Annotated in this window: 50 protein-coding genes and 1 riboswitch (1 of these 51 running past the window's edge); of the genes, 26 read left to right on the forward strand and 24 right to left on the reverse strand. The window is 70.7% G+C overall.

Going from position 1 to position 57,671, the window contains the following annotated elements; genetic code table 11:
* Together OIE74_RS28795 and OIE74_RS28800 are read right to left on the reverse strand one after the other, a co-directional pair.
* Positions 1–897, reverse strand: the 5' portion of a protein-coding gene (locus OIE74_RS28795; protein ID WP_329388694.1) for an NAD(P)/FAD-dependent oxidoreductase. The gene continues 492 nt to the left of window position 1, outside the view; the window shows 897 of its 1,389 coding nt (coding positions 1–897); it begins with the start codon at positions 895–897; its stop codon lies beyond the left edge, outside the window.
* 454 nt (positions 898–1,351) lie between these two features.
* Entirely contained in the window at positions 1,352–2,254 is a 903-nt protein-coding gene (locus OIE74_RS28800; RefSeq protein WP_329388696.1) for a TIGR01777 family oxidoreductase, read from the reverse strand.
* Between the two features lie 36 nt (positions 2,255–2,290).
* On the opposite strand from OIE74_RS28800, the gene OIE74_RS28805 reads away from it, so the two are divergent.
* A complete protein-coding gene (locus OIE74_RS28805; protein ID WP_329388698.1) occupies positions 2,291–2,785 on the forward strand; it encodes a GNAT family N-acetyltransferase in 495 nt (164 codons plus the stop codon).
* A gap of 11 nt (positions 2,786–2,796) precedes the next feature.
* Here OIE74_RS28805 and OIE74_RS28810 read toward each other — a convergent pair whose 3' ends face one another.
* Positions 2,797–3,321 carry a DUF4240 domain-containing protein gene (locus tag OIE74_RS28810; protein ID WP_329388700.1) on the reverse strand — a complete coding sequence of 175 codons (525 nt, stop codon included), beginning with the start codon at positions 3,319–3,321 and terminating at the stop codon, positions 2,797–2,799.
* Between the two features lie 185 nt (positions 3,322–3,506).
* Between OIE74_RS28810 and OIE74_RS28815 the strand changes: the two genes are divergently transcribed.
* Positions 3,507–4,436: an SDR family oxidoreductase gene (locus tag OIE74_RS28815; protein ID WP_329388702.1), complete on the forward strand. Its 930-nt coding sequence runs from the start codon at positions 3,507–3,509 to the stop codon at positions 4,434–4,436.
* On the opposite strand, the gene OIE74_RS28820 is transcribed toward OIE74_RS28815, so the two are convergent.
* The 8 genes from OIE74_RS28820 to OIE74_RS28855 form a co-directional block, all read right to left on the reverse strand.
* Complete coding sequence (locus OIE74_RS28820) at positions 4,427–5,392, reverse strand: helix-turn-helix transcriptional regulator (protein ID WP_329388704.1); 966 nt, start codon at positions 5,390–5,392, stop codon at positions 4,427–4,429. The genes OIE74_RS28815 and OIE74_RS28820 overlap by 10 nt on opposite strands.
* Before the next feature lie 43 nt (positions 5,393–5,435).
* On the reverse strand, positions 5,436–6,254 hold the full coding sequence (locus tag OIE74_RS28825; RefSeq protein ID WP_329388706.1) for a MerR family transcriptional regulator: 819 nt from the start codon (positions 6,252–6,254) through the stop codon (positions 5,436–5,438).
* 143 nt (positions 6,255–6,397) lie between these two features.
* The gene (gene aceE, locus OIE74_RS28830; RefSeq protein ID WP_329388708.1) at positions 6,398–9,067 is read right to left on the reverse strand and encodes a pyruvate dehydrogenase (acetyl-transferring), homodimeric type; all 2,670 of its coding nucleotides are present in this window, start codon (positions 9,065–9,067) and stop codon (positions 6,398–6,400) included.
* 228 nt (positions 9,068–9,295) lie between these two features.
* Positions 9,296–9,919: a GntR family transcriptional regulator gene (locus OIE74_RS28835; protein ID WP_329388710.1), complete on the reverse strand. Its 624-nt coding sequence runs from the start codon at positions 9,917–9,919 to the stop codon at positions 9,296–9,298.
* Between the two features lie 149 nt (positions 9,920–10,068).
* Positions 10,069–11,847 carry a 2-oxoglutarate dehydrogenase, E2 component, dihydrolipoamide succinyltransferase gene (sucB, locus tag OIE74_RS28840; protein WP_329388712.1) on the reverse strand — a complete coding sequence of 593 codons (1,779 nt, stop codon included), beginning with the start codon at positions 11,845–11,847 and terminating at the stop codon, positions 10,069–10,071.
* A 96-nt stretch (positions 11,848–11,943) separates the two neighbouring features.
* Entirely contained in the window at positions 11,944–13,332 is a 1,389-nt protein-coding gene (gene lpdA, locus OIE74_RS28845) for a dihydrolipoyl dehydrogenase (protein WP_329388714.1), read from the reverse strand.
* A 387-nt stretch (positions 13,333–13,719) separates the two neighbouring features.
* A complete protein-coding gene (locus OIE74_RS28850) occupies positions 13,720–15,264 on the reverse strand; it encodes a leucyl aminopeptidase (protein WP_329388716.1) in 1,545 nt (514 codons plus the stop codon).
* 218 nt (positions 15,265–15,482) lie between these two features.
* Positions 15,483–16,280: an adenosylcobinamide-GDP ribazoletransferase gene (locus OIE74_RS28855; RefSeq protein WP_329388718.1), complete on the reverse strand. Its 798-nt coding sequence runs from the start codon at positions 16,278–16,280 to the stop codon at positions 15,483–15,485.
* A 98-nt stretch (positions 16,281–16,378) separates the two neighbouring features.
* Here OIE74_RS28855 and OIE74_RS28860 point away from each other — a divergent pair, with 98 nt between their 5' ends.
* On the forward strand, positions 16,379–17,155 hold the full coding sequence (locus OIE74_RS28860; RefSeq protein WP_329392478.1) for a hypothetical protein: 777 nt from the start codon (positions 16,379–16,381) through the stop codon (positions 17,153–17,155).
* A 57-nt stretch (positions 17,156–17,212) separates the two neighbouring features.
* Here OIE74_RS28860 and cobT read toward each other — a convergent pair whose 3' ends face one another.
* Together cobT and OIE74_RS28870 are read right to left on the reverse strand one after the other, a co-directional pair.
* Positions 17,213–18,325 (reverse strand): nicotinate-nucleotide--dimethylbenzimidazole phosphoribosyltransferase, encoded by a 1,113-nt coding sequence (cobT, locus tag OIE74_RS28865; RefSeq protein WP_329392479.1) that lies wholly within the window; start codon positions 18,323–18,325, stop codon positions 17,213–17,215.
* A 91-nt stretch (positions 18,326–18,416) separates the two neighbouring features.
* A complete protein-coding gene (locus OIE74_RS28870; RefSeq protein ID WP_329388720.1) occupies positions 18,417–19,688 on the reverse strand; it encodes a bifunctional adenosylcobinamide kinase/adenosylcobinamide-phosphate guanylyltransferase in 1,272 nt (423 codons plus the stop codon).
* Positions 19,689–19,781: 93 nt separating this feature from the next.
* Between OIE74_RS28870 and OIE74_RS28875 the strand changes: the two genes are divergently transcribed.
* Entirely contained in the window at positions 19,782–20,009 is a 228-nt protein-coding gene (locus OIE74_RS28875; protein ID WP_329388722.1) for a hypothetical protein, read from the forward strand.
* 95 nt (positions 20,010–20,104) lie between these two features.
* Here the strand turns inward: OIE74_RS28875 and OIE74_RS28880 are convergent, their stop codons facing one another.
* From OIE74_RS28880 to OIE74_RS28890, 3 genes are all read right to left on the reverse strand, one after another.
* A complete protein-coding gene (locus OIE74_RS28880) occupies positions 20,105–21,787 on the reverse strand; it encodes an ABC transporter ATP-binding protein (RefSeq protein ID WP_329392480.1) in 1,683 nt (560 codons plus the stop codon).
* Between the two features lie 274 nt (positions 21,788–22,061).
* Entirely contained in the window at positions 22,062–22,859 is a 798-nt protein-coding gene (locus tag OIE74_RS28885) for a class I SAM-dependent methyltransferase (RefSeq protein WP_443076384.1), read from the reverse strand.
* Positions 22,856–23,452 (reverse strand): DUF3043 domain-containing protein, encoded by a 597-nt coding sequence (locus tag OIE74_RS28890; protein ID WP_329388725.1) that lies wholly within the window; start codon positions 23,450–23,452, stop codon positions 22,856–22,858. The genes OIE74_RS28885 and OIE74_RS28890 overlap by 4 nt, the downstream gene beginning before the upstream one ends.
* Before the next feature lie 272 nt (positions 23,453–23,724).
* On the opposite strand from OIE74_RS28890, the gene OIE74_RS28895 reads away from it, so the two are divergent.
* From OIE74_RS28895 to OIE74_RS28915, 5 genes are all read left to right on the forward strand, one after another.
* Positions 23,725–24,525 carry a PspA/IM30 family protein gene (locus OIE74_RS28895; RefSeq protein WP_329388727.1) on the forward strand — a complete coding sequence of 267 codons (801 nt, stop codon included), beginning with the start codon at positions 23,725–23,727 and terminating at the stop codon, positions 24,523–24,525.
* 9 nt (positions 24,526–24,534) lie between these two features.
* Positions 24,535–24,816 carry a PspA-associated protein PspAA gene (gene pspAA / locus OIE74_RS28900; protein WP_329388729.1) on the forward strand — a complete coding sequence of 94 codons (282 nt, stop codon included), beginning with the start codon at positions 24,535–24,537 and terminating at the stop codon, positions 24,814–24,816.
* A 170-nt stretch (positions 24,817–24,986) separates the two neighbouring features.
* Entirely contained in the window at positions 24,987–26,213 is a 1,227-nt protein-coding gene (locus tag OIE74_RS28905; RefSeq protein ID WP_329388730.1) for a sensor histidine kinase, read from the forward strand.
* Positions 26,210–26,896 carry a response regulator transcription factor gene (locus tag OIE74_RS28910; protein WP_329388732.1) on the forward strand — a complete coding sequence of 229 codons (687 nt, stop codon included), beginning with the start codon at positions 26,210–26,212 and terminating at the stop codon, positions 26,894–26,896. The genes OIE74_RS28905 and OIE74_RS28910 overlap by 4 nt, the downstream gene beginning before the upstream one ends.
* 146 nt (positions 26,897–27,042) lie before the next feature.
* A complete protein-coding gene (locus OIE74_RS28915) occupies positions 27,043–30,234 on the forward strand; it encodes an efflux RND transporter permease subunit (RefSeq protein ID WP_329388734.1) in 3,192 nt (1,063 codons plus the stop codon).
* 90 nt (positions 30,235–30,324) lie between these two features.
* On the opposite strand, the gene nadA is transcribed toward OIE74_RS28915, so the two are convergent.
* Positions 30,325–31,512, reverse strand: a complete 1,188-nt coding sequence (gene nadA, locus OIE74_RS28920; RefSeq protein ID WP_329388736.1) for a quinolinate synthase NadA — start codon at positions 31,510–31,512, stop codon at positions 30,325–30,327.
* A 321-nt stretch (positions 31,513–31,833) separates the two neighbouring features.
* On the opposite strand from nadA, the gene OIE74_RS28925 reads away from it, so the two are divergent.
* The gene (locus tag OIE74_RS28925; protein ID WP_030355429.1) at positions 31,834–32,190 is read left to right on the forward strand and encodes a HesB/IscA family protein; all 357 of its coding nucleotides are present in this window, start codon (positions 31,834–31,836) and stop codon (positions 32,188–32,190) included.
* A gap of 95 nt (positions 32,191–32,285) precedes the next feature.
* Here OIE74_RS28925 and OIE74_RS28930 read toward each other — a convergent pair whose 3' ends face one another.
* Both OIE74_RS28930 and OIE74_RS28935 read right to left on the reverse strand, forming a co-directional pair.
* Entirely contained in the window at positions 32,286–33,788 is a 1,503-nt protein-coding gene (locus OIE74_RS28930) for a hypothetical protein (RefSeq protein ID WP_329388742.1), read from the reverse strand.
* A 90-nt stretch (positions 33,789–33,878) separates the two neighbouring features.
* On the reverse strand, positions 33,879–34,091 hold the full coding sequence (locus OIE74_RS28935; RefSeq protein ID WP_329388744.1) for a hypothetical protein: 213 nt from the start codon (positions 34,089–34,091) through the stop codon (positions 33,879–33,881).
* A gap of 179 nt (positions 34,092–34,270) precedes the next feature.
* On the opposite strand from OIE74_RS28935, the gene OIE74_RS28940 reads away from it, so the two are divergent.
* The gene (locus tag OIE74_RS28940) at positions 34,271–35,245 is read left to right on the forward strand and encodes a carbohydrate kinase family protein (protein ID WP_329388746.1); all 975 of its coding nucleotides are present in this window, start codon (positions 34,271–34,273) and stop codon (positions 35,243–35,245) included.
* 98 nt (positions 35,246–35,343) lie between these two features.
* On the opposite strand, the gene OIE74_RS28945 is transcribed toward OIE74_RS28940, so the two are convergent.
* Positions 35,344–36,726, reverse strand: coding sequence for a cysteine desulfurase/sulfurtransferase TusA family protein (locus OIE74_RS28945; protein WP_329388748.1), 1,383 nt, complete (start codon positions 36,724–36,726; stop codon positions 35,344–35,346).
* 255 nt (positions 36,727–36,981) lie between these two features.
* Here OIE74_RS28945 and ctaC point away from each other — a divergent pair, with 255 nt between their 5' ends.
* The 4 genes from ctaC (at position 36,982) to OIE74_RS28965 (ending at position 41,462) form a co-directional block, all read left to right on the forward strand.
* A complete protein-coding gene (gene ctaC, locus OIE74_RS28950) occupies positions 36,982–37,944 on the forward strand; it encodes an aa3-type cytochrome oxidase subunit II (RefSeq protein WP_329388750.1) in 963 nt (320 codons plus the stop codon).
* Complete coding sequence (ctaD, locus tag OIE74_RS28955) at positions 37,941–39,680, forward strand: aa3-type cytochrome oxidase subunit I (RefSeq protein WP_329388752.1); 1,740 nt, start codon at positions 37,941–37,943, stop codon at positions 39,678–39,680. Before ctaC ends, ctaD begins: the two co-directional genes overlap by 4 nt.
* Complete coding sequence (locus OIE74_RS28960; protein ID WP_329388755.1) at positions 39,677–40,075, forward strand: cytochrome c oxidase subunit 4; 399 nt, start codon at positions 39,677–39,679, stop codon at positions 40,073–40,075. The genes ctaD and OIE74_RS28960 overlap by 4 nt, the downstream gene beginning before the upstream one ends.
* A gap of 127 nt (positions 40,076–40,202) precedes the next feature.
* Entirely contained in the window at positions 40,203–41,462 is a 1,260-nt protein-coding gene (locus OIE74_RS28965) for a L,D-transpeptidase (protein ID WP_329388757.1), read from the forward strand.
* 33 nt (positions 41,463–41,495) lie between these two features.
* Here the strand turns inward: OIE74_RS28965 and OIE74_RS28970 are convergent, their stop codons facing one another.
* Entirely contained in the window at positions 41,496–41,897 is a 402-nt protein-coding gene (locus tag OIE74_RS28970; protein WP_329388759.1) for a hypothetical protein, read from the reverse strand.
* A gap of 173 nt (positions 41,898–42,070) precedes the next feature.
* Here OIE74_RS28970 and ctaE point away from each other — a divergent pair, with 173 nt between their 5' ends.
* The 6 genes from ctaE to OIE74_RS29000 all read left to right on the forward strand — a co-directional run bounded on the left by ctaE (position 42,071) and on the right by OIE74_RS29000 (position 49,415).
* Entirely contained in the window at positions 42,071–42,691 is a 621-nt protein-coding gene (gene ctaE / locus OIE74_RS28975) for an aa3-type cytochrome oxidase subunit III (protein WP_329388761.1), read from the forward strand.
* Between the two features lie 80 nt (positions 42,692–42,771).
* A complete protein-coding gene (gene qcrC / locus OIE74_RS28980; RefSeq protein ID WP_329388763.1) occupies positions 42,772–43,581 on the forward strand; it encodes a cytochrome bc1 complex diheme cytochrome c subunit in 810 nt (269 codons plus the stop codon).
* Positions 43,578–44,633 (forward strand): cytochrome bc1 complex Rieske iron-sulfur subunit, encoded by a 1,056-nt coding sequence (gene qcrA / locus OIE74_RS28985; protein ID WP_329388766.1) that lies wholly within the window; start codon positions 43,578–43,580, stop codon positions 44,631–44,633. The genes qcrC and qcrA overlap by 4 nt, the downstream gene beginning before the upstream one ends.
* Entirely contained in the window at positions 44,630–46,258 is a 1,629-nt protein-coding gene (qcrB, locus tag OIE74_RS28990) for a cytochrome bc1 complex cytochrome b subunit (RefSeq protein ID WP_329388768.1), read from the forward strand. The genes qcrA and qcrB overlap by 4 nt, the downstream gene beginning before the upstream one ends.
* A gap of 216 nt (positions 46,259–46,474) precedes the next feature.
* The gene (gene trpD / locus OIE74_RS28995; protein ID WP_329388770.1) at positions 46,475–47,542 is read left to right on the forward strand and encodes an anthranilate phosphoribosyltransferase; all 1,068 of its coding nucleotides are present in this window, start codon (positions 46,475–46,477) and stop codon (positions 47,540–47,542) included.
* 162 nt (positions 47,543–47,704) lie between these two features.
* A riboswitch (SAM riboswitch) is annotated at positions 47,705–47,822 on the forward strand.
* 222 nt (positions 47,823–48,044) lie between these two features.
* On the forward strand, positions 48,045–49,415 hold the full coding sequence (locus OIE74_RS29000) for an aminotransferase class V-fold PLP-dependent enzyme (RefSeq protein WP_329388772.1): 1,371 nt from the start codon (positions 48,045–48,047) through the stop codon (positions 49,413–49,415).
* 15 nt (positions 49,416–49,430) lie between these two features.
* Here OIE74_RS29000 and OIE74_RS29005 read toward each other — a convergent pair whose 3' ends face one another.
* Together OIE74_RS29005 and OIE74_RS29010 are read right to left on the reverse strand one after the other, a co-directional pair.
* Complete coding sequence (locus tag OIE74_RS29005; protein ID WP_329388774.1) at positions 49,431–49,712, reverse strand: Lrp/AsnC family transcriptional regulator; 282 nt, start codon at positions 49,710–49,712, stop codon at positions 49,431–49,433.
* Positions 49,709–50,419, reverse strand: a complete 711-nt coding sequence (locus OIE74_RS29010) for a rhomboid family intramembrane serine protease (protein ID WP_329388776.1) — start codon at positions 50,417–50,419, stop codon at positions 49,709–49,711. The genes OIE74_RS29005 and OIE74_RS29010 overlap by 4 nt, the downstream gene beginning before the upstream one ends.
* A 175-nt stretch (positions 50,420–50,594) precedes the next feature.
* Between OIE74_RS29010 and OIE74_RS29015 the strand changes: the two genes are divergently transcribed.
* The 5 genes from OIE74_RS29015 (at position 50,595) to OIE74_RS29035 (ending at position 56,258) form a co-directional block, all read left to right on the forward strand.
* On the forward strand, positions 50,595–50,837 hold the full coding sequence (locus tag OIE74_RS29015) for a hypothetical protein (RefSeq protein ID WP_329388778.1): 243 nt from the start codon (positions 50,595–50,597) through the stop codon (positions 50,835–50,837).
* Positions 50,838–50,873: 36 nt separating this feature from the next.
* Entirely contained in the window at positions 50,874–52,235 is a 1,362-nt protein-coding gene (locus OIE74_RS29020) for an NYN domain-containing protein (RefSeq protein ID WP_329388781.1), read from the forward strand.
* Positions 52,236–52,574: 339 nt separating this feature from the next.
* Positions 52,575–53,600, forward strand: a complete 1,026-nt coding sequence (locus OIE74_RS29025; protein ID WP_329388783.1) for an NlpC/P60 family protein — start codon at positions 52,575–52,577, stop codon at positions 53,598–53,600.
* A 281-nt stretch (positions 53,601–53,881) separates the two neighbouring features.
* Positions 53,882–54,910, forward strand: coding sequence for a C40 family peptidase (locus OIE74_RS29030; RefSeq protein ID WP_329388785.1), 1,029 nt, complete (start codon positions 53,882–53,884; stop codon positions 54,908–54,910).
* A gap of 79 nt (positions 54,911–54,989) precedes the next feature.
* Positions 54,990–56,258, forward strand: coding sequence for a hypothetical protein (locus OIE74_RS29035; protein WP_443076260.1), 1,269 nt, complete (start codon positions 54,990–54,992; stop codon positions 56,256–56,258).
* A 55-nt stretch (positions 56,259–56,313) separates the two neighbouring features.
* Here OIE74_RS29035 and OIE74_RS29040 read toward each other — a convergent pair whose 3' ends face one another.
* Positions 56,314–57,624: a glycosyltransferase family 87 protein gene (locus OIE74_RS29040; protein WP_329388788.1), complete on the reverse strand. Its 1,311-nt coding sequence runs from the start codon at positions 57,622–57,624 to the stop codon at positions 56,314–56,316.
* Between the last annotated feature and the right edge of the window lie 47 nt (positions 57,625–57,671).

A 57,671-nucleotide genomic window follows, 5' to 3' on the forward strand; every position in this document is an offset into this window, starting at 1 on the left:
GAAGTCCGGCACCCGCAGGCCCGGCAGCAGTTCGGCGGCGGCGCGGGCGCCCGTCGCCACGAGCAGGGAGCGGCAGGAGATCTCGCCGTGCTCCTTCGTGCCGACGGAGCTGATCGACGCGTCCGTCACGCATACACCCGTCCGCACCGTGCCGGGCGGCAGCGTGGCCGCGAGCTGCTCCGGCAGGGCGGCGGCGCCGCCCTCGGGGACGCACAGCCGGCCCCGGGAGAAGCTCCGCAGTGCCAGGTCCGCGCAGCGGCTGGAGGTGGTGAGGTCCGGGTCGCAGAGCAGCGCGGACAGCAGGGGGCGTACGAAGCCGTCGATGGTCCGCGCGGGCAGTCCGCGTGCGGACAGCGCGGCGAGGGCGGGGCGTTCGGGGCGGGCCAGCAGACGATTGACCGGCGTCGTCGCGAGGCGGCCGAAGGCCGCGTGGAGGCGGGCCTGGTCGAGCGCGTTGCCCAGCGGGGGGCGGGAGGTGAGCCGGGCGGCCCTGACGCCGCCCGGGACGCGGGTCCGTGCCGTCCTGGCGCGTGGGGCGCTTGCCAGGGCGCGTGCGGCGGTGAGTGCGCCCCGCGCGCTCCCCGCGCTGACGGTGACGCCCGCGCGATGGTGCCGTCCCTCGCTGTGGACGAGCACGCCCGGCGAGAACAGCCGCAGCGCGGCGTCCGTCAGCGCGGGTGTGCGGAGCAGCTCCGGGTACGAGGTGTTGAGCAACTGACCTATGCGGTCGAGCCGGAAGCCGTCGAGGTGGTCGGTGGTCATCCTGCCGCCGATGTAAGGGGCGGCCTCCAGGACAGTGACTGTTACGCCGGCGCGGGTGAGCTGATGGGCTGCCGACAGACCTGCGATTCCGGCGCCAATGATGACGACGTCCGCGTGATGTTCAGTGTTGAGCACGTGCCCCTCCCCGAGGTCGGCGCGGCTGTACGGGCCGGGGCGGGTGCCTCGCCCCCACTCAGGGAATACCCGAGTGCGGGTCGAGACTAGGAAGGGAACCGGCCCTTCGCAGTCGCGCAGTGGTGGGGGCATCGGTGCGTGCGGGGCGCACGGCTTGCCGTCCGGCGGTTGCGGGGGTTGTTGGGTTACGGGGTCGCCTCCCGGCGGGGTCGGTTGTGCGGGTGGGTGTCCGGGTGCCGCTCCGGGGTCATGCCCGGACGGCGTGATTTACGCCGCGTGCACGGCTCGTTGGACCCGGGGGAGCCGGGTCGTTCACGCGACACACATCAGCCTGAGTGTCCGACCACGACCCCTGCGCGTCCCCCTTCCATCCCGCGGGCCGGTACGGGGCTTTGACAGCGCCACGCGACCCCCGCCCCCGGCAACGAACAGCAACCGAAATCCGAAACCCGCGCTACACGCGAATCGCCGCGGTGATTGACTCGTCGATCTTTGGGAACGCGAACGTGAACCCCGACTCCAACAGCCGCCCCGGCAGCACCCGTTGGCTGCCCAGTACGTCCTCCGCGAAGCCGCCCAGCGCCACCCGCAGTGCCACCGGCGGTACCGCGAAGAGCGTCGGGCGGTGCAGCACGCGCCCCATCGCCGCCGTGACCTCGCGGTTCGTCACCGGTTCCGGGGCCGTGAGGTTCACCGGGCCCGACAGGGACTCCGTGTCGATCAGGTGCCGCAGGGCCGCCACATGGTCGTGCAGGGAGATGAAGCTCCAGTACTGCCGCCCGTTGCCCAGCCGGCCGCCAAGACCCGCCCGGAAGATGGGGAACAGCCGCCCCCACGCCCCGCCTTCGCGGGCCACCACGAGCCCCGTGCGGCCGAACACCGTCCGTACGCCCGCCTCCGCCGCCGAGGCCGCCGCTCCCTCCCACTCGACGCACACGGAGGGCAGGAAGCCCTCGCCGGCGGGCGCCGACTCGTCCACCGGGCGGTCGCCGGTGTCCCCGTAGAAGCCGATGGCCGAACCGCACACCAGGACCTTCGGCGGGGTGTCGAGGGACGCCACGGCCTCGGCGATCGCCGCCGTACCGAGGACGCGGCTGTCCCTGATCTTCTGCTTGTACGCCGCGGTCCACCGGTGGTCGCCGACCCCCGCGCCCGCGAGATGGACGACGGCCTCGCAGCCGTAGAGCCCGCTCACGTCCACGTACTGCCGCACGGGGTCCCACTCGACCTCGTTGCCCGCGCGGGAGGGGTGCCGGACCAGGCGGACCACCTCGTGCCCGTCGGATCGCAGGGAGCGCGTGAGCGCCGTGCCGATGAGCCCGGTGGAGCCGGTGATCGCGATCCTCATGAAAACCATCCTGCCGGTACGCGCCCACATGGGACAGTTGCCGGTATGCCGGAACCTCTCATACGCGCCGCTCTTTCGTCGGACGACGACGCGCTGAGCCGCATCGACCACGACACGTGGTCGTCTCTGCACGCGGTGACGCCCAGGCAGGAGCCGCCGTTCGAGCCGTTCTTCGACGCGCGTCACCGGCCGCGGGACTACCTGATCGCGGAGCTCGACGGCCGGACGGCCGGCTACCTCCGGCTGGTGCCGCCCACCTCGCTCGCCTGCAACGCGCACGTCCGGCAGATCCAGGGCCTCGCCGTGCACGAGTGGGCGCGCGGTCGTGGCGTGGCGCGGCGGCTGCTGGGCGCGGCGATGGAGAGGGCGCGCGGCGAGGGCGCGGTACGGATGACGCTGCGGGTGCTCGGGCACAACAAGCCGGCGCGTGCGCTCTACGAGTCGGAGGGCTTCGTGGTGGAGGGCGTGCTGCCGGGGGAGTTCTTCCTGGACAGGCGGTACGTGGACGACGTGCTCATGGGCCGTTCGCTGGATGTGTGAAGGCGCGTGCGTCAGTCGACGCCGAACCGCTCCCAGAGACGGGGAAGCCGGTCGGCGAGCGCCTGTGAGTCCTCGAAGTCGATCGGTGTGCCCTCGGGCTCAGGGGCCTGCGCGCCGACCCCCAGGTCGGGCGCGACGGCGCCGGTGAGCTGCTCGTACGCCTCGTCGGCCGCGTAGCCCAGTTCCTCGCCGTCGCCGTCGATCTCCTCGTCGAACTCGCCGATCAGGTCCGCGAGGCTGTCCGGATCGTGCACCGCGCCCTCGAAGACCTCCCGGCCCTGGCCGATGAGCCAGCAGCGGAAGTAGTCGAACGCGTCGTCGCTCGCGCCGCCCAGCAGGATCGCGGCCGCCGTCCACAGATCCCACTGGTACGCGCGGTTGTAGCGGGTCTCGAAGTGCCGGGCGAAGTCCAGGACCGAGTCGGGGTCCAGCTGGAGCAGCCGTTCCACGAGGAGATCGGCGTGCTCGTCCGGGTCGCCGCCGGCGGCCTCGCGCGTGGCGTCGATGATCTCCCAGAACTCCGTCTCGTCGGTCACGGGTACAGCATCGTGGTTGCCGGAGGGCGGCGCACGCGGAGCGCGGAAAGCGGGCGAGATCCGCGCCGGGCGGCCGAACGGAGCATGCGATCGCGTGGAAGCCGGATCATGTGGAAGCCGGACAGAAGATGTCTCCTTTCCGTGGAACGGTCACAGGGAAAGACCGACCGAGAAGGAGCCGCCTGATGACCGACAACCGCGACAAGCCGCTGACAGAGAAGATCGCACTGGTGGCCGGGGCCACCCGGGGCGCGGGCCGGGCGATCGCCGTGGAGCTGGGTGCCGCCGGGGCGACCGTGTACGTGACGGGGCGCACCACGCGCGAGCGGGTCAGCGAGGTGGGGCGGGCGACGGAGACCATCGAGGAGACCGCCGAACTCGTCACCCGCGCGGGCGGCGAGGGCATCGCCGTACCGACCGACCATCTGGAGGCCGAGCGGGTACGGGCCCTGGTGGAGCGGATCGACCGGGAGCAGGGCCGGCTGGATGTGCTGGTCAACGACGTGTGGGGCGGGAACCAGCTCCTCGACTTCAAGACCCCTCTGTGGGACATCGACCTGGAGCGCGGGCTGCGGATGCTCGACCTCGGGGTGAAGACCCATCTGATCACCAGCAGCGTCGCGCTCCCGCTGCTCGTACGGCGGCCGGGCGGCCTGGTGATCGAGGTGACCGACGGCACCGCCGAGTCGAACCGGAGGCCGCGCGAGAACTTCTACTACGACCTCGCCAAGAACGCCCCGATCCGGATGGCCTATCTGCTGGCCGAGGAGCTGAAGGAGGTGGGCGGCACGGCCGTCGCCGTCACTCCCGGCTTCCTGCGCTCCGAGGAGATGCTCGACGGCTTCGGCATTACCGAGAAGAACTGGCGGGACGGCATCAAGATCGAGCGGCACTTCGCGCTCTCGGAGACACCGGTGTATCTGGGGCGGGGAGTCGCGGCGCTCGTCGCCGACCCGGAGCGGGAGCGCTGGGCCGGGCAGTCGCTCTCCAGCGGACAGCTGGCGAAGGAGTACGGCGTCACGGACGTGGACGGAAGCAGGCCGGACATGTGGGGCTACATGGCGGCCGAGGCTGCGGCGCCCGGTACGGAGATCCCCATGGACGGCTACCGGTAGAGACGCGCGGTGCGGGCGGCGGAGTCGGCGAAGCGGGCACGCAGCTCCGCCGGCTCCAGCACCTCCAACTCCGGCCCGAAGCCGAAGAGCTGGGAGAACGCCACGTCGGCCGACTCGACCGGCAGCGTGAGCGTCGTCCAGCCGTCGTCGTCCGGGGGGCCGGCCGCAGCGGCGGCCTCCTCGGCCGAGGCCCGGTCGGTCACGTACGGCAGCCGGCGCAGGCCGTCGGGGGAGAGCCGGAGCACCACCTCCGTACGGAGGATCGACCGGGCGAACTGCGCGGCCCGCTCTTCCCAGAAGGCGGGCAGGTCGAAGGACTCGTCCCGCTCGAAGCGGTCCTCCAAGAACGTGACGTCGGTGAAGCGGTCGATCCGGTAGACCCGGAAGGACGCGTCGACGCGGGCGCACAGGTACCAGACGCCCGCCTTGAGCACGAGTCCGTACGGTGCCAACTCCCGCTCCACCTCGGCGTCCTGGCGCCGGTAGCGGGCGATGACGGTCCGGTCGTCCCAGACGGCCTCGGCGACGGCGGGCAGCCACTGCGGTGTCCGCGGCTCGTTGTACCAGCCCGGCGCGTCGAGGTGGAATCGCTGCGCCGCGGAGTCCGACGCGCCCCGCAGGGAGGGCAGCAGGGCGGCCGACACCTTCAGGCGGGCGGCGGACGCCGCGTCCTCCAGGCCCATCTCACGGAGCGCGTTCGGCAGCCCCGACAGGAACAGGGCTTCCGCCTCGCCCCGTGCGAGGCCCGTGAGGCGCGTACGGTAGCCGCCCACGAGCCGGTAGCCACCCGAACGCCCCCGGTCCGCGTAGACCGGCACTCCGGCCTCCGAGAGGGCCAGTGCGTCGCGCGTGACGGTGCGCTCGGACACCTCCAGCTCCTGGGCCAGCTCGGCCCCGGTCATGGCGGGCCGCGCCTGGAGGAGCAGCACCATCTTGATCAGCCGGGCAGCGCGCATGGCCCCATTGTCCACGCGCGCCGCCGGGGGCCGGACGGGCTCGCTACGCGAGGGGCTCCTGGAGCTCCGTCACCCACTTGTCCTTGTCCGCCGGGCATTCGAGGTTGACCTCGCGCGCGTACCCGGCCGAGCGGTGGCCGCCCGTGTCGATCCAGCGGGCCAGGATCTGGCCCGTCGGCATGATCGTGTCCATCGGCCCCCGGTGCACGATCGTCGCGGCCCGCTCGATGGGAGGCAGGTCCCGGATCTCGAAGTCCTGGCCCGGCGCCGGGTCGGCGGCGACCACCACTCCCGCGTGGACGACGACCGCGCCGTTCCCCTCGGGCGCGTCCTCGTAGCAGGCGATGCCGGGCCCCGTCGGAGCCACGCCGGCCGCCTCCAGGCGCCGGAACAGCTCCTCGTACAGAGGAACGATCACCGGGCCGATGTCCTGGGGTTCGTACGTGGCGGCCACGGCGGTCAGTTCGGCCACCCGTACCGATGGAACGTTCTTGACGACAACGTCTTCGCTGGGCATACGCCCCTCACTCTCGATCGACCGGAGCCTCGCCTCGACCTGGACCAGCGTGGCGGCGGCAGCCGCCATGGCGGCCTCCAGCTCGGCCCGCCGCAGTGTCAGCATCCCGCGCAGCTCGTCCGGGTTCACGCGGTCCTCCAGGATCTCCCGCACCTGCTGGAGCGTGAAGCCGAGATCCTTCAGGGCGATGATCCGGTTGAGCTGGGCGAGCTGGGCCGCCGTGTAGTGGCGGTAGCCGCTGTACGGGTCGGTCCGGGCCGGACGCAGCAGCCCGATCGCGTCGTAATGACGCAGCATGCGGGCCGACACCCGGCCGTACCTGGCGAAGTCTCCGATGGTGAACATGACGTCCCCTACTGCACGGCTTCACACGGTGTCAGGGTCAAGCATGGCCGGAAAGCCACCTCATAAGGAAGCGGCTTCGGCCGACCCGTGGTGGGGCCGGCCGAAGCCGCTTCCTTACGGAGGACGTGTCCTCGTCGCCGGGCTCAGAGGCCGTAGCGCTCCCGCGCCTCCTTCACCGCCGACGCGGGCACCTCGCCGCGCCGCGCGAGCTGCGCCAGCGCCGCGACCGTGATCGACCCGGCGTCGACGCCGAAGTGCCGGCGGGCCGCCTCACGGGTGTCGGAGAGACCGAAGCCGTCCGTACCGAGCGAGGAGTAGTCCTGCTCGACCCACTGGCTGATCTGGTCGGGCACCTGGCGCATCCAGTCGCTGACGGCCAGCACCGGACCAGGCGCCCCGTCCAGGGCCCGCGTCACGTACGGCGTGCGCTGCTCGCCGCGCAGCAGCGCCTCGTCGCACTCCAGGGCCTCCCTGCGCAGCTCGCCCCAGGACGTCGCCGACCAGACGTCGGCCGTGACACCCCACTCGTCGGAGAGCATCCGCTGGGCGTCGAGAGCCCAGTGGATGGCCGTACCGGAGGCGAGGAGCTGGAGTCGCGGCGAGTCCGCCTTGGCGGGCACGCCCTCCTTGAAGCGGTACAGGCCCTTGACGATGCCCTCCTCCACGCCATCGGGCATGGCGGGCTGCGGCATCGGCTCGTTGTAGACGGTCAGGTAGTAGAAGACGTTCTCGGGGGCGGGGCCGTACATCCGCCGCAGACCGTCCTTGACGATGACCGCGATCTCGTACGCGAACGCCGGGTCGTAGTTGAGCGAGGCCGGGTTCGTCGCCGCGAGCAGATGCGAGTGGCCGTCCGCGTGCTGGAGGCCCTCGCCCGTCAGGGTCGTACGGCCGGCGGTCGCGCCGACGACGAAGCCCTTGCCGAGCTGGTCGGCGAGCTGCCACATCTGGTCGCCCGTGCGCTGCCAGCCGAACATCGAGTAGAAGATGTAGAACGGGATCATCGTCTCGCCGTGCGTCGCGTACGACGTGGCGGCGGCGATGAAGTCGGCCATCGAACCGGCCTCGGTGATCCCCTCGTTGAGGATCTGGCCGTCCTTGGCCTCCTTGTAGTACATGATCTGGTCGCGGTCGACCGGGTCGTACGTCTGGCCCAGCGGCGAGTAGATGCCCGCCGACGGGAACAGCGCCTCCATACCGAACGTACGCGCCTCGTCCGGGACGATCGGGACCCAGCGCCTGCCGGTCTCCTTGTCCCGCATCAGGTCCTTCACCAGCCGGACGAACGCCATGGTCGTGGCGACCGACTGTTTGCCGGAACCCTTGTAGACGGTCTGGAACGCCTTCTCGGACGGCTCGGGCAGGGCGACGGCATGCACTCGGCGGGCCGGGGCGGGCCCGCCGAGTTCGGCACGCCGCTCCTGCAGATAGCGGACCTCGGGGGAGTCGGCGCCGGGGTGGGCGTACGGCACCAGCTCTTCGTTCAGCTTCGAGTCGGGGATGGGCAGTTCCAGCAGGTCCCGCATGGTGCGGAACTGCTCGCCGGAGAGCTTCTTCATCTGGTGGTTGGCGTTGCGCGACTCGAAGCCGGTGCCGAGCGTGTAGCCCTTCACCGTCTGCGCGAGGACCACGGTCGGCGCGCCCTTGTGGGCGAGCGCCGCGCGGTAGGCCGCGTACACCTTGCGGGCCTCGTGGCCGCCGCGCGAGGAGTGGAAGCACTCGTCGATCTTCGCGTCGGTCAGCAGCTTCGCCAGCTCGACGAGCGCGGGCTCGGCGCCGAAGAAGTGCTCACGGATGTACGCCACGTCGCGGGTCGCGTACGTCTGGAACTGCGCGTCCGGTACGGCACGCAGCCTCCGTACGAGGGCGCCCGTGGTGTCGAGCGCGAACAGCTCGTCCCAGGCGGAGCCCCACAGCGACTTGATGACGTTCCAGCCCGCGCCGCGGAACTGGGACTCCAGCTCCTGCACGATCTTGAAGTTGGCGCGGACGGGGCCGTCGAGGCGCTGGAGGTTGCAGTTGATGACGAAGGTGAGGTTGTCGAGCCCTTCGCGGGCCGCCAGGGCGAGTGCCGCCGTCGACTCGGGCTCGTCCATCTCGCCGTCGCCGAGGAACGCCCATACGTGGGAGGCGGAGATGTCCTTGATCCCGCGGTTCGTCAGGTAGCGGTTGAAACGCGCCTGGTAGATCGCGGAGAGCGGGCCGAGGCCCATGGAGACCGTGGGGAACTCCCACAGCCAGGGCAGCCGCCGGGGGTGCGGGTAGGAGGGGAGTCCCTTGCCGCCCGCCTCCTGGCGGAAGTTGTCGAGGTGCTCCTCGGTGAGACGGCCGTCGAGGAACGCGCGGGCGTAGATGCCGGGGGACGCGTGGCCCTGGATGTAGAGCTGGTCGCCGGAGCCGTCCCCCTCCTTGCCGTGGAAGAAGTGGTTGAAGCCCGTCTCGTAGAGCCAGGCGGCGGAGGCGAAGGTCGCTATGTGCCCGCCGACGCCGAGGCGTGAGCCGCGGGTGACCATGGCGGCCGCGTTCCAGCGGTTCCAGCCGGCGATCCGGGACTCCATCGCCTCGTCGCCTTCGAAGGCGGGCTCGGCGGCGGTCGGGATGGTGTTGAGATAGTCCGTCTCCAGCAGGGCGGGCACCGGAACGCCGGTGCTCTCGGCGTGCTGGAACGTGCGCCGCATCAGGTACGCCGCACGGTGCGGGCCCGCATGCTCGGTGACGGCGTCGAGAGAGGCCGCCCATTCGGCGGTTTCCTCGGCGTCGCGGTCCGGGAGCTGGTCGAGCTCGCTCGGAAGCTTGCCTACGGGGTCGGGCATGGTCGCCGCCTTCCGGCCAACTGGAGGGGGTGGTGAAGAGTTGGGATGAGCCTTGTCTGGCAGGACAGGGCGACGGGCCGGGTGCGGCCCGATGTCGACTGTAAGTCGCTGATCGATGATCGATCAAAGCTTTGGCAGGAAAACTTCAGGATCTGAAGAAATTGGCATCCAGTGTCCCAAGATGGGGCACCCGGTGACGTAGCGAAGCGGGGCGAACCGGGCGCCCGTTCAGGCGCGCGGCGCGCATCCGAGCACATGGTCCTTCACCAGCGCGCCGATGTGGGGATCGCGGCGGCGGAAGGCCTCGACCAGTTCCTGGTGCTCCTCGGCGTACGACTGCTGGACAGTACCCAGCCACCGGATCGACAGCGCCGTGAAGACCTCGATGCCGAGCCCCTCCCAGGTGTGCAGCAGCACGCTGTTCCCCGCGGCACGCACGAGCTCCCGGTGGAAGTCGACGGTGTGCCGCACCTGCGCCGTCCCGTCCGCCCGCCGGTCGGCCTCGTACAGCGCCGTCACATGCGGCTCCAGGGCGGTGGTGTCCTCCGCCAGCCGCTCGGCGGCCAGTTCGGCCGCGATCTGCTCCAGGCCGGCCCGCACGGGGTAGCTCTCCTCAAGATCGGCGGCGGTCAGATTCCGTACCCGCACGCCCTTGTTCGGCGCGGACTCGATCAGCCGCAACGACTCCAGCTCGCGCAGCGCCTCACGTACGGGCGTCTGGCTGACCGCCAGCTCGGTCGCGATCCGCCGCTCGACGATCCGTTCACCCGGCTTCCAGCGTCCGCTGACGATGCCCTCCACGATGTGCTCGCGGATCTGCTCGCGCAGCGACTGGACGACGGGCGGGATCATGTCGGTGCTCCTTCGGGTGACCGACGCCGAGATTACCCCTCCCGGGGCGCTCCCCGATCGGTCATGGGGCGGTGCGTCAACGCACGACGGCGCCCCCGACCGGATCTCTCCGGGCGGGGGCGCCGTCGTGCACGTCTGCCTGGCGGGGACTACAGGCCGAGCTCGACCTCGAACTCGCCCGCCTCAAGGATCGCCTTGACAGCGACCAGGTAACGGGCGGCGTCCGCGCCGTCCACCAGCCGGTGGTCGTAGGAGAGCACGACGTGGACCATGTCGCGCACCGCGATCGTCTCGCCGAGGTCCGGGTGGTTGATGACCACCGGACGGCGGACCGTCGCGCCGATGCCCAGGATGGCGACCTGGTTCGGGGGCACGATGATCGTGTCGAACAGGGCGCCGCGCGAGCCGGTGTTGCTGATGGTGAAGGTCGCGCCGGACAGCTCGTCCGGCGTGATCTTGCTGCCGCGGACCTTGCCCGCCAGCTCGGCGGTCTTCTTGGCGATGCCGGCGAGGTTCAGATCGCCCGCGCCCTTGATGACCGGCGTCATCAGACCCTTCTCGGAGTCCACGGCGATGCCGATGTTCTCCGAGTCGAAGTACGTGATGGTGCCCTCGTCCTCGTTGATACGGGCGTTGACCACCGGGTACGCCTTGAGCGCCTGGGCCGCGGCCTTGACGAAGAACGGCATCGGGGACAGCTTGACGCCCTCGCGGGCGGCGAAGGAGTCCTTGGCCTGCGCGCGCAGCCTCATCAGCTTCGTGATGTCGACCTCGACGACCGACGTCAACTGAGCCTGGTTGTGCAGCGCCTTCATCATGTTCTCGCCGATGACCTTGCGCATGCGCGGCATCTTGACCGTCTGGCCACGCAGCGGGGAGACCTCCAGCTTGGGGGCCTTCGACGCGGCGGGGGCAGGGGCGGCCACGGGAGCCGCGGCGCGGGCGGCGGCCTTGGCGGCCTCCGCGGCGGCGACGACGTCCTGCTTACGGATACGGCCACCGACGCCGGTGCCCTTGACCGAGGCCAGGTCGACCCCGTTCTCGGCGGCGAGCTTGCGCACCAGCGGCGTCACATACGCGCCGTCGTCGACGGGCGCCGCGGCGGGGGCGGAAGGAGCGGCCGTGGCGGCGGGCGCCGCGGGTGCCGACGGGGCGGGTGCGGCGGGTGCGGGCGCCGCGACCGGAGCCGCGGGGGCCGGCGCGGGCGCCGGGGCCTCCTGCTTCGGTGCGGGTGCGGGAGCGGCCGGTGCGGGAGCCGGAGCCGCGGCAGGAGCAGCCGGAGCCGGTGCGGGGGCAGCCGCCGGAGCGGCACCCTCGGCGCCGATCACGGCCAGCTTCGCGCCGACCTCGGCGGTCTCGTCCTCGCCGACCGTGATCTCCAGCAGCACACCGGAGACCGGGGCGGGAATCTCGGTGTCGACCTTGTCCGTGGAGACCTCAAGCAGGGGCTCGTCGGCCTCGACCGCCTCGCCGACCTCCTTGAGCCAGCGGGTGACGGTGCCCTCGGTGACGCTCTCGCCGAGCGCCGGGAGCGTGACGTCGGTGCCCGTGGCGGCACCGGCCGGCGCGGCGGGAGCCGGCGCGGGCGCCGGAGCCTCGGGCGCCGCCGGGGCCTGCTGGACGGGGGCGGGCGCCGGCTCGGCCGGAGCCGCGGCCTGCTGCGGCGCCGCCGGGGCGGCACCGCCGCCCGAACCGTCGTCGATGACGGCCAGCTCGGCGCCGACCTCGACCGTCTCGTCCTCGGCGACCTTGATCGACGCGAGGACCCCGGCGGCGGGCGCCGGGATCTCGGTGTCGACCTTGTCCGTGGAGACCTCGAGCAACGGCTCGTCGGCCTCCACGCGTTCGCCCTCGGCCTTCAGCCAGCGGGTGACAGTGCCCTCGGTGACGCTCTCGCCGAGCGCCGGCAGGGTTACGGAAACCGCCATGGTCTCACTTGCTCCTAACGGTGGGATCTCCCCAGCCGGCGCCGAGCGCCGTGCGAGGGGAAGTGCGGTAAAGGTCGTCGCGCCCGGACCGACGCATCAGTCGTGGGAGTGGAGCGGCTTGCCGGCCAGGGCCAGGTGGGCCTCGCCGAGGGCTTCGTTCTGCGTCGGGTGCGCGTGGATGAGCTGCGCGACCTCGGCCGGCAGAGCCTCCCAGTTGTAGATCAGCTGTGCTTCGCCGACCTGCTCGCCCATCCGGTCACCGACCATGTGGACGCCGACGACGGCACCGTCCTTGACCTGGACGAGCTTGATCTCGCCCGCGGTCTTCAGGATCTTGCTCCTGCCGTTGCCCGCCAGGTTGTACTTCAGAGCGACGACCTTGTCCGCACCGTAGATCTCCTTGGCCTTGGCCTCGGTGATACCGACGGAGGCGACCTCGGGGTGGCAGTACGTCACCCGGGGCACGCCGTCGTAGTCGACGGGGACGGTCTGCAGGCCCGCCAGCCGCTCCGCGACGAGGATGCCCTCGGCGAAGCCGACGTGCGCGAGCTGGAGCGTCGGGGCGAGGTCACCGACGGCCGAGATCGTCTCCACGTTCGTCCGCATGTACTCGTCCACGAGCACGAAGCCGCGGTCCATCGCGACGCCCTGCTCCTCGTAGCCGAGGCCCTGCGAGACCGGGCCGCGGCCGATCGCGACCAGCAGCACCTCCGCCTCGAAGGTCTTGCCGTCGGCCAGCGTGACGCGCACACCGTCCTGCGTGTACTCGGCCTTGTCGAAGAAGGTGCCGAGGTTGAACTTGATGCCGCGCTTGCGGAAGGCGCGCTCCAGGAGCTTGGAGCTGTTCTCGTCCTCGACCGGCACGAGGTGCTTGAGGCCCTCGATGACGGTGACGTCCGTGCCGAAGGACTTCCACGCCGAGGCGAACTCGACGCCGATGACGCCGCCGCCCAGGACGATCGCGGACTGCGGGACGCGGTCCAGCTTCAGCGCGTGGTCGGAGGAGATGATCCGCTGGCCGTCGATCTCCAGGCCGGGCAGCGACCTCGGTACGGAGCCGGTGGCGAGCAGGACATGACGGCCCTGGACGCGGCGCCCGTCGACGTCGACGGAGGTCGGCGACGAGAGCCGGCCCTCGCCCTCGATGTAGGTCACCTTGCGGGAGGCGATCAGGCCCTGGAGGCCCTTGTAGAGGCCGGAGACGACCTCGTCCTTGTACTTGTGGACCCCCGCGATGTCGATGCCGTCGAAGGTGGCCTTGACACCGAACTGGTCGGCCTCGCGCGCCTGGTCGGCGATCTCGCCGGCGTGCAGCAGGGCCTTCGTAGGGATGCAGCCGTTGTGCAGGCAGGTGCCGCCGAGCTTGTTCTTCTCGATCAGGGCGACGTCCAGGCCCAGCTGCGCTCCGCGCAGCGCCGCGGCGTAACCGCCGCTACCGCCGCCGAGGATCACTAGGTCGAAAACGGTGCTGGCGTCGTTCGCCACGTCACGTCCTCCATGCATGTGCGCCGGGCGCGGTCGATGACCGGGCGGCGGCTGGTGTTCGGCCGCTGTTTCGTCGGCCCTGTGGTGGGGGCCCTGTCCTGCCGAGAACCCATCTTCGCACTTGTCGGAGGGCGGCGGGACGCGGGGCCGGGGTCTGAGACGGCCGGCCGGCCGTCAACAGGGGTTACTGACTCGTACGGGTGCTCGTGCGGATGCCCGTACACACGCCGTACGCGTGTCGCACACATACCGACGCGTCCTCAGTACGGATGCCGCGATCGAAACGGGCCCGCCCCGCTGCCCCAGCACTCAACTGGAACCAGCGGGGCGGGTCACGCATTCCCTTGGACGGCCGGGGGCCGGCCGCGGGTCGGCGACGGTCCTCGATCAGCCCAGGTCGCCCGCGGCGGTGCGCTCGGCGAGCTTCACGAGCGTGCGGATCGACGAGCCCGTGCCGCCCTTGGGCGTGTAGCCGTACGGGGCGCCTTCGTGGAAGGCCGGGCCGGCGATGTCCAGGTGCGCCCAGGTGATGCCCTCGCCCACGAACTCCTTGAGGAACAGTCCGGCGACCAGGCCGCCGCCCATGCGCTCGCCCATGTTCGCGATGTCGGCGGTGGGGGAGTCCATGCCCTTGCGCAGCTCGGTCGGCAGCGGCATCGGCCAGGACGCCTCGCCGACCTCCTCGGCGATCTCGTGCACGGAGGTACGGAACGCCTCGTCGTTCGACATGATGCCGAACGTCCGGCTGCCCAGCGCCACGACCATGGCGCCGGTCAGCGTCGCCACGTCGATGATCGCGTCGGGCTTCTCCTCGGAGGCGCGGGTGATCGCGTCCGCGAGGACGAGCCGGCCCTCGGCGTCGGTGTTCAGGACCTCGACGGTCTTGCCGCTGTACATGCGCAGGACATCGCCGGGGCGCGTCGCGGTGCCCGACGGCATGTTCTCGGCCAGCGCCAGCCAGCCGGTCACGTTGACCTGGAGGCCGAGGCGGGCGGCCGAGACGACGGCGGCGAGGACGGCCGCTGCGCCGCTCATGTCGCACTTCATCGTCTCGTTGTGGCCCGGCGGCTTGAGCGAGATGCCGCCCGAGTCGTAGGTGATGCCCTTGCCGACCAGGGCGATCGTCTTCTTCGCCTTGGCGTGCGTGTACTCCAGGCGTACGAGGCGCGGGCCGTGCTCCGAGCCCTGGCCGACGCCGAGGAGGCCGCCGTAGCCGCCCTTGACGAGCGCCTTCTCGTCGGTGACCTGGACCTTGACGCCGTGCTCCTTGCCGGCCGCGGTGGCGATGGCGGCGAAGGTCTCCGGATACAGGTCGTTCGGCGGGGTGTTGATCAGGTCGCGGGCGCGGTTGATCTCCTCGGTCAGGGAGACCGCGCGCTCGACGGCCGCCTTGTGCGCCTTGTCGCGGGGCTTGCCGCCGAGCAGCGCGACCTCGCCGAGCGGCTGCTTCACACCGCCGTCGCCCTTGTCGCCGGCGGACTTGGCGCTCTTCTCGGCGCCGCGGTACGCGGTGAAGGCGTACGCGCCGAGCAGCGCGCCCTCCGCGACGGCCGCGAGGTCCTCGGCGGCCTCCACGGGCAGCGCGAACGCGGCCTTCTTGGCGCCGGAGAGCGTACGGGCGGCGACACCGGCGGCCCGGCGGAGGGTCTCGGCGCCGTACGCCTCGTCCTTCTTCGGGGCCGTGCCGAGGCCGACCGCGATGACGATCGGGACCTTGAGGCCGGACGGCGCCGGGAGCTTGGTCGCCTCGCCCTCGGCACCGGTGGCGCCGAGGGACTCCAGGACGGAGGCGAGCTTGCCGTCGTACGCCTTGTCCACGGCCTCGGCGCCAGGCGCGACGGCCGGGCCCTTGGCTCCCTTGGCGACGCCGACGACGATCGCGTCGGCGCGCAATGTCGCCGCGCCGGCTGTGCTGAGAGTGAGAGCAGTCACGGTGGTGAAATCTCGCTTCCATAGAAGTTCATTCGGCGGAAGCCGGTCGTTCGTGGGGCCGGCCGTGCCCACCGCATCGTAATTCGGCCCGCGGAGCACATCGAACGAGCCTACGCGCGGTGTTCACGCCGAGTCGCGGCGGCGGCCGGGACCGGCCGCCGCGTGCGGTTGCTGACATACCGTCAGAAACCTTGGCGCGGGCCCCGGTCGACGGTTCGTCACCCCAGGGTCAGGACGATCAAAGTCGCGGTGGCCGCCGTCTCGGCGAGGCCGCCGAAGACATCCCCGGTGACGCCGCCGAAGCGGCGCACGCAGTGGGCGAGCAGCGCCTGGGCGGCGCCGAGACCGGCCGCGAGGGCCAGGGTGTGGTGCAGGGCGCCGTACGCCCCGAACAGGCCGCCGCACGCCGCCGCGGCGAGCGCCGTCACGAGCAGCGACGCCAGTACCGCGGCCCGCGCCGGCACACAGCCGGCGACGGCGGCGCCCAGTCCGTCGGGCCGCGCGGGCGGTACGCCCGTACGCGCGGCCAGGGTGAGCGCGAGCCGCGCGGTGACGGCCGCGAGGGCGGCGGCGACGGCGCCGTACGCCCAGCCCTCGTCGTACAGCTCCGTCAGCGCGGCCACCTGGGCCAGCAGGACGAGCAGCAGGGTGATCACGCCGAACGGGCCGATGTCCGACTGCTTCATGATCCGCAGCGCGTCCTCGGCCGGTTTCGCGCTGCCGAGTCCGTCGGCGGTGTCGGCGAGACCGTCGAGATGCAGGCCCCGCGTGAGCGCGGCGGGGACGGCGGTGGTGGCCACGGCGGCGAGCAGCGGCCCGGAGCCCGCCAGGAGCAGTACGCCGCCCACGGCGGCGGCACACAGGCCCACGGCAAGACCTGCCAGCGGCGCCGCGAGCATCCCGGCGCGGGCGGCGTCACGGTCCCAGCGGGTGACCCGGACCGGGAGCGCGGTGAGCGTGCCGAACGCGAACCGTATGCCGTCGGCGGGCGTGTGCGTCGAACGTGGGGCGCTCATCGCGCGAAGGGTAGCCGGGGCAGGCGGGCGGTCCGGCGGGCGCGTAGACGATAAGTTGCCCATAGGTGAGCAAAAGGGTCGGAGTGGAGGCGGGCGGCATGGGTTCCTGGTTCCACCAGAACTTCGTCGAGCCGGGCAAGATCCCGATGCTGCTCGTGCTGGCCTCCTTCGTACTGACCTTTCTGATCACGCGGATGATCACCCGCCTGATCCGGGCGGGGAAGGGGCCGTTCCGCAACCTCGGGTCGGGCGGGACGCACATTCACCATGTGGTGCCCGGCGTGGTGCTCATGGTGATCGGCGGCTTCGGCGCGGTCGGCAGCGCGAGATCCGGAGCCGGGGCGGCGGTGTGCGCCGTGATCTTCGGCATCGGCGCCGGTCTGGTCCTCGACGAGTTCGCGCTGATCCTGCATCTGGACGACGTGTACTGGACCGAGCAGGGCCGGCAGAGCGTGGAGGTCGTGGTACTCGCCGCGGCGCTGGCCCTGCTCGTCCTGAGCGGCTTCTCGCCCCTCGGCGTCGACTCGCTGTCGGGGGAGGAACGCCAGGACCGGACGACGCTGGCGCTGACTCTCGGCTCCAGCTTCGTCTTCGTACTGATCACGCTGTCCAAGGGGAAGCTGTGGATGGCGCTCGTGGGCACGCTGGTGCCCCCGGTGGCGATCGTCGGCGCGCTGAGACTGGCCCGGCCGTGCTCGGTCTGGGCCCGCCGCTTCTACCGGCGCCGCCACCGGGCGCGCGCCCGGATGACACTGCGCGAGTACCGCCGCGTCCGCCGCTGGTCGGCGCCGCGCCGCCGCGTCCAGGACTGGATCGGCGGCGCGCCGGACGACGAACCGGAGCGCCGGGCCGAGGCTGCGGACCCGCCGCACTGAGGCGCCCGCGGCGAGCGGCTCCGGCCGTGCCCGCCGGGGCCTGACGAAGCGCTCCCGTTACGTCACGTCCTCGATGCCCGCGTTCTCCGCCGCCGCCGCCGCCTCCGCCGCCGCCTCCGACTCCGGTTCAGGCTCCGGCCGTTCCGGGAGTTCCGCCCCCAGTGCCGCCGCCGCCTGCACCAGCGGGAGTGCCAGCAGCGCGCCCGTCCCCTCGCCCACGACCACCCCGTGGTCGAGCAGCGGATCGATCGCCATCCGGTCCAGCGCCTTCGCCTGCGCCGGCTCCCCGCTCACCTGGCCCGCCAGCCACCAGTCCGGAGCCCGGAACGCCGCCCGCTGGCCGACCAGCGCGCACGCAGTCGAGACGACGCCGTCCAGAATCACCGGCATCCGCCGCACCGCGCTCTGCAGCAGGAACCCGGTCGTCGCCGCCAGATCCGCACCGCCCACCGTGGCCAGCAGCTCCAGCTGGTCCCCGAGCACCGGCCGCGCCCTGCGCAGGGAGTCCCTGATCGCCGCGCACTTGCGCATCCACGCCAGGTCGTCGATCCCCGCGCCGCCGCGCCCCGTCACCACGGACGCGTCCGTGCCGCACAGCGCCGCGATCAGGGCGGCGGCCGGAGTCGTACCGCCGACGCTCAGATCGCCGAGCACGACCAGGTCCGTGCCGGAGTCGGCCTCCTCGTCGGCGATCGCCATGCCGAGCCGTACGGCCTGCTCGGCCTCCTCGATCGTCAGCGCGTCCTCGACATCGATACGCCCGCTGCCGCGCCGTACCCGATGGCGTACGACCTCTGTAGGAAGCAGCTCCGGATCGCAGTCGAGACCGGCGTCCACGATCCGTACCGGCACCCCCGCGCGGCGCGCGAGCACGGCCACGGGGCTCTCGCCCTCCAGCACCGCGCGTACCAGCAGATGCGCGCTGCCTGCGGGGCGCGCCGAGACATTGAGCGCGGCGACCCCGTGGTCACCGGCGAAGAGCACCACGCGCGGCTGCCGGATGGCGGTGACGGGTACGGAGGCCTGGGCGGCCGACAACCACTCGGCCAGTTCGTCGAGCCGGCCCAGCGCACCGGGCGGGACGGAAAGCCGCTCGCGGCGTTCCTCGGCGTCACGCCGCAGACCGCCGTCGGGGCGCTCGATCAGATCGGAGAAGTCGTCGAGATTCAGCGAGCTCATTCGCCGAACAGTACCGGCAGCACGGGGCGCCCCGGCAAAGCCCCGTCTGCCTCACGGCGCCCCCGCACCGGCCCGCCCGCCGTCACCCGCGCAGGATCAGCGCCTGCCCCGCCACGACCAGCAGGAGGTGCTCGCACTCCGCCGCCACGGCCGCGTTCAGCCGCCCCAGTTCGTCCCTGAAGCGCCTGCCCGACGCCGTCGCCGGTACGACGCCGGAGCCGACCTCGTTGGTCACCAGGACCACCGTGCGCCGCGTCGCGCGCACCGCGCCGACCAGTTCGTCCGTCCGCTCGCGCAGCGCCTCCTCGCCGCCCCCTGTCCACGCCGCGTCGTCCCAGGCGCCCACCCGGTCCATCGCGTCCGTCAGCCACAGCGACAGGCAGTCGATCAGCATCGGCGGGCCCTCGCCGGTGAGCAGCGGTACGAGGTCGCACGTCTCGGCGGTGCGCCAGGACCCCGGCCGGCGGTCGCGGTGCGCCGTGACCCTGGCCCGCCACTCGGGGTCGCCCTCACGGGCCCCGCCCGTCGCGACGTACAGCACGCCGGGGAAGGCGGCGAGCCGCCGCTCGGCCTCGACGGACTTGCCGGAGCGCGCACCGCCCGTCACGAGGGTGCGGCGCGGCAGTTCGGGTACGTCGTGGTATTCGCCGACCGTCAGCGTCGTCCCGTCCGGCACCGCCCGCGCGCCCACCGCCGCCAGCCTCCGGTCCAACTCGGCGCCGGGCGCCACCTCGTGGCCGATGTGGACGGCGATGACGTCGGTGCCAGGACCCACCGCCCCGGCGGCGCGCAGCCTGGCCAGGGCGTCGGGGCGGCCCGTCACATCGGCGAGGAGCATGTCGTACGGGGCGGGCCCGGCGTCCCGCGCGGAGCGGTCACCGCCCCGGCCGGTCCCCCTCCCGCCGGCCTCCCCGTCGCCGTTGCCGGTGGCCGGGAGCCCCGCCGGTGCGCCGCCCGGGGGCAGATACAGCAGCCGCTCGCCGTCGGGGGCCGTCACCTCGTACCCCGTACCGGGGGAGTCCATGGGCACGGCCCGCACCCGGTGCCCGCTGATCAGCGTCAGCACCCTTCCGTCGGCGACCCGTCCGGCCGTCGGCAGCCCGGCGGGCAGTTCGACGGCCGGTCCCTCGTGCGGGTGCGTGAGCAGCACCTGCCGTACACCGGCCAGCGAGTGCCCCGCCCGCGCGGCGGCCAGCGCCGCACCCGGGGTGAGGTCGAGCAGCACCGCCCCGTCCACGAGCAGCGCGGTCGCCGCCCGCGCGAGGGGGCCGCGGGCGGTCGCGCAGGACGCGCAGGGGCAGCGGGTGCGGGGGAGGCCGTCGGGTGCTCCGGTGCCGAGCAGAGTCAGTTCCACGCGGATGATCCTCCCGTGTCACCGCGCTGGGTGCGCGCCCGGCTACGCTGCGGGCAGCAAGCAGATCATTTTCGCGGGCCCCGGGAGGCGGACATGGCGTGGACGTGGCGGTTCGAGAAGACCGACGGGACGGAGGTCCCGCCGGCCGTGGAGCCGGAGGAGTTCACCACGCAGGGCGACGCCGAGTCCTGGGTCGGTGAGGCCTGGAAGGAGCTGCTGGAGGGCGGTGCCGACCAGGTGACGCTCTTCGAGGACGGCACCAAGATCTACGGGCCGATGAGCCTTCAGGCCGATCCGGAGAGCGCGCCCGACGAGAGCTGACGGCGGGAACGTCCTCGCGCGCCCGGCCTCCCGCCCGGCGCTCGGGGACGTACCTCTCTCCTGACCGGAGCAAGTCTCCTTAAGGGGAGGCGTGTTCAGCGGGCCGACGCCAGGAACTGCGTCGCGGCCAGCTCTCCGTACAGAGGATCCTCCCGGACCAGCTCCTCGTGCGTACCCACCGCCCGCACCTTCCCCGCGTCCATCACCACGATCCGGTCCGCCAGCGTGACCGTCGACAGCCGGTGCGCCACCACCAGTACCGTCACGTCCCTGGCGACCTCGGCGACCACATCCCGCAGCGCCATCTCGTTGACCGCGTCCAACTGCGACGTCGCCTCGTCGAGAAGCAGCAGCCGGGGACCGCGCAGCAGCGCGCGGGCGATCGCCACCCGCTGCCGCTCACCGCCGGACAGCTTGGACCCGCGGTGGCCGACGAGCGTCTCAAGACCGTCGGGCAACTGCTCAACCAGCCTCTCCAGCTTGGTCCGTACGAGGACGTCCCTGATCTGGTCGTCGGTGGCGGCGGGCGCGGCGAAGACCAGATTCTCCCGGAGCGTGCCCGCGAGCACGGGCGCGTCCTGCTCGACGTAACCGATGGCCGCCCGCAACTCGCCCAGCGGCCAGTCCCGTACGTCCCTGCCGTCGATCAGGACCCGGCCGCCCGTCGCGTCGTAGAACCGCTCGATCAGACCGAACACGGTCGTCTTGCCCGCGCCCGAGGGGCCGACGAAGGCCGTCATCCCGGCGCCCGGCACCTCGAAGGAGACGCCGTGATGGACGAGCGGCAGCCCGTCGCGGTAGCGGAAGGTGACATCGTCGAAGACCACGGAGGCCGCGGGTGAACGACCGCCCGCCGCCGCCTCCTTGGGAGGTTCGATCTGCTCCGTCTCCAGCCGCTCCGCCTCGATGATCCGCGCGACGGCCGCCGTGCCGACCTGGTACTGAGACGCGGCCTCGACCAGCCGCGACACCGGGTCGATCAGATAGAAGAGGAAGAGCAGGAAGGCGATCAGCGTCGAGATCGAGATGGCGCCCGACGCGACCCGGGCCCCGCCGATGCCGAGCACGGCCAGGAACGACACCTGGATGGCGAGACCGATCGACGACGAGGCGAGCGACTGCCACTTCGCGGATCTGAGGCCGTGCCGCCAGGCGTCCCGTGCGGCGCTCTCCACGACCGCAGCCTCCCGCTCCTCTGCGCCCGACGCCTTCAGGGTGCGGAAGGCGCCGAAGGCGCGCTCCAGGACGGTGGAGATCCGGCCGACCGCCTCCTGCGAACGCCGGGTGGCCTCGGCGATCTTCGGCAGGACGAGCGCGAAGGCGCCGCCGATGAGCACGATCACCCCGAGCGTGACCCCGAGCAGCACCGGGTCCATGAAGCCCATCAGCACGATCGTCGCGACGAACGTGAGCCCGCCGGTCGCGGCCGACACGATCGACTGCGTGGTCACGGCGCGCAGCAGCGTGGTGTCCGAGGTGACGCGGGACATCAGATCGCCCGGCTGGGTCCGCTCGACCTCCGGGAGCCGTAGCCGCAGCAGCCTCCCTATGAGGTCGCGCCGCGCCGAGAGGACGACGGACTCGGCGGTCCGCTCCAGGATGTAGGCGCCGACCGACTCGATCGCCGTGCCGAGCACCACCAGACCGGTGAGCAGCAGCAGGACCCCGGTGATCGAACCGTCCTCACCCAGCCGGTCCACCAGCGCCTTGGCCGCGAGCGGCTGCGCCAGCCCCGTCGCGGCCCCGACGAGTGCGAACAGCGCGCCGAGCGCGACCATCCACCGGTGCGGGCGGAAGTGCCCGTACAGCGCCCGCCAGGTCTCCCCGGCGGACAGCTTCGGCGTCTTCTCCGCCCCGTCGGCCCCCGTCGTGCCCTCGGGCCCGGTTTTCGTGGTGCTTCCGGTGCTTCTGGCGCGTCCGGCGCCGTCGTCCGGTGTCCGGACCGTCTCGGTCGTCCCCGTGATGCTCACATTCGTACGGACGCAGAGAGGCCCCGTGCGCCTGACAGGCCCCCGCCCCCGGCTCCCCGCGGTGCCCCTGTCACCCGCCCCGTCATCCGCGCACGCCGCACAGATGCAGCAGCGCCGCGACCCCTCGGTACGGCTCCGTACGTCCCGCCCGGTCCTCCGCGGCCAGCAGCAGCTCCAGTTCAGCCGCCGCAGGGGGCTCCACGTCGCTGGATATGTTGTCGGAGAAGACGCGTACCCCGTACCAGGTGTGCAGCGGCGCCGCGATCCCGGCGAGCGTCGCCGTCAGCGCCGACAGCCGGTCCGCGCGGACCCGCACGCCCAGCCCGTTCGTGTACGTGGGGGAGTCGAAGGCGTCCAGCGCCCCCGCCCAGTCCCCGGCGACGCCCGGCCGCAGGGCGAGCGCGTCCGCGTTCCGTACGAGGAGCGAGAGCAGCCCGCCTGGTGCCAGCATCCTGGCCAGCCCCGCGAGCATGGCGTCGGGCTCCTCGACGTACATCAGCACGCCGTGACAGAGCACCACGTCGAAACCGCCCGGCAGGAAGTGCACTCCGGTCTGGAGCCCGTCGCCCTCGACCAGCGTGACCCGCTCACGGATCCCGGCGGGTTCGGCTTCGAGCGAATCGCGCGCCGAGGCCATCATCCCGGGATCGGACTCCAGCCCGGTCACGGTGTGCCCGGCACGCGCCAGCCGGAGCGCCTGCGTGCCCCGGCCCATACCAACGTCCAGGACCCGCAGCCGCTGCCCGACGGGATAGCGGGAGGCCAGCTGTTCGTCGAGCTGCCGGGAGACCAGCTCCTGGCGGACGATGTCCCGCAGCCCGCCGAGGCCCGCAGGCCGGCCGGCCGAGCCCCCCGTGAAGCCGGATGCCCCAGTGCTCAGGGCCGGTCCCCGCGCTTGACCTGCGGCTTGGGCAGACGCAGCCGGCGCATCTGGAGCGTACGCATCAGGGCGTAGGCGATGGCGCCGCGCCTGGGCTCGTTCGGGAAGCGCTCCGCGAGCTGCTTCTTCAGCCGGATCCAGATGCCGATGGAGTCGACGATGATCAGCACGATGATGCCCAGCCAGAGCAGCAGCGCGATGTTCTGCAGCTGACCGACGCGGACCATGCTCAGTACGAGGATGATCACCGCGAGCGGCAGGAAGAACTCCGCCATACAGAAGCGCGCGTCCACGTAGTCGCGGACGAAGCGGCGCACCGGGCCCTTGTCACGGGCCGGCAGATAACGCTCGTCACCGCTGGCCAGCGCCTCGCGCTGCTTCGCCAGATCGATCCGGCGGGCCTCACGCTGTCTCTTCATCGCCGACTTGCGGTCGGTCGGCGTCGTCGAGGCACGGCGGCGCTGCGTCTGGGCCTCACTGCGCTTCGGCGTCGGTCGGCCCTTCGGGGCCTGCGGGTCTCTGGTCTGCGTGGAGAGGTCCGCCGTCACCTTGCCGGTGGGCGCCTTCTCGTCCTTGGAGCGGCTACGGAACACAAAGCCCAAGGGTACGGGGTGTTGCGCGGGCGACCCACCCCCGAGGGGAACGATCCGGCAACGGCGGACGTCTGTACTGGTGCAGAGGGGACTTAGCGCCCACTGCCCCCGAAGGTCACCTACTCCCTGCGCCGGAGCGATATGGGGGCCAGTCGTCCTTGGGGATGAGCCCATCCGTGCCCGAACAGTGCGGTAATAGAGGCAGGGCCCGTACTGTGGGTTCTGTTGGAGTGCTGGATCCGGAGTCCGTCAGAAGGGGGCGCGCGAAGCCCATGAGCGGTGTGATGAAACGTATGGGGATGATCTTCCGCGCGAAGGCCAACAAGGCCCTGGACAGGGCTGAGGATCCGCGCGAGACCCTTGACTACTCGTACCAGAAGCAGCTCGAACTGCTTCAGAAGGTACGGCGCGGTGTCGCCGATGTGGCCACGTCGCGCAAGCGGCTGGAACTGCAGCTGAACCAGCTCCAGGGCCAGTCCACCAAGCTGGAGGACCAGGGCCGCAAGGCGCTGGCGCTCGGCCGTGAGGACCTGGCGCGGGAGGCGCTGTCCCGTCGTGCCGCCCTCCAGCAGCAGGTAAGCGATCTGGAGACGCAGCACACCACGCTGCAGGGCGAGGAGGAGAAGCTCACTCTCGCGGCCCAGCGTCTCCAGGCCAAGGTCGACGCCTTCCGTACGAAGAAGGAGACCATCAAGGCCACGTACACGGCCGCGCAGGCGCAGACCCGCATCGGGGAGGCCTTCTCGGGCATCTCCGAGGAGATGGGCGACGTCGGCATGGCCATCCAGCGTGCCGAGGACAAGACCGCGCAGCTCCAGGCGCGGGCCGGGGCCATCGACGAGCTGCTGGCGTCGGGCGCCCTGGACGACCACTCGGGGCTGGCGAAGGACGACATCGCCGCCGAGCTGGACCGGATCTCCGGTGGTACGGATGTAGAGCTGGAGCTCCAGCGGATGAAGGCCGAGCTGGCGGGCGGTCCGTCGTCGCAGCAGCAGGCCATCGAGGGCGGCAAGGGCGACCAGCAGGACAGCTCCCAGCCCTCGCAGAGTCCGAACAAATTCGACAAGAGCTAAGGGCGCGTCATGATCGTACGGATCATGGGAGAGGGCCAGGTGGAGCTCGCGGACAGCCACCTGGCCGAACTGGACAAGCTCGACGACGACCTTCTCGCGGAGATCGACGCGGACGACGGTGACGGTTTCCGCCGCACCTTCCACGCGCTTCTCGACAAGGTGCGTGAGCTGGGCGAGCCGGTTCCCGACGACTCCCTGGAGCCGTCGGGGCTGATTCTGCCCGCCCCGGGCGCCACGATCGAAGAAGTACGCGCGCTTCTCAGCGACGACGGTCTGATCCCCTCTCCCTGACCCTTCCGGCCGCCCCGCACCCCACGCTCCAGCACTCCCGATGCCCCGTGCCCCACGGCACGGGGCATCGTGCTGTGGGACGGCGGTTCGCCCCGGGAACGGGCGCCGGGCCGGGGCCGCCGGTGAACGGATATCACCCGTTCGGCCCTGCACGCCGTACCGTTCCGGTTGTGACCTCACTCGGAACCGGCTTCGACCGCGTAAGGAGCTGGCTGCGCGTCCACCCGCTCGCGTTCGACGCCGCGCTGGCCGCGGCCGTGCTGGTGTGCATGATGGCGGGCGCGTTCGCCGACCCGCGCCCCCGGCACGACGCGCTCCCCTCGTTCGGCCAGGAGGCCCCCGGGCTCCGCAGTGTGGTCCTGATGGCCCTCGGGGCGGGCGCGCTCGTCTTCCGGCGCCGTAACCCCCTGCCCGTGCTCGTCTTCACGGGAGCGGTGAGCGTCGCCGAGCTGCTGGCCAACGACGCGGTGTCGCCGGCCGCGATGAGCGCCGTCGTCGCCCTCTACACCGTCGCCTCGCGCACCGACCGGCACACCACCTGGCGCGTCGGCCTGGCCACCATGGCCACGCTGACGGTCGCCGCGATGGTCTCCGGACCCACCCCCTGGTACACGCAGGAGAACCTCGGCATCTTCGCCTGGACCGGGATGGCCGGTGCCGCCGGCGACGCCGTGCGCAGCCGTCGCGCCTTCGTCCACGCCATACGCGAGCGCGCGGAGCGGGCGGAACGCACCCGTGAGGAGGAGGCGCGCCGCCGCGTCGCCGAGGAGCGGCTGCGCATCGCCCGCGACCTGCACGACGTCGTCGCCCACCACATCGCGCTGGTCAACGTCCAGGCGGGCGTCGCGTCGCACGTCATGGACAAGCGCCCCGACCAGGCCAAGGAGGCGCTCGCGCACGTACGAGAGGCCAGCCGGTCCGCGCTCAACGAACTGCGCGCCACCGTCGGCCTGCTCCGCCAGTCCGGCGATCCCGCCGCCCCCACCGAACCGGCCCCGGGCCTCGCGGTGCTCGACGAACTCGTCGGCACCTTCCGGCACGCGGGCCTGCCCGTCGAGGTGGCCCGCGGCGACGTGGGCGCCCGTCTGCCCGCGGCCGTCGACCTCGCGGCGTACCGCATCATCCAGGAGGCGCTGACCAACGTCCGCAAGCACGCGGGTCCGGGCGCCAGGGCCGAGGTGAGTGTCGTACGGGTCGGACCGACCGTCGAGGTCACCGTCCTGGACGACGGCACCGGCACCGGCGAGCCCGCCGACGGCAGCGGCCACGGCCTCCTCGGGATGCGCGAGCGCGTCACCGCGCTGGGCGGCACCCTCACAGCGGCCCCCCGCCACGGCGGCGGCTTCCGTACGCAGGCGATACTGCCGGTCAAGGCCCGCACGGGGGAGGACACATGACGATCAGGGTGCTGCTCGCCGACGACCAGACACTGCTGCGCAGCGCGTTCCGGGTGCTGGTGGACTCGGAGCCGGACATGAAGGTCGTGGGGGAGGCCGCCGACGGGGCCGAGGCCGTGGCACTGGCCCGTTCCGAGAAGGCCGACGTCGTCCTGATGGACATCCGGATGCCCGGTACGGACGGGCTCGCGGCCACCCGCATGATCAGCGCCGATCCTGAGCTGGACGGGGTCAGGGTGGTCATGCTGACGACCTTCGAGGTCGACGAGTACGTGGTGCAGTCGCTGCGGGCCGGTGCCGCCGGCTTCCTCGGCAAGGGCGCCGAGCCCGAGGAACTCCTCAACGCCATCCGTGTCGCGGCGGCCGGTGAGGCGCTGCTGTCGCCCGTCGCGACGAAGGGGCTCATCGCCACTTTCCTGGCCCAGGGCGGCAGCGCGGGAGAGGGACCCGACTCCGCGGCGTACTCCAAGCGGCTCGCGGCCCTGACGGTGCGCGAGCGTGAGGTCCTCGTCCTCGTCGCGGGCGGCCACTCGAACGACGAGATCGCGGAGCGTCTGGTCGTCAGTCCGCTCACCGTCAAAACCCATGTCAACAGGGCCATGGCGAAACTGGGGGCACGTGACCGTGCCCAATTGGTGGTAATCGCCTACGAATCGGGCCTGGTACGTCCAAGGGTGGAGTAGGTCCCGGGGGTCAGTACTCCAGGCGCGGTATGCGGCGCGTAAGGAAATGGACCTGGGGTTCGACGGAACGGCCCTGCCGGATGGCAGATCGTATAGACGGGCCCCTGCGCCCTTCTGCACGCGTACACCACAGAAGAGAGACCCCAATGTCCTGGCTGTCGAGATTCAGCCTCGCGCAACGGGCCCTCATAGGGCTGATATCGATCATCGCGCTCGTCTTCGGGGCGATCGCCATCCCCCAGCTGAAGCAGCAGCTGCTGCCCTCCATCGAGCTTCCGATGGTCTCGGTTCTCGCCCCGTACCAGGGCGCTTCGCCCGACGTGGTCGAGAAGCAGGTCGTCGAGCCGATCGAGGCCTCACTCGAATCCGTCGACGGCATCACCGGCGTCACCTCCACGGCGAGCGAGGGCAGCGCCGTGATCATGGCCAGCTTCGACTTCGGTGGTGACGGTTCGCAGCAGTTGGTCGCCGACATCCAGCAGGCCGTGAACCGGGCAGGGCCCCAGCTTCCCGATGACGTCGACCCGCAGGTCATCGCCGGCTCGACGGACGACATCCCCACCGTCGTCCTCGCCGCCACCTCCCAAGAGGACCAGCAGGCGCTCGCCGACCGGCTGGAGCGCACGGTCGTTCCGGCGCTTGAGGACATCGACGGTGTCGGTCAGGTCTCCATCGACGGTGTCAGGGACCTCCAGGTCTCCGTCACCCCCGACGAGAAGAAGCTCGCGTCCGCGGGCCTCAACACCCTGGCACTCTCCGAGGCGCTGAAGGCGGGCGGCGCGACCGTCCCCGCGGGATCGTTCTCCGAGGACGGCAAGAGCCGCACCGTCCAGGTCGGCGGCGGCTTCACCTCCCTGGAGCAGATCGAGGACCTGCGGGTCGGCGGTCCGCAGCCCGGCGCCCCCGAGGGCGGGCAGGCCGCGAAGCCCGTACGGCTCGGTGACATCGCCACGGTCGAGCAGGAGCCGTCCGAGGCGACGTCCCTGACCCGTACGAACGGTGAGCCCAGCCTCGCCGTCATGGCCACCATGGACAACGACGGCAGCGCCGTCACCATCTCGGACGCCGTCAAGGACAAGCTGCCGGACCTGCGCAAGGACCTCGGCGCGGGCGCCGACCTGACCGTGGTCAGCGACCAGGGTCCGGCCGTCTCCAAGTCGATCTCCGGCCTGACCACCGAGGGTGCGCTCGGTCTGGTCTTCGCCATCCTGGTCATTCTGGTCTTCCTGGCATCGATCCGCTCGACCCTGGTCACCGCGGTCTCCATCCCGCTCTCGGTCGTCCTCGCGCTGATCGTGCTGTGGACCCGCGACCTGTCGCTCAACATGCTCACCCTGGGCGCGCTCACCATCGCGATCGGACGCGTCGTCGACGACTCGATCGTGGTGCTGGAGAACATCAAGCGGCACCTGGGCTACGGCGAGGAGCGCGAGTTCGCGATCACCTCGGCGGTCAAGGAGGTCGCGGGCGCGGTCACCGCGTCGACGCTCACCACGGTCGCGGTGTTCCTGCCGATCGGCCTCGTGGGCGGCATGGTGGGCGAGCTGTTCGGCTCGTTCTCGCTGACGATCACGGCGGCCCTGCTGGCGTCGCTGCTCGTCTCGCTCACGGTCGTACCGGTGCTCTCGTACTGGTTCCTGCGCGCCCCGAAGGCCGTACGGGGCATGGACCCCGCCGAGGCCCGCAGGATCGCGGAGGAGAAGGAGTCCAACAGCCGTATGCAGCGGGCGTACGTCAGGGTCCTCGGCTTCGCGACCCGGCGCCGGATCACGAGCGTCGTCCTGGCGTTCGTCGTCCTGCTCGTCACTCTCGGCATGGCACCGCTGCTCAAGACCAACTTCTTCGACCAGGGCGAGCAGGAAGTGCTCACCGTCAAGCAGGAGTTGGCTCCGGGCACCAGCCTGGAGGCGGCCGACACCGCGGCGAAGAAGGTCGAGAAGACCCTCGGAGGCATCGACGAGATCAAGGAGTACCAGGTCACCGTCGGCTCCTCCGGCTTCATGGCGGCGTTCGGCGGCGGTACGGGTGCCAACCAGGCGTCGTACCAGATCACCCTGAAGGACTCGGGGACCTACGACGAGACCAGCGACACCATCGAGGACGCCCTCGGCAAGCTCGACGGCATCGGTGACACGACCATCGCGGCCGGCGACGGCTTCGGCGCCCAGGACCTGAGCGTCGTCGTCAAGGCGCCCGACGCGAAGATCCTGGCGGCGGCCGCCGAGCAGGTACGCGAGGAGGTCGCCGGCATCGACGATGTCACCGACGTCCAGAGCGACCTGGCGCAGAGCATCCCGCGCATCTCGGTCAAGGCCAAGCCCGCGGCCGCCGAGGCCGGGTTCACCGATGCCTCGCTCGGCATGGCCGTCGGCCAGGCCGTGCGCGGTACGCCGTCCGGCAAGGCGATCCTCGGTGACACCGAGCGCGACGTGTACGTCACCTCCGCCGAGCCGGCCAAGACGCTCGCCGAACTGAAGGAGCTGCCGCTCGGCGGTGTGAAGCTCGGTCAGATCGCCGACGTCAAGCTGGCGCCGGGCCCGCTGTCCAAGACCCGGATCGACGGCGCCACGGCCGCGACGATCACCGCCAAGCCCGAGGGTGACAACACCGGCGCCATCGGCACCACGCTCCAGTCGAAGATCGACGCGCTCGACCTGCCGGAGGGGGCGACCGCCTCCATCGGCGGTGTGTCCGAGGACCAGGACGAGGCGTTCCTCCAGCTGGGGCTCGCCATGCTGGCGGCCGTCGCGATCGTGTTCATGCTGCTGGTCGGCACGTTCAAGTCGCTGGTCCAGCCGATGATCCTGCTGGTCTCCATCCCGTTCGCGGCGACCGGCGCGATCGGTCTGCTGCTCCTGACCGGTACGCCGCTGGGTGTGCCGGCGATGATCGGCATGCTGATGCTGATCGGCATCGTGGTGACCAACGCGATCGTGCTCATCGACCTGATCAACCAGTACAGGGCGCAGGGGCTCGGTGTGGTCGAGGCGGTCGTCGAGGGCGGCAGGCACCGGCTGCGGCCGATCCTGATGACCGCTCTGGCCACGATCTTCGCGCTGCTTCCGATGGCGATGGGGATCACCGGCGAGGGTGGCTTCATCGGCCAGCCGCTGGCCGTGGTGGTGATCGGCGGTCTGCTCTCGTCGACGCTGCTGACGCTGCTGCTGGTGCCGACGCTCTACACGATGGTCGAGCTCCGCAAGGAGCGCCGAGCGGGCAAGAAGGCGGCCAAGCGCGCCCGTAAGCCGGGCGGCGGGAGTGCCGACGGTGGCGGGAGCGACGGAGGCGGCGTGCCGCCGCACTCCGACGCGTCGCCGGCCCAGCCGGTCAATGTCTGACCGGGGTCGTCCGGAGCAGTAACCGAGTAAGGGGCGCCCGCCAATAGCGGGCGCCCCTTACCGCTGTTCCCGGTACGCCGTGGTCAGGCCCTACGGCAGCGCCAGCATCCGCTCCAGCGCCAGCTGCGCGAAGTCCGCCGTCTCCTTGTCGACCTGGATCCGGTTGATCTCCTTGCCGTCGGCGAGCGATTCGAGCGCCCACACCAGATGCGGCAGATCGATGCGGTTCATCGTCGAGCAGAAGCACACCGTCTTGTCGAGGAAGACGATCTCCTTGTCGTCGGCGGCGAAACGGTTCGCCAGCCGCCGTACCAGATTCAGCTCGGTGCCGATCGCCCACTTCGAACCGGCCGGCGCCTCCTCCAGCGTCTTGATGATGTACTCCGTCGAGCCGACGTAATCGGCGGCGGAGACCACCTCGTGCTTGCACTCCGGGTGGACCAGCACGTTCACCCCCGGGACCCGCTCGCGGACGTCGTTCACCGAGTCCAGCGAGAAACGGCCGTGCACGGAGCAGTGGCCGCGCCACAGGATCATCTTCGCGTTCCGCAGCTCCTCGGTGGTCAGACCGCCGTTCGGCTTGTGCGGGTTGTAGAGGACGCAGTCCTCCAGGGACATCCCCAGGTCCCGTACGGCGGTGTTGCGGCCGAGGTGCTGGTCGGGGAGGAAGAGGACCTTCTCGCCCTGCTCGAAGGCCCAGTTCAGGGCGCGTTCGGCGTTGGACGAGGTGCAGATCGTGCCGCCGTGCTCGCCGGTGAAGGCCTTGATGTCGGCGGAGGAGTTCATGTACGAGACGGGTACGACCTGCTCGGCTATGCCGGCGTCGGTCAGTACGTCCCAGCACTCGGCGACCTGTTCGGCCGTCGCCATGTCCGCCATGGAGCAGCCGGCGGCCAGGTCGGGCAGGACGACCTTCTGGCCGTCGGCCGTCAGGATGTCCGCGGACTCGGCCATGAAGTGGACGCCGCAGAAGACGATGTACTCGGCCTCGGGGCGCGCCGCTGCGTCCTTGGCCAGCTTGAACGAGTCCCCGGTCACGTCGGCGAACTGGATGACCTCGTCGCGCTGGTAGTGGTGGCCGAGGATGAAGACCTTCTCGCCGAGCTTCTCCTTCGCCGCGCGGGCGCGTTCGACCAGATCCGGGTCGGACGGCGACGGGAGGTCGCCGGGGCACTCCACGCCGCGCTCGCTCCGGGCGTCGGCCTCACGGCCGAGCAGGAGCAGTGCGAGGGGCGTCGGCTGGACATCGAGATCCTGACGAGCTTGGGCCGTGGTCACGTCACGCACCCTTTCTTCTCTGCGGAGGAGCCTTTTCGTCTAATTGACGTTATCTATCATAACCCCTTCACGTCACTTTGACGATGGCGATAGCGTCGATGTGACGCATTCCCGGGAACACGGCACATGCCGCCGCGGAGCGGGGTGTGCGAGCATGAAGAAGAACGCAGAACCACGAACAGAAGCTCGACAGAAGGACGGCAGACGAGGCGAGCGGCGGGGCCCGGAATGAATCCGGGGCCGCACCGGTTGTAGCTGTCGGCAATGAGTCCGTACTTCCCCTGCCTCGGCGGGAGAGGCCCCACCCCGGGAGAGAAGCAGATGTCCGTATCGGACGAGACCACCACCGTAAGCGACGGCATCCTCCTGTCCGACGCCGCCGCGGGCAAGGTCAAGGCCCTGCTCGACCAGGAAGGCAGGGACGACCTCGCGCTGCGCGTCGCGGTCCAGCCCGGCGGCTGTTCCGGTCTCCGTTACCAGCTCTTCTTCGACGAGCGCTCGCTGGACGGCGACGTCGTCAAGGACTTCGGCGGCGTCAAGGTCGTGACCGACCGGATGAGCGCCCCGTATCTGGGTGGCGCCTCCATCGACTTCGTCGACACCATCGAGAAGCAGGGCTTCACGATCGACAACCCCAACGCCACCGGCTCCTGCGCCTGCGGCGACTCCTTCAGCTGATCGCGCCTATCGCCGATCGCTGATCGCACAGCCGAGAAGGCGGCGGCCCCCGTTGGGGCCGCCGCCTTCCGCGTGCGTCGGCGTGCTAGGTCCTGTTACTTCCTGAGGGGCACGGCGTCGCCCGTGACCGCGTCCACGACCTTACGGTCGCCAAGTGGCCGGTCCAGCGTCACCTTCTCGGTGAAGCTCTTGGCCATCGCGATGCAGACACCTCCCCGCGGCGCCGAGTCCACCACCTCCACCCTGACCGTGGACGCGCTCTCGTCCGCCCGCAGGGAGTACTCGCCGCACACGCCGTCCACGAAGCGCACGCTCAACGTGCTGCCCTCGGCGCTGTACGTCTCGATCGACGACCCCTGTTCGTCCTGAGGGGGCGCCGCGTCGGCCTCGCCGCCCTGCGTCAGATACTCGGGAAGTACCGCCGTCCGGGTGACCGTCGACGTCGGCCCGCCCCCGGTGCCCGCCACCTCGAACCACCACGCGGGTACGAGCGCCGGCCGCCCGTCCACCTGCTGTGCCGACAGACCGAAGACCGCCTTCTCCAGCGGCACCCGCGTGGGCTTCACCGGCTCCCCGCCCCTGCCCTTCGGCTCGCACGGGGCCGCCGGCTCCCGCCCGTCCTTCTGCGGTACCGCCGACGCGCAGCCGCCGATCCCGCTCGTGCCCGGCGCGTTCACCGACTCGTTCAGCAGCTTCAGCGCCTCGGCCGCGCCCACCACCGGGTACTCCTCGCCCTTCTCTGGCGCCTTCAACTTCCCGCTGCCCGCGACGACTTGGCCGTCCGCGCCGATCTGGATGCCGGTCGACCAGCCGTACGTGGGCAGCCCGCCGATCACGGGCGCGGCGTTCACCACCCGTACGGCGCCCATCAGTTGGCCCGCGTCGAGTGCGGCGTCCTGCTGGCCGAGCGCCTTCAGCACGGGCGCGGCGGCCTTCTTCGCGGCCTCCTCGCTCACCGGTCCCGCCCCGTCCTGGGGTACGACGGGATTGTTCCCGACCGCGCCGCCCCCGCCGCTCGGGCACTCCTTGCCCTTGAGGCAGTTGTCGCCGCCGGGAGCGGGACCGAAGCGGCCGAACGTCCAGTCGCCGGGCGCCTGCTTGTCGACACTGAGCAGCGGGCCCGAACCGTCCTTCTGGGCACCGACCTTCCAGGCCGTACCCGCGAGTTCGGGCGCACCGGCCACCCCCAGGGCCTTGGCGAGACGCGCCACGTCCGCCGCCGCGACGGAACCCTCGGGGCGGTGTACGGCGGCCGAGTCGGGCCCCTCGGGGAGGGTGCCGGCCGCGTGGTACTCGACTCCGTACGGGCTCGGCTCCCCGGGCGCGATCCCGAGGCCGGGATCCGTACCGGAGCCGTCCGCCGACGTCGCGGTGTCCGCCCCGCCGTCGAGTGCCAGCGGCGGCGGATCCAGGTCGCGTGCGGCCTTCTTGTCCGCGCCGTCGCCGTCCGACGAGGTCGTGGCGAGATACGCTCCCCCGCCGCCCGCGAGCAGGACGGCCGCCGCCACCGAAGCGATCACGAGCGGGGAACGCCGCAACCCCGGGCGGGCGCCGTCGCGTTCGCCTCCGCTGTCCTGAGGTCGTTCGGTACTGGTCACCGTCTGCTCCTTCGGGCCGGTCGGCCCCGCCGTGGCCGGGACACCGGTGAGACGGCCGCCAGGAGCGCTCGGTTCCCCGCGACCTAGTACCTAGTCGCCGTACTCGGACATGCCGTCGATCAGCCGGGCGGAGTCCGGCGGGACCGTGACGCCATGGATCAGCGACGGAGGGACGGGGACGGGAGCGTCCGGGGCGGGCTTCACCCAGTCCGGCGCCATCCGCGCGCAGTCACCGCGCAGCTCGGCCAGGCTGGTGTCGGATTCGCGCACGGCACGCTCGCGGGGGACGGTGTCATTCCTCATGCACGCACCGTAAGCACGGAGTGGTCGAGAGGAAAGCCGTACTATCGGGTAGTTTGCCGTTTCGAGGCTCCCGGACCGACCCGATAGCGTGAGCTGTCCACAAGCCCTCCCGTCGCCCACCGCCACCCTTGCCGGAGCGCTGGCGCGCACACCTCCCAATTCCACAGGAGCAGTCAGCCGTGAGAATCGCAGTCACCGGCTCCATCGCCACCGACCACCTCATGACCTTCCCCGGTCGCTTCGCCGACCAGTTGGTCGGAGACCAGCTGCACACGGTCTCGCTTTCCTTCCTGGTCGACAACCTCGACGTACGCAGGGGCGGTGTCGGCGCCAACATCTGCTTCGGCATGGGGCAGCTCGGCAGCGCGCCGATCCTGGTCGGTGCCGTCGGCCCCGACTTCGACGATTACCGCGCCTGGCTCGACCGCCACGGCGTCGACACCGCGTCCGTCCGGGTCTCCGAGGTCCTGCACACCGCGCGCTTCGTCTGTACGACGGACGCCGATCACAACCAGATCGGCTCCTTCTACACCGGCGCCATGAGCGAGGCGCGGCAGATCGAGCTGAAGTCGGTCGCCGACCGGGTCGGCGGACTCGACCTCGTACTGATCGGCGCCGACGACCCGGAGGCGATGCTCCGCCACACGGAGGAGTGCCGCACCAGGTCCATCCCCTTCGCCGCCGACTTCTCGCAGCAGATCGCGCGGATGGACGGCGAGGAGATCCGGCTGCTGCTCGACGGCGCGACGTACCTGTTCTCCAACGAGTACGAGAAGGGGCTCATCGAGTCCAAGACCGGCTGGACCGACGCCGAGATCCTCGCCAGGGTCGGCCACCGGGTCACCACCCTCGGCTCGCGCGGCGTCCGGATCGAGCGCGTCGGCGACGACCCGATCGAGGTCGGCTGCGCGGAGGAGACGGCCAAGGTCGACCCGACCGGCGTCGGCGACGCCTTCCGGGCCGGCTTCCTCTCCGGTCTGTCGTGGGGCGTGGGCCTGGAGCGCGCGGCGCAGGTCGGCTGCATGGTCGCGACCCTGGTCATCGAGACGCTCGGCACCCAGGAGTACACACTGCGGCGCAACCACTTCATGGAACGCTTCACCAAGGCGTACGGCGACGAGGCGGCCGACGAGGTCCGTGCGCATCTGAAGTAGGCGCAGCCCAGGGGGCGCGCGCCCATCACCGGACACCCGTTGTGCGGCCCGCGCCCCCCGGCGTACGCCTTCTTCACGACGCCGGGCACCGGGGGCGGTCAGACGAGACGGCGCACCACGAACGAGGTGCCGTCCCGGCCGCCGTACTCCTGCCCGCGCATCTCGCACCAGGCCGGGATGTCCAGACGGGCGGCCTCGTCGTCGGACAGCACGGTCACCGTGCCGCCCACCGGTACGTCCCCGATGACCTTCGCCAACTCGATCACCGGGATCGGGCACAGCTTGCCGAGCGCGTCCACGACCAGCGAGGGAGTTCCGGCGGCGCCGGCGGACTCCGTCCGTACGACCGGGGCGCCCAGCCGCTCCCGTACACGCGCCACCACCCCCGGCAGCACCTCCAGGAACCGGTCCACCTCCGCCTCGGCCGTACCGGCGGGCAGCGACACCCTGACGTTGCCCTCGGAGAGCACCCCCATCGCCCGCAGCACATGGCTCGGCGTCAGCGTGCTGCTCGTGCAGGACGAGCCGGACGACACGGAGAAGTCCGCCCGGTCCAGCTCGTGCAGCAGAGTCTCCCCGTCGACATAGAGACAGGAGAAGGTGACGAGATGGGGGAGCCGGCGCACCGGATCGCCCACCACCTCGACATCGGGGACCAGTCGCGGCACCCGCGCCCGGATCCGGTGCACCAGCACCCGCAGCCTGGCCGCCTCGTCCGCCGCCTCGGCGCGCACCGCCCGCAGCGAGGCCGCGGCGGCGACGATCGCCGGCAGGTTCTCGAAACCGGGCACCCGCCCCGACTCCCGCTCGTCCACCGGCCCTTGGGGAGCGAACCTGACCCCCTTGCGTACGGCGAGCAGCCCCACCCCGGCAGGCCCGCCCCACTTGTGCGCACTCGCGGTCAGCAGCGACCACCGCCCCTCCACCGGCCCCCACCCCAGCGACTGCGCCGCGTCCACCAGCAGCGGCACCCCGGCCGCCCGGCACGCGTCGGCGACGGCCTCGACCGGCTGCACCGTGCCCACCTCGTGGTTGGCCGACTGGAGGCAGGCGAGCGCCGTGTCCGCGCGCAGGGCCGCCGCGTACGTGTCGGGGGACACCGCGCCCGTACGGTCCACCGGCACCTCCGTCACCGCCGCGCCGGCCCCGCCGGTGACCCGGGTGTGTCCGGCATGAAGCACCGACGAGTGCTCGACCGCCGAGACCACCACATGGCTGCCGACCCGCCGACGGCCCGCGAGCGCTCCGGTCATTCCCGTATGCACGGCGTACGTCCCCGAAGGAGTGAAGACGAGTTCGTCGGGGCGGCAGCCGACGGCCTCCGCCGCGGTCTCGCGCGCGGCGTCCAGCAGCAGCCTGGCCCGCCGTCCCTCGCGGTACAGCCGGGCGGGGTCGGCCCAGCCCTCGTCGAGGGCGGCACGCAGGGCCTCGTGTGCGACGGGGTGCAAAGGAGCGGAGGACGCGGAGTCGAAGTAGGCCACGCCGCAACGCTAAGCCCTGGCTCCCCGAAGGCGTCTGGAGAGGCGTCAGAAGTGCCCCGCGGCAAGCCCCGTCCGGTGCGTTCCACCCCTTCGGGGCCCCGGACGGCGCGTTGGGCACCCTCCATGCGTGACCCCAAATTGCGTCCAGTAGGGTTTGGTCCGCATAAACATCCAAACCCCTGCCCGCGTCAGGGCCGGCGACGACCGTGACGGCCGCAGCCGGCCGCGCGGGCGAGACTCTCGGGAAGGCGCTACGTGAGTCCCAACGGCTCCGACCGCTCGTCGCGGCGCCCGATGCGGCGGAAGCTGCCGCAGGTGCTGACTGCGGGCCTGATCCTCGCGACCGCCACCGGTTGCACATACAAGGATTTCCCCCGCCTTGGAATGCCCACACCGGTGACCGAGGAGGCCCCCAGAATCCTCTCCCTCTGGCAGGGCTCGTGGGCGGCAGCGCTCGTCACGGGCATCCTGGTGTGGGGGCTGATCGTGTGGAGCGTCATCTTCCACCGGCGCAGCCGCACCAAGGTGGAGGTACCTCCGCAGACCCGCTACAACATGCCCATCGAGGCCCTGTACACGGTCGTTCCGCTCATCATCGTGTCGGTGCTCTTCTACTTCACCGCGCGTGACGAGTCGAAGCTCCTCTCCCTGGATGACAAGCCCGCCCACACCATCAACGTGGTCGGCTACCAGTGGAGCTGGGGCTTCAATTACGTCGAGAACGTGGACGGTGAGGCTTCCACCGGCGCCAAGGTCGCCCCGGAACTCGCCGACATCCCCCAGAAGTTCCTGGAGGACTTCCCCGCGGGCGCCGAAGGCGTCTACGACGCCGGAATCCCGGGCACGAGGAACCCCCAGAACGGCAACCCGGGTCCGACCCTGTGGCTGCCGAAGGGGGAGAAGGTCCGGTTCGTCCTCACGTCACGTGACGTCATCCACTCCTTCTGGGTCGTGCCGTTCCTGATGAAGCAGGACGTCATCCCGGGTCACACCAACGCCTTCGAGGTGACTCCCAACCGGGAGGGCACGTTCAAGGGCAAGTGCGCCGAACTGTGCGGTGTGGACCACTCCCGGATGCTCTTCAACGTCAAGGTCGTCTCCCCGGAGCGCTACCAGCAGCACTTGAAGGAGCTGGCCGAGAAGGGGCAGGACGGCTACATCCCGTCGGGCATCGAGCTGACGGACCCGGCCAGGAATGCGGAGAAGAAACAACTGTGAGCATCCTCAACGAACCCAAGGGTGCCGCCGTAGCAGCTGACGACTCGTACGAGAACGAGCTGCCGGTGCGGCGCAAGCAGCCCGGCGCTGTCGTCGTCAAATGGCTGACCACCACCGATCACAAGACGATCGGCACGCTCTACCTGGTCACGTCGTTCGTCTTCTTCTGCATCGGTGGTGTGCTCGCGCTCTTCATGCGCGCCGAGCTCGCCCGTCCCGGCACGCAGATCATGTCGAACGAGCAGTTCAACCAGGCGTTCACGATGCACGGCACGATCATGCTGCTGATGTTCGCGACGCCGCTGTTCGCCGGTTTCGCGAACTGGATCATGCCGCTCCAGATCGGTGCGCCCGATGTGGCGTTCCCGCGGCTCAACATGTTCGCCTACTGGCTCTACCTGTTCGGCTCGATCATCGCGGTGGCCGGTTTCGTCACCCCGCAGGGCGCGGCCGACTTCGGCTGGTTCGCCTACTCCCCGCTGTCGGACGCGGTCCGTTCACCGGGTGTCGGCGCCGACCTGTGGATCATGGGTCTGGCCCTCTCCGGCTTCGGTACGATCCTCGGCTCGGTCAACTTCATCACCACGATCATCTGCATGCGCGCGCCCGGCATGACGATGTTCCGCATGCCGATCTTCTGCTGGAACGTGCTGCTGACCGGTGTGCTCGTCCTGCTCGCCTTCCCGGTGCTGGCCGCCGCGCTCCTCGCCCTGGAGGCCGACCGGAAGTTCGGTGCGCACATCTTCGACGCGGCCAACGGCGGCGCGTTGCTCTGGCAGCATCTCTTCTGGTTCTTCGGGCATCCAGAGGTGTACATCATCGCCTTGCCCTTCTTCGGGATCGTCTCCGAGATCATTCCGGTGTTCAGCCGGAAGCCGATGTTCGGCTACATCGGTCTCGTCGGCGCGACGATCGCCATCGCCGGCCTTTCGGTGACGGTGTGGGCGCACCACATGTATGTGACGGGCGGCGTCCTCTTGCCGTTCTTCTCCTTCATGACATTCCTGATCGCGGTACCGACAGGAGTGAAATTCTTCAACTGGATCGGCACGCTGTGGAAAGGCTCGTTGTCCTTCGAGACACCGATGCTATGGACCATCGGCTTCCTGGTCACCTTCGCCTTCGGCGGTCTGACGGGCGTCATCCTGGCCTCGCCGCCGATGGACTTCCATGTCTCCGACTCGTACTTCGTCGTCGCGCACTTCCATTACGTCGTCTTCGGCACGGTGGTCTTCGCGATGTTCGCCGGCTTCCATTTCTGGTGGCCGAAGATGACGGGCAAGATGCTCGACGAACGGCTCGGGAAGATCACCTTCTGGACGCTGTTCATCGGTTTCCACGGCACGTTCCTGGTGCAGCACTGGCTGGGCGCGGAAGGTATGCCACGGCGGTACGCGGACTACCTCGCCGCCGACGGCTTCACCGCCCTGAACACCATTTCCACGATCAGCTCCTTCCTCCTGGGCATGTCGGTCCTGCCGTTCTTCTACAACGTCTGGAAGACCGCCAAGTACGGGAAGAAGGTCGAGGTGGACGACCCGTGGGGCTACGGCCGCTCACTCGAATGGGCGACTTCCTGCCCGCCGCCGCGGCACAACTTCCTCACGCTGCCGCGGATCCGCTCCGAATCCCCGGCGTTCGACCTGCACCACCCGGAGATCGCGGCGCTCGAACACCTTGAGAACGACGGGCAGAAGGACGCCGCCCTTGTCGGTGGCAAGGAGGTCGGCAAGTGAAGGTCCAAGGCTGGATGTTCCTCTGGCTGAGCCTCTTCATCCTCGTCGTCGCCGCCGTCTACGGCGTGTGGTCGAAGGAGCCCGTCGGCACCACCGCGCTCTTCCTGGCCTTCGGCCTGAGCCTCATGATCGGCTTCTACCTGGCCTTCACGGCCCGGCGGGTCGACGCGATGGCGCAGGACAACAAGCAGGCCGACGTCGCGGACGAGGCCGGCGAGGTGGGGTTCTTCTCCCCGCACAGCTGGCAGCCGCTCTCCCTGGCCGTCGGCGGGGCGCTCGCGTTCCTCTCCATCGCCATCGGCTGGTGGCTGCTGTTCTTCTCCTTCCCGGTACTCCTGATCGGCCTGTGGGGCTGGGTCTTCGAGTACTACAGCGGTGAGAACCAGAACCAGTAGGCACCGCGGCGGACAGCCGTAATTGGCACAAGGGGCCCGGATCCTCCTCACCCCTGAGGAGGATCCGGGCCCCTCGTTTGCAGTCACACAGCGCGCCGTAACCGAACATTCTTCATAACGTGTGCATATGAACCACAAGCCGCGCTTTCGCACCGTTCTCGGCTGCACTGTGCTGGTCCTGTCCTTCGGGGCGGCAGCGACCGGCTGTGGCGGCCCGGACGGCCACCCGCTGTCCGGCAAGCCCTACGACGCAGCCGACCAGGTCTCCCTCAACGCACCCAAGGGTGACGCCAAGGCGAACCCTGACAAGCCACTGGAAATCGTCGCCAAGGGCGGTGACGCACGTATCACCGACGTGACCGTCACGGACGGCTCCGGCCACCACCTGGCGGGCGAGCTGGCCGCGGACGGGGCCCGCTGGCACTCCACGGCGCCACTGGCCGCCGGTGCCCGCTACACCGTGAAGGTCTCCACGGAGGACGACGACGGTGCCCCTGGCAGCCGTACGCTCGACTTCGAGACGTCCCGGGTGAAGCAGCGGAACCTGGCCGTGAAGTTCGGCCCCAAGGCCGGCAAGTACGGCGTCGGCCAGCCCATCACCGCCGAGCTCGGCACGCCGGTCAAGGACAAGGAGGCCAGGGCCGTCGTCGAGCGGGGCCTCAAGGTCCGCTCCAGCCCCGCCGTGGAGGGCGCCTGGCACTGGGTCGACGACAAGACCCTGCACTTCCGGCCCAGGGAGTACTGGCCCGCCAACGCGTCCGTCAACGTCAGCAGCACCCTCGACGGCATCAAGGTCGGCGACAAGCTGTACGGCGGACCGGTCAAGCCCCTCAAGATCAGCACCGGCGACCGGCTCGAAGCCATCGCCGACGCCGGTACGCACCACATGACGGTGATGCGCAACGGCGAGGAGATCAAGACCGTCCCCGTGACCACCGGCAAGCCCGGCTTCTCGACCCGTAACGGCATCAAGGTGGTGCTGGAGAAGCAGTCGTTCGTCCGCATGCGCGGCACCAGCGTCGGCATCGCGGCGGGCAGCAGCGAGTCGTACGACCTGCCGGTCCACTACGCGACCCGGGTCACCTGGAGCGGTGAGTACGTCCACGCCGCCCCGTGGTCCGTCGGCTCACAGGGGTCGGCGAACGTCAGCCACGGCTGTGTCGGTATGTCCACCGACAACGCCCAATGGTTCTTCGACACCGTCCGCGAGGGCGACATCGTCAGAGTCGTCAACAGCGAGGGCGAGGACATGGACCCGTTCGGCAACGGCTTCGGCGACTGGAACCTGGACTGGAACGAGTGGCGCCAGGGCAGCGCGCTGCTGGGCGGCGGGACCAAGGACGGCTCCGGCCCGGTGGAAGCCGCCCGGCTGCGTCCGCAGGTCTGACGCGGGCCGGGTGAACCGGCCCCGGTGGAGCCGTCAGGCTTCCACGGCGAGCCTGGTGCGCAGCAGCGCGGCCAGTGCCTCCGGGAAGCCGACCGGCTCCACCGGCAGCGTCACAGCGGCCTCCGCACGGCTCCAGGTGGCCAGCCATGCGTCCTGCGGGCGGCCCATCAGCAGCAGTACCGGCGGGGAGTTGAAGATCTCGTCCTTGATCTGCCGGCACAGGCCCATGCCGCCGATGGGCGTGGCCTCACCGTCGAAGACGCAGGCGTCGACGCCGCCCTTGTCGAGCACCTTGAGCACGGCGTGCATTGTCGCGCACTCCACGTACTCGACCGGCGGCAGATCGGCGGCCGGCCGGCGTCCCGCGGCCGTCCGCACCTGCTCGCGGGTGTTCGCGTTGTCGCTGTAGACCAGGACCGTGGCGGTCGGCTCCATTGTTCCTCCGTGACATCCGTCGTGACGTCGGATGCTACTCCGTCGGCCACCAAGTCACACGGGTCCCGCCCCTCCCGCAAAGGGCCGTTCGATCCCGGCCCTGATCGCCTCCGGAGCCGCTGACACTCCGAAGGGCACCCCCGGGAGTGAGGGCGGGATAAGCGACCGACATAATGTCGGTCGTGGCGACAGCAACGACAGTAGAAACCGGGCACGCGCACCCGACGGTCAATCGGCCGAACCTCACCAGTGTCGGAACCATCATCTGGTTGAGCTCCGAGCTGATGTTCTTCGCGGCCCTCTTCGCGATGTACTTCACCCTGCGGTCGGTGACAGGGGAAGCGTTCTGGTCGGAGAAGGCCGACTCGCTGAACATCCCGTTCTCCGCGGTCAACACCACGATCCTGGTGCTCTCTTCCCTCACCTGCCAGCTCGGCGTCTTCGCCGCCGAGCGCGGCGACGTGAAGAAGCTCCGCTCGTGGTTCGTGATCACGTTCGTGATGGGTGCGGTCTTCGTCGGCGGTCAGATCTTCGAGTACACGGAACTCGTCAAGCACGAGGGCCTCTCGCTCTCGTCCGACGCCTACGGCTCCGCGTTCTATCTGACCACCGGCTTCCACGGTCTGCACGTGACGGGCGGTCTCATCGCCTTCCTGCTGGTTCTCGGCAGAACGTACGCGGCCAAGAGGTTCACCCACGAGCAGGCAACCGCCGCCATCGTCGTGTCCTATTACTGGCACTTCGTCGATGTCGTCTGGATCGGCCTCTTCGCCACGATCTATCTGATCAAGTAGCGGGCCACAGCGCCCGAAGCGCTCGCGCACAGTCCAGTCCAGAAGCACCGACGCAGAAGATCCTGACACCGGGGTAATCCGTGAAAAAGCTCTCCGCACGACGACGCCATCCGATGGCGGCGGTCGTCGTCCTACTCCTCGCGCTGGCGGCCACCGGGGGGCTGTACGCCGCGTTCGCGCCCGCGGGCAAGGCACAGGCAGACGACACCGCCCAGTCCCTCGCCATCGACGAGGGCAAGAAGCTGTACGCCGTTGGCTGCGCGAGCTGCCACGGTGTCGGCGGTCAGGGCACGTCCGACGGTCCATCGCTGACCGGCGTCGGTGCCGCGGCCGTGGACTTCCAGGTCGGCACCGGCCGGATGCCGGCGCAGCAGCCCGGTCCGCAGGTTCCCAAGAAGAAGGTCATCTACGACCAGAAGGAGATCGACCAACTCGCGGCGTACGTCGCCTCGCTCGGCCCCGGTCCCTCGATCCCGTCCACCGAGCAGTCCAACCCGGAAGGGGCGGACGCGGCCAAGGGCGGCGAACTGTTCCGCTCCAACTGCGCGCAGTGCCACAACTTCGGCGGTGAGGGCGGCGCGCTGACGAACGGCAAGTACGCCCCCGGGCTCAAGGGTGTGACCCCCAAGCACCTGTACGAGGCCATGCTCACCGGTCCGCAGAACATGCCCTCGTTCCCCGACTCGACGATGCCCGAGCAGCAGAAGCAGGACATCATCAAGTACATCGAGTCCGTGAACAGCGGCGATTCCGCGAGCCCCGGCGGCTTCAAGCTCGGTGGCATCGGGCCCGTCAGCGAGGGGCTGTTCTCCTGGGCCATCGGTCTGGGCGCACTGATCGCAGTTGCCGTCTGGGTCGCGGCGCACACCGCTAAGGCCAGGAAGTCATGAGTGACAACCGGATTTCAGACGAGAACCTGCCGACCAGCGAGCAGGAAACCGCGCACGGTGAGGTGGAGCGGGCCGACGACCCGTTCGTCGACCCCGGGATGCCGGCCCACCGGCCGCGTATCCAGGACATCGACGAGCGGGCGGCCAAGCGCTCCGAGCGCGCGGTTGCGGGACTTTTCACGCTGTCGATGCTGGCCACGGCCGGATTCATCGCCTCGTTCGTCATCTTCCCCGTCGACAAGATCGTGTACATCTGGCCCTTCGGCCATGTGAGCGCGCTCAACTTCTCGCTGGGACTGACGCTCGGGGTCGCCCTGTTCGCCGTCGGCGCGGGCGCGGTCCACTGGGCCCGCACGCTGATGAGCGACGTGGAGATCATCCAGGAGCGGCACCCGATCGAGGCGACCCCCGAGGTCGCCGCGCAGGCGAAGCGGGACTTCCTGCAGGGCTCGGCGGAGTCCGGCTTCGGACGCCGCAAGCTGATCCGCAACACGATGTTCGGCGCGCTGGCCATGGTGCCGCTCTCCGGCGTCGTACTGCTGCGTGACCTCGGCCCGCTGCCCGAGGACAAGCTCCGCACGACGTTCTGGAAGAAGGGCTTGATGCTCATCAACCAGAACACCAACGAGCCGCTGCGTCCCGAGGACGTCACGGTGGGGTCGCTGACGTTCGCCCAGCCCGAGGGGCTGGACGAGCACAATGAGAACTTCAACAATGAGATCGCCAAGGCGGCTCTCATGATCGTTCGCATTCAGCCGGCCGACATCAAGGACAAGCGGGAACTTGAGTGGTCCCACGAGGGCATCGTGGCCTACTCGAAGATCTGCACCCATGTCGGCTGCCCCATCAGCCTGTACGAGCAGCAGACGCATCACGTGCTCTGCCCGTGCCACCAGTCCACCTTCGACCTCTCCGACGGCGCCCGCGTCATCTTCGGCCCGGCCGGCCACGCCCTTCCGCAGCTGCGGATCGGTGTGAACGGTGAGGGTTATCTCGAAGCGCTCGGCGACTTCGACGAGCCCGTCGGTCCTTCCTTCTGGGAGCGCGGATGAGTACAGCGTCTGACGAAAAGAGCCGCCAGGCTCCCGCGGGGGAGCGGGTCGCCAACTGGGCGGACGGTCGTCTCGGGATCTACGGCGCCGCCAAGGGCATGGTGCGGAAGGTCTTTCCGGACCACTGGTCCTTCATGCTGGGCGAGATCGCCCTGTGGAGCTTCGTCGTCATCATCCTCACGGGTGTGTATCTGACGCTGTTCTTCCACCCGAGCATGAACGAGGTTGTGTACGAAGGCAGTTACGTGCCGATGCAGGGTGTCCGGATGACCGAGGCGTACGCCTCGACCCTGGACATCAGCTTCGACGTCCGTGGTGGCCTGCTGATCCGCCAGATCCACCACTGGGCCGCGCTGATCTTCGTGGCGGCCATGCTGGTGCACATGATGCGCGTCTTCTTCACCGGCGCGTTCCGCAAGCCGCGCGAGATCAACTGGGTGTTCGGCTTCCTGCTGTTCGTCCTCGCGTTGTTCACCGGACTCACCGGTTACTCGCTGCCGGACGACCTGCTGTCGGGAACCGGTGTCCGCTTCGCGCAGGGCGCCATCCTGTCCACGCCGATCGTCGGCACGTACATCTCGATGTTCCTGTTCGGCGGGGAGTTCCCCGGCCACGACATCGTGGCGCGGTTCTACTCGATCCACATCCTGCTGCTGCCGGGCATCATGCTCGGCCTCGTGGTGGCGCACCTGATCCTGGTCTTCTACCACAAGCACACGCAGTTCGCCGGTCCCGGCAAGACCAACAACAACGTCATCGGCGCCCCGTTCATGCCGATCTACATGGCGAAGGCGGGCGGCTTCTTCTTCCTGGTCTTCGGCGTCATCGCGATCATCTCCGCGATCGCCACGATCAACCCGGTGTGGGCGATCGGCCCCTACCGTCCGGACCAGGTCTCCACCGGAGCCCAGCCGGACTGGTATCTGGGCTTCTCCGAGGGCCTGATCCGAGTGATGCCGGGCTGGGAGCTGAACGTCTGGGGCCATACGTTCGTCCTGGGCGTCTTCATCCCGCTGATGATCTTCCCGATGGTCCTCGTGGTCCTCGCGGTCTATCCGTTCATCGAGTCCTGGGTCACCGGGGACAAGCGCGAGCACCACATCCTGGACCGTCCGCGCAACGCGCCTACCCGCACGGGCGTCGGTGTGGCCTGGCTGACCTGGTACTTCGTCATGCTCATCGGTGGCGGAAACGACATCTGGGCCACCCATTTCCATCTGTCGATCAACACGATCACCTGGTTCGTCAGGATCGCGTTCTTCGTCGCGCCCGTTGTCGCGTTCGTCGTCACCAAGCGGATCTGTCTGGGACTTCAGCGCCGCGACGCCGAGAAGGTGCTGCACGGACGCGAGTCCGGCATCATCAAGCGGCTGCCGCACGGTGAGTTCATCGAGGTCCACGAGCCGCTCGACCAGAGCGCGCTGCACACGCTCACCGCGCACGAGCAGTACAAGCCCGCCGAGATCGGCCCGACGGTCGACGAGAACGGTGTCGTGCGCAAGACGTCTCCGGCGGAGAAGCTGCGGGTCAAGCTGAGCAAGGGCTACTACGGCGAGGGAAGCCAGATCCCCAAGCCGACGGCCGAGGAGTACAACGAGATCACGAGCGGCCACGGCCACCACTGATCCTCCGTACGTGTCAGGCCCCGGCCCGGTCCCTTCCGAGGGACCGGGCCGGGGCCTTCGTACGCCGCGGGCACGCGCCTTCCGCGTACGGCCACGGCAGCGGGTTCGTCCGCCCTTCGGGCGGCGGGTCCTGGATCCGGGCCGACGCCGATAGGCTGACGCCCGGCAGCACGGGCCGCCCGGCCGTGCACCCGTCCACAGACCCCAGGAGCGAGCATGAGCAGCGCTGTCACACCGGCCGGAGGCGACACCATGGCGGCGCGTTCCTGGCCGGGTGTACTGAACCCGCTGCTGCGCGGTGAGGACCTCGACGCCGAGGACACCGCCTGGGCCATGCACCGCATCATGAGCGGCGAGGCCACCGACGCGCAGATCGCGGGCTTCGCGGTCGCGCTGCGCGCCAAGGGCGAGACCGTCGACGAGGTCACGGCACTCGTGGGCGCCATGTACGAGCACGCCAACACCATCGAGGTCCCCGGCGACACCGTCGACGTCGTCGGCACCGGAGGTGACCTCGCCAAGACCGTCAACATCTCCACGATGGCGGCCATCGTGGTGGCCGGATCGGGCGGCAAGGTCGTCAAGCACGGCAGCCGGGCGGCCTCGTCCGCGAGCGGCGCCTCCGACGTGCTGGAGAAGCTCGGCGTCAATCTGGAACTGACGCCGCAGCGGGTCGTCGAGGTCGCCGAGGAAGCCGGGATCACCTTCTGCTTCGCGGCCAAGTTCCACCCGGCGCTGCGGCACGCGGCCAAGGCCCGCAAGGAACTCGGCGCGCAGACCACGTTCAACATCCTGGGCCCGCTCACCAACCCGGCGCGGGTCCGCTCCCAGGCGGTCGGTGTCGCGGACATCCGGATGGCGCCCATCGTGGCCGGGGTGCTCGCCGCCCGGGGCAACTCCTCGCTCGTCTTCCGCGGCGACGACGGTCTGGACGAGCTGACCACGACCGCCACCTCACACGTATGGGTGGTTCGGGACGGCCAGGTCACCGAGCAGTCCTTCGACCCCAGGGACATCGGTCTGGAGCTGGTCCCGGTCGAGGCCCTGCGCGGTGCGGACGCCTCGTACAACGCGGACGTCGCGCGCCGGCTGCTGGAGGGCGAGACCGGCCCCGTACGGGACGCGGTCCTGCTGAACGCGGCGGCGGCGCTGGTGGCGCTCGAACCGGCGGACACCCCGCTGAACGACCAGCTCGCGGAGAAGATGCGGCGGGCGGCACGCGCGGTGGACTCGGGCGCCGCGAAGCAGGCGCTGGACCGCTGGGTGGCCGCGAGCAACGCGTAACGGCCTGCCGCCGGCTCGGATCGGCGGGGTGCTGTGGTCGGGACAGCATCCCGGGCCGTCGGCCTGTGGACCTCGCCTGCCGTCGATCGGACGCGGCACCGGGTGTCCCGTATGACGGACGCCCTCTGGGCCGTCTCGCGGTGGTGGGGTAATCTCACCGCAGGTCATGAGTGACAGCGACTACGGCCCCGGCCCGCTGTCCGGCAACCCTCCGTCCGTGGCGGGGTGCCCCGGGTGAAGACCAGGCCGTAGGCAGCGAGGTCTACGGCAAGCGCGGACCCCTGGACATCGTTCGGATGTCGTCATCCCTGGGGTCCTGGTCCTCAAGGGAGCAGTCTCGTGAGCAAGCGAATGCGATAGGGCTTCCGGCCCGCTTCAGTGAGTCCCACACCCCGCGCGGACCTGCCGCGCCGTCACGGCACCGCACGTGCCGTCACGACGGCGTGCCCGTCCGCCGGGTCCTGACGTTCGTTTCCGCCTTGTCCCGCCGGGAGATACCGACATGTCCGCACAGACCGACACGCCTCACCGCACCAGCACCGACCAGCCGCTCCCCGTCCTCGGACGTGACGTCACCGTCCCCCTCGTCACCGGCGGCGAGGTCACCTACGCCGCGCTCGACTACGCCGCCAGCGCCCCCGCACTCCAGCGGGTCTGGGACGACGTCGCCGCCTACGCCCCGTACTACGGCAGTGTCCACCGCGGTGCCGGATATCTCTCGCAGCTCTCCACCGACCTCTTCGAGAACAGCCGCCGTACCGTCGCAGGCTTCCTCGGCTGTCGCGAGGACGACCAGGTCGTCTTCACCCGGTCCACCACCGACTCGCTGAATCTGCTGGCCGCCGTGCTGCCCGCCGGCTGCGAGGTGTTCGTCTTCGAGACCGAGCACCACGCGTCACTGCTGCCCTGGCGCGACGCGCGCGTCAGCTACCTGAACGCGCCGCGCACCCCCGGCGATGCCGTCGCCACGCTGGAGCGGGCGCTGGCGGGCCGACGTGACCCGAAGGGCCCCGCGCTGGTGTGCGTCACCGGCGCATCCAACGTCACCGGCGAGCTGTGGCCCGTACGGGAACTGGCCGCCGCCGCTCACGCCCACGGCGCGCGCGTGGTCCTCGACGCCGCGCAGCTCGCCCCGCACCACCCCGTGGACATCGCGGAGCTGGACGTGGACTGGGTCGCCTTCTCCGGGCACAAGCTGTACGCGCCGTTCGGCTCCGGTGTGCTCGCGGGCCGCGCCGACTGGCTGCGGGAGTCGGAGCCGTATCTCGCCGGTGGCGGCGCCAGCCGCAAGGTCGCGCGCCGTGGCGACGGGGGAGTGGACGTCGAGTGGCACACCACCCCTGCCCGCCACGAGGCCGGATCGCCGAACGTCATCGGCGTGTACGCGATCGCCTCGGCCTGCAAGGCGCTCACCGAGGCCGGCTTCGACCGCCTCGTCGAGCGCGAGCAGGAACTGGTGGCCCGGGTGCGCGCGGAACTCGCCGAGGTCCCCGAGGTGCGGGTGCTCTCGCTCTTCGGCGACGCCGCGCCCCGCGTCGGCGTCATCTCCTTCGTGGTCGACGGCTGGAACAGCTCCCACTTCGCCGCCGCGCTCTCGGCGGAGTACGGCATCGGCGTGCGCGACGGGCTCTTCTGCGCCCACCCGCTCGTCCGCACCCTGCTGGGCGGCGACGCGGAGGACCCGGGGGAGTGCGGCGCGCCCGACGCCGGTCCCGGCGAGAAGTCGCTCAACGCGATCCGGGTCAGCTTCGGGGCCGGTACGCCGGACGAGCACGTGGCCCGGTTCACCGGCGCCGTCAGGGAACTCGTCCGGGACGGCGCGCGCTGGAACTACCGCACCGAGGACGGCCGTTGCGTCCCCGACCGCGGCTGACCCACCCGGCTCGGATCAGGCGTCGAGGCCGATCGCGAAGGCCGCTTCCAGGTCGTGCTGGGAGTACGTACGGAACGCCACATGCGTGTCCGTGGCCTCGACGCCCGGGATCTTGCTGATGCTGCCGGGGATGACGTCCGCCAGGTCGTCGTGTTTGGCGACCCGCACCATGGCGATCAGGTCGTAGGTGCCGGTGACGGAGAAGACCTCGCTGACGCTCTCCAGCGCCGCGATCGACTCGGCGATCTCGGGGATCCGGTCGACGCTGGTCTTGATGAGCACGATCGCGGTGATCACGGTTGACGTTCTCCCTCGGGGGCCGCTGAACGGGACTTCACTCTAGCCGTACGCCGGAAGAGCCCCCAGGCGGCGACGAAGCCCAGCGCGAAGCCCACCAGATGCGCCAGATACGCGACGCCCGGGCCCGGCTCGGCGTCGCGGGCCGCCAGCCACTGGAGGACGAACCAGAAGATCAGGACGATCCAGGCGGGGAAGCGCAGCGGCAGGAAGAAAAGGAACGGAAAGAGGCTGGTGACGCGTGCGCGGGGAAAGAGACAGAGAAAGGCTCCCAGCACGCCGGAGATCGCGCCCGACGCACCCACCAGGGTCTGGTCGGATTCGGCGTTCACCGCCGCGTAGGCGAGCAGGGCGAGATAGCCGCAGACGAGATAGAAGAGGGCGAACCGCACCCTCCCCATCCGTTCCTCGGCCATCGCCCCGAAGACATGGAGGAAGAGCAGATTGCCGAGCAGATGGAGCCAGCTGCCGTGGACGAACAGCGCGGTGAGAGGGGTGAGCAGAGCATGGGAGTCACCGCTGGTCAGCTGGTCGGGGATCACCCCCCAGCGTTCGAAGTACGAGCTCTGCGCCGCGAGCAGCGTGTCACCCGTCCCGTACGCGGGGTTGAACCCCGACAGCGGGCCGGTCAGGAAGGCCAGGGCGCACAGACCGATCAGCCCGTAGGTCATCACCGGCGCTCCGGTGGTCGCCCGCCAATTGATCATCCACGGATCATCCCGTACGCGGACAGACAGGCACAGACCGCCTCGCCGCGACATGGGACTTGCGGGAGGCCGTAGGGTTACGGGCGCGTACATCCATGGAACGGTGCCGTACCGGTGACCGGTGCGGCAGGCTCGACCTCACGACATCAGGGCTCGACGAAATGAGGACGGCACGATGACGACGGTTCCCTTGCCGACCGGCGCCACCCGGTGGCGCTGCACGCTGTGCGGCAATCTCACCAGGTTCGACGTGACGCGTTCGTCCAAGGTGGTGGAGTACGTCCATCTGGACCTGGCCGGGACATCGAAGGTCGAGGAGCGCGACGTGGTCAGTGAGACCATCGAGTCCGTCCGCTGCCGCTGGTGCAACGCGGTGGATCAGATCGAACTGGTTGACAGGCCGGGCGCCGGTTCCTGAGGGAGCCGCCCGAAAGGGTAGTGGGGTGAACGGATCGTGGAGCAGCCAGCACGTGGCGCCGAGCCGGCCGGTGCGGCCGACGGCGACGCCGAGGCGCTCGACAGACCGCTGCCCGAGTCCGTACGGCGCCGGGTCGTGGCGCTGGTCTCGGACGCTTTCGGCGGTCTGACCGTCACCGAACTGCCCACCCAGCTACGCCAGTACGCGCGCTTCACCCCGACCAGGCGGGCCCGGTTCGCGGGCAACGCGATGGCCGCCGCCCTGGAGAGCGACCCGGTGTTCCGGCAGCGGATCGGTGAGCGGTTTGGCCAGGCGGATCCCGAGCTGGCCGCCGCCGTGGAATCCGGCTCGCCGCCCCCGGCCGCCGACCCCGTCGACGTGGCGGCAGCCGCGTATGTCCTGCGGCCCGTCGGCTGGGTGAAGCTGGTGGCCGCGGCCGGCGAGGAGGTCCAGCGCGCCGACGCCGAGCGCGTCGACGAGGAGAACCGCCGTGAGCTGGAGCGGCTGCGCGAGGAGCTGGCCGAGGCCCGCGCCGCGACGAGGGGCGAGACGGAGCGGCTGCGTACGGAGCTGGACACCGCCCGCAAGGAGGCCGAGTCCACGCACCGTAAGCTCCGCAGCGCCCTGAGCGATGTGAAGCGCGGCGAGGCCGCCCTGCGCCGTACGACCGCCGAGATCGAGGCCGCCCGTGCGGAGGTCGCGGTCCAGGTGTCCGCGGCGGAGAGCGAGACGCGGCGCCTCAAGGCCCGGCTCGCGGAGGCGGAGGCGGCGGTGGAGGCCGGCCGCCGGGCCGCCCGCGAGGGGCGCTCCGTGGAGGACATGCGGCTGCGGCTGCTGCTGGACACCGTCCTGGAGTCGGCACAGGGCCTGCGGCGGGAGCTGGCGCTGCCGCCGGCCGCCTCGCACCCCGCCGATCTGGTCGACGCCGTGGCGCCCGGCCGGATGTCTCCCAAGGACATCGCGGCCCGCGCGCTGTCCGACATGGACCCGGCGCTGCTGGACCAGTTGCTCGCACTGCCGCAGGCGCATCTGGTCGTGGACGGCTACAACGTCACCAAGACCGGCTATCCGACGATGCCGTTGGAGAAGCAGCGGCTGCGGCTGCTGGGCGGGCTCGCGATGCTCGCGGCGCAGTCCGGCGCCGAGATGACGTGTGTCTTCGACGGGGCCGAACTGGTCGCTCCCGTACTGCTCGCGCCGCCGCGCGGGGTAAGGGTTCTGTTCTCGAAACCGGGTGTGACGGCTGATGAGTTGATCCGTCAGCTCGTGCGGGCGGAGCCGCCCGGACGCCCGGTGGTGGTGGTCTCCACCGACCGTGAGGTCGCCGACGGCGTGGCGCGGGCCGGCGCGCGGCCCGTCGCGTCCGCCTTGCTGCTGAAGCGGCTTTCGCGCGTCTAGTAACTCCTGTGGCCAATGCGGCATTTGGTCACTCCATGTCACACCACAGCGTCAATTGCTCATCACTGTCAGTGCGATGTATGTGAAGAAACCACTCCGCGGCCAAATTTTTTCTCTTCAGGATTTGAACTGATCACGAGAAGGTCACTAGGGTCAGGCCTCGAACCTTCGCGCGGTTGATCACCCATCCGGGGTGGCGGCGAAGGAACCGCCGAATTCGTGCAGTTCAGTCCGGTTGTGCCGGATTCCTGGCCCCACCGGGAACGCTGAGCTCATGGAGCCGGGGATCCGCTCCCCGTACACCCGGTAGGCGGCTCGAGGAAGAAGGAGCTCGCCTTCGTGGCGTCCCACCGTCGTCCCAAGCAGCCGAGCCGCGCCCGCGTGACCGTGCTCTCCGCGACCGCAGCCGCAGCTGTCGCTCTGACGTCCCAGGCCGCACAGGCCGACCCGAAGCCGACCGTCGAGGACGTCAAGGAAAAGGTCGACAAGCTCTACCACGAGGCCGAGGCCTCGACGGAGAAGCACAGCGGCGCGGAAGAGAAGGAAAAGAAGCTCGAGAAGCAGGTCGAGGCGATCCAGGACAAGGTCGCGCGCGGCCAGGACGAGCTCAACGAGCTGCGTACCGGCCTCGGTTCGATGGCCAGCGCCCAGTACCGCTCCGGCGGCATCGACCCCGCCCTCCAGCTCTTCCTTTCCTCCGACCCGGACGACTATCTGGACAAGGCCTCCGTGCTCGACCAGATGGGCGCCAAGCAGGTCGGCGCGCTGGAGAAGATCCAGGCCAAGCAGCGGACCCTCGCGCAGCAGCGCAAGGAGGCGTCCCTCAAGCTGAAGGATCTTGAGTCGACACGGGTCGAACTCGCGAAGAAGAAGAAGGACGTCCAGACCAAGCTCAACGCGGCGAACAAGCTCCTCAACACGCTGACCGCGGAGGAGCGCGCGAAGATCCAGGAAGAGGACGCCGAGCGCGCGGCCCGTGGCAACGAGCGCGTCAACCTCGGCAACGAGTCGGCCTCTTCGGGCCGTGCCGCCGCCGCGCTGGCCGCCGCCAAGACCCAGCTGGGCAAGCCGTACATCTCCGGCGCCGAGGGTCCCAACTCCTACGACTGCTCCGGGCTGACCCAGTGGGCCTACGCCCAGGCGGGCGTGAGCCTCACCAGGACCACGTACACCCAGGTCAACGACGGCGTCCAGATAGGCAGGGGCGAACTCGCCCCCGGCGACCTGGTGTTCTTCAGCGGACTGAGCCATGTCGCGCTGTACGTCGGCAACGGCCAGGTCATCCACGCCCCCAAGCCGGGCACCGTGGTGCGGTACGAGGCCATGGAGTGGGCCGGCAGCTTCCAGTTCGGCGTCCGCGTCTGACCCACCGCTCGGCGCGGGTGCTCCGCACGGACACCCGCGCACATCCACGGACACGACCACGGTCGCCCGTACGGGCGAACTCCGGTCGCTCCCGCTGACGCACGCCCCGCCGGTGACCTGTGATCTCCGGCGGGGCATCACTGTCTGTGCCCGGCGCGGTCTTTGGTCACTCCGTGTCCGCGCGGTTACTCTCTGCTGCGCCGCAGCTCCCGGTCATGGTTCCGCCCGTCGGGCGGCAGGGGCTGCGCGGTTGCGTCCAGCGGAAGGAAGTGCGGCTTCCTGTGGTGTCCCATCGTCGTTCCTCACCCCCCGGCCACAGCCGGGGCGCCCGGGTCACGGTCCTGTCCGCCGCGGCTGTCACGGCCGCGACCGCCCTCGGGACCGCGCCGGCGGGCGCGGACCCGGGGGAGACGACCGAGGCGACCCGGTCGGCCGTCGACCGGCTGTACGCGGAGGCCGAGAGGGCCACCGAGCGGTTCAACAAGGCGGGCGAGCGGGCCGGTGTGCTGCGCAAGCGGGTGGACCGGGTGCGCGACAGCGCGGCCCGTGGCCAGGAGCGCGTCAACCGGATGCGTGGCGCGCTCGGTTCGATCGCCAGTGCCCAGTACCGCTCCGGCGGGCTCGACCCGGCGCTCGCGCTGCTGCTCTCGTCCGACCCGGACAGCTATCTCGGCAAGGCCGAGGCCCTTGACCGGCTGAGCGACCGCCAGGCGGTGGCCCTGCGTGAACTCGGCCTCGCCCAGCGCAAGCTCGACCGCCAGCGCGACGAGGCGGCCAAGGACCTCGCCGAACTGGAACGCAGCCGGGCCGCCGTCGCCCGCCACAAGCGCACCGTCGAGGCCAAGCTCGCGCAGGCGCGGCGGCTGCTGAACTCGCTGCCCGACGCCGGGAGGGACGCCGGCCGGGCCTCGCGCTCGGGGCGGGACGCCGGCCGGCTGTCCTACGGAGGGGAGGCGCCCGCGACCGCGTGGGCCGCGGCGGCGGCCCGCGCCGCCCGCGGGGTCGTCGGCCTGCCCTACGTGTGGGGCGCCAACGGCCCCTCGGCGTTCGACTGTTCGGGCCTGACCCAGTGGGCGTACGCGCAGGCCGGGGTCTCCCTGCCGCGTACGTCGCAGGCGCAGCGGTACGCGGGACAGCGGGTGCCGCTCTCCCAGGCCAGACCGGGTGACCTGGTCGCCTACCGCGACGACGCCAGCCACATCGGGATGTACATGGGCAACGGCCAGGTGGTCCATGCGCCCTACCCCGGTGCCTCGGTCCGCTACGACCCGGTCGGCATGATGCCGGTCTCCTCCGTCACCCGGATCTGAGCGCGGTCCTGGCCCCGGAGGACCGGTCACCGACGCATCGTCGGGATTCGTCCTCGCGGCGCCCCGTACGATCGGCCGGGTGGCAGGTCAGGGACGTACGACTCGGAGACGTGCGGCGGGTCGCGGGCGTACGCCCACCCGCCGCGTGGTGCGCCGCCGTGCGGCGGCCTCGCTGCTGGGGTGCCTGCTGGTCGCCTCCGGCTGTTCGGCCCCCAAGGCGACCGACGCCGACACCGCCGCGATCGAGCGCACGCTCGACCACCGGGCCGACGCGCTCATCGAGCGTGACGAGAGCGGCTATCTGGCCGCCGTCGATCCCGCGGCCGGCGAGCTGCTCGCCGCCGAGCGGCGGACGTACCGGAACCTCGTCGACGTGCCCGTGCGGTCTTGGGAGTACGAGCTGCGCGGCGTCGAGCGCTCGGGGAAGCGCGCGACGGCGCGGGTCGAGCTGCGCTACTGGATAGAGGGCTACGACAGCGCGCCCGTCACCTCGGCCCGCACGCTGGAGCTGGCCGAACGGGACGGGCGCTGGTACATGACGGCCGACCGGCCCGGCGATGGCGGCGTGCAGCAGCTGTGGCAGCAGGGCACCGTCGACGTCGTCCACGGCCGACGCAGCCTGGTCCTCGGCGTCGGCCAAGACAACGAACGGCTGCGTGAGATCGCCGCGGCCGCCGACCGGGCGGTGCCGGCCGTCGACGAGGCGTGGCCGGGCGAGTGGTCGGGGCGCGTCGTGGTGCTGGTGCCGGAGTCGGTGGAGTCGATGGCGGGTCTGCTGGGCGCCTCCGCGACGAGCTACCGGGGCATCGCCGCCGTCACGACCGGTGAGACGCGGCGGCAGGGCTCGTCACCGGCGGACCGGGTGATCGTCAACCCCGACGCGTACAGCATCCTGGGCGACTTCGGGCGCCGGGTGGTCCTCACCCACGAGACCACCCATGTGGCGACGCGGGCGGACACCTCGGAGGCGACACCGATGTGGCTGTCGGAAGGTTTCTCCGACTGGGTCGCCTACCGGGACACCAGCCCCATGGACGGTCAGGCCGCGCCGGAGCTCGAACGGTCCCTGCGCCAGGGTGACCTGCCCGCCGCGCTTCCCGAGGACGGTGACTTCGCCTTCGACGCGAAGGCGGACGAACTGGCGCGCGCGTACGAGGGCGGGCGGCTGGCGTGCGAGCTGATCGCCGAGCGCTGGGGCGAGAAGAAGCTGACGGACTTCTACCGGGCGGTCGGGGAGCACGAGCGGCGCGAGGGAGCCGTCGAGGACGCGATGAACGAGGTGCTGTCGGTGACGCCGGACGAGTTCGGCGGGCTGTGGCGGGACTACATGCGCGAGCGGCTGCGCTGAGGGCGCCCCTGCCAGGCCGGCCGTACGACGCCCGTACGGGCGCAGGGCGGGGCCGTCAGGAGCCGAGCAGCCGGTACGTGTCCTCCTTGCTCTCCTCCTCGCCCCCGGCCGCGCTCGCCACCTCCTGGCCTTCGCGCGGGCGCGGAGCGGGCACCGTCCCGCGCCACAGCCGGCCGCACGCCGTCAGCGTCGCGGCGACCAGCAGCCCGTTGCGTACGACGAGCAGGGTCACGCCCAGAGGGTCGCTGGCCGTCACGTTCGAGAAGAACACCGGGAATTCGAGCACCGTGACCGCCGATGCCGCCACCACGAGCACCGCGGGCAGCGCCATCGGGCTCGACCGCAGAAGCAGACAGACGGCGGCCAGGCCCACCAGCCAGATCAGGTACTGCGGGCTGATCACCCGGCTGGTGACGGTGAAGAGCAGGACCGCGGCGAACGCCGCGTCGCACAGGGTGCTCGCGGTGAAGGTGGCCGCCTTCACCCGCCAGACGAGCAGCCAGCCGAAGGCCGCCACGCTGAGGAGAAGGGCGAGCGCGCTGACGAGCGGGACGTACGGCCCCATGAACTCCACCGAGCCGTAGGAGAACATCACGGCCCCGTCCCAGCCGAGATGGCGGGCCACATGGAAGACCAGCGCACCCAGCGACTCGACCTCCGTACCCCGGTCGCGCTGCGCGGTGAGGAAGTCCAGCGCGCCAGGCAGCACCGCGGACACCATGGCCAGCAGCGCGAGCGCCGTCGCCACGGCGGCGGACCAGGACAGCCGGGTGGCCCTGCCCCGCGGCGTACCGATCAGCAGCAGCACCGGCCACACCTTCAGCAGCGCCCCGAACCCCGCGAGCGCGCCGAGGAGTTGGGGTCTGCCCAGGCCCACGAGAAGGGCGCAGACGGCCACGGCGGTCACCATCAGGTCGTAACGCGCGTACCCGGTGGGACCGAGCAGTGCCACGCCCGCCACCCATACCCAGGCGCCGCGGACCGAACGTCCGGGGCGCCGCCCCGCGTGGAGCAGCAGACCGAACACCAGGGCGTCGCAGAGCAGACAGAGGGTGAAGAACGCCGTGGCGTAGCCGAGGAAGGGCAGCAGGGCGGGGGAGAGGATCGCGAACGCGGCGCCGGGCGGGTACTGCCAGGTGACGTCCGAACGCGGGAAGGTGCCCGAGCGCAGGACGTCGTACCAGCCCTGGTAGGTGACGGAGACGTCCGGGGTGACGTCGGCGCCCGGGGTGACGAGGATCCTGAGGACACAGACCATCAGGACGGTCCTGGTGAGAAGCCACACCGCGACCGGCCAGACCGCGCGGCTCCCGCCCGCCTTCGTGGCCGCCGCGACGCGGGAGAGTGCCGTGCCCTCGATCACCATGACCACCTGACCGTTTTGGCCGATATGCCTTACGTATGGACGGGAGC

It is taken from the genome of Streptomyces sp. NBC_01716, from assembly GCF_036248275.1.
Lineage (GTDB): Bacteria > Actinomycetota > Actinomycetes > Streptomycetales > Streptomycetaceae > Streptomyces.

What these genes read in the sequence shown, in the direction of transcription:
- OIE74_RS28800 (WP_329388696.1), bottom strand. Translation starts at nt 2,254, where the DNA reads ATGGTTTTCATGAGGATCGCGATCACCGGCTCCACCGGGCTCATCGGC.
- OIE74_RS28805 (WP_329388698.1), top strand. Translation starts at nt 2,291, where the DNA reads ATGCCGGAACCTCTCATACGCGCCGCTCTTTCGTCGGACGACGACGCG.
- OIE74_RS28815 (WP_329388702.1), top strand. Translation starts at nt 3,507, where the DNA reads ATGACCGACAACCGCGACAAGCCGCTGACAGAGAAGATCGCACTGGTG.
- OIE74_RS28820 (WP_329388704.1), bottom strand. Translation starts at nt 5,392, where the DNA reads ATGCGCGCTGCCCGGCTGATCAAGATGGTGCTGCTCCTCCAGGCGCGG.
- OIE74_RS28825 (WP_329388706.1), bottom strand. Translation starts at nt 6,254, where the DNA reads ATGTTCACCATCGGAGACTTCGCCAGGTACGGCCGGGTGTCGGCCCGC.
- aceE (WP_329388708.1), bottom strand. Translation starts at nt 9,067, where the DNA reads ATGCCCGACCCCGTAGGCAAGCTTCCGAGCGAGCTCGACCAGCTCCCG.
- OIE74_RS28835 (WP_329388710.1), bottom strand. Translation starts at nt 9,919, where the DNA reads ATGATCCCGCCCGTCGTCCAGTCGCTGCGCGAGCAGATCCGCGAGCAC.
- sucB (WP_329388712.1), bottom strand. Translation starts at nt 11,847, where the DNA reads ATGGCGGTTTCCGTAACCCTGCCGGCGCTCGGCGAGAGCGTCACCGAG.
- OIE74_RS28855 (WP_329388718.1), bottom strand. Translation starts at nt 16,280, where the DNA reads ATGAGCGCCCCACGTTCGACGCACACGCCCGCCGACGGCATACGGTTC.
- OIE74_RS28860 (WP_329392478.1), top strand. Translation starts at nt 16,379, where the DNA reads ATGGGTTCCTGGTTCCACCAGAACTTCGTCGAGCCGGGCAAGATCCCG.
- OIE74_RS28875 (WP_329388722.1), top strand. Translation starts at nt 19,782, where the DNA reads ATGGCGTGGACGTGGCGGTTCGAGAAGACCGACGGGACGGAGGTCCCG.
- OIE74_RS28880 (WP_329392480.1), bottom strand. Translation starts at nt 21,787, where the DNA reads ATGGTCGCGCTCGGCGCGCTGTTCGCACTCGTCGGGGCCGCGACGGGG.
- OIE74_RS28895 (WP_329388727.1), top strand. Translation starts at nt 23,725, where the DNA reads ATGAGCGGTGTGATGAAACGTATGGGGATGATCTTCCGCGCGAAGGCC.
- pspAA (WP_329388729.1), top strand. Translation starts at nt 24,535, where the DNA reads ATGATCGTACGGATCATGGGAGAGGGCCAGGTGGAGCTCGCGGACAGC.
- OIE74_RS28910 (WP_329388732.1), top strand. Translation starts at nt 26,210, where the DNA reads ATGACGATCAGGGTGCTGCTCGCCGACGACCAGACACTGCTGCGCAGC.
- OIE74_RS28915 (WP_329388734.1), top strand. Translation starts at nt 27,043, where the DNA reads ATGTCCTGGCTGTCGAGATTCAGCCTCGCGCAACGGGCCCTCATAGGG.
- OIE74_RS28925 (WP_030355429.1), top strand. Translation starts at nt 31,834, where the DNA reads ATGTCCGTATCGGACGAGACCACCACCGTAAGCGACGGCATCCTCCTG.
- OIE74_RS28935 (WP_329388744.1), bottom strand. Translation starts at nt 34,091, where the DNA reads ATGAGGAATGACACCGTCCCCCGCGAGCGTGCCGTGCGCGAATCCGAC.
- OIE74_RS28965 (WP_329388757.1), top strand. Translation starts at nt 40,203, where the DNA reads ATGAACCACAAGCCGCGCTTTCGCACCGTTCTCGGCTGCACTGTGCTG.
- OIE74_RS28970 (WP_329388759.1), bottom strand. Translation starts at nt 41,897, where the DNA reads ATGGAGCCGACCGCCACGGTCCTGGTCTACAGCGACAACGCGAACACC.
- ctaE (WP_329388761.1), top strand. Translation starts at nt 42,071, where the DNA reads ATGTCGGTCGTGGCGACAGCAACGACAGTAGAAACCGGGCACGCGCAC.
- qcrA (WP_329388766.1), top strand. Translation starts at nt 43,578, where the DNA reads ATGAGTGACAACCGGATTTCAGACGAGAACCTGCCGACCAGCGAGCAG.
- qcrB (WP_329388768.1), top strand. Translation starts at nt 44,630, where the DNA reads ATGAGTACAGCGTCTGACGAAAAGAGCCGCCAGGCTCCCGCGGGGGAG.
- trpD (WP_329388770.1), top strand. Translation starts at nt 46,475, where the DNA reads ATGAGCAGCGCTGTCACACCGGCCGGAGGCGACACCATGGCGGCGCGT.
- OIE74_RS29000 (WP_329388772.1), top strand. Translation starts at nt 48,045, where the DNA reads ATGTCCGCACAGACCGACACGCCTCACCGCACCAGCACCGACCAGCCG.
- OIE74_RS29010 (WP_329388776.1), bottom strand. Translation starts at nt 50,419, where the DNA reads ATGATCAATTGGCGGGCGACCACCGGAGCGCCGGTGATGACCTACGGG.
- OIE74_RS29015 (WP_329388778.1), top strand. Translation starts at nt 50,595, where the DNA reads ATGACGACGGTTCCCTTGCCGACCGGCGCCACCCGGTGGCGCTGCACG.
- OIE74_RS29040 (WP_329388788.1), bottom strand. Translation starts at nt 57,624, where the DNA reads ATGGTGATCGAGGGCACGGCACTCTCCCGCGTCGCGGCGGCCACGAAG.